The sequence below is a fragment of the Kitasatospora purpeofusca genome (assembly GCF_042691725.1).
Lineage (GTDB): Bacteria > Actinomycetota > Actinomycetes > Streptomycetales > Streptomycetaceae > Kitasatospora > Kitasatospora purpeofusca_B.
Map to the genome: position 1 here is coordinate 3,514,999 of NZ_CP170483.1, position 57,671 is coordinate 3,572,669.

The following is a 57,671-nucleotide window of genomic DNA, read 5'->3' on the forward strand; positions in this document are numbered from 1 at the left end:
CTCGCCGGTCATCCCGGGCAGGGTGCTGGACTGCATCCGCACCACGCCCTCCTTGGACATGACGACCATGGTGCCGTTCCAGGTCGGGTGCTCGGGCGAGCCGGAGGTGATCTCGACGACCGAGCTCTGACCGCTCTGGACCACCGTCATCGTGTGCGCCTCGGCGTCAACCGTCGAGATCTGGGATCGCCCGATAGTGAAGGGCTCGTCCCGGTCGGTTCCCCCGTAGACGCCCGGGGCGATCTCCACGCTCTTCAGCCGGTACTGGACGGTGACCTTCGTCCCCGGGGTCCAGTACTTCTCGGGACGGAAGTCCAGCCGGCGGTTGCCGAACCAGTGGCCCCGCACCACCGTGCCGTCGCTGGTCTTGAAGGTGATGCCCTTCGCCACCGCCTCCTTGTTCTTCACGTCCTTGTCGAAGGAGACCGAGACGATCATGCCCACCCCGTAGGTGGCGTCGTCCTCGATGTTGTCGCTCGCCTTCGCCTCGTGCTCGGGGGTGAGCGTGGCGAAGCTGCTGTCCGCCGAGGCGACCACGCCGCCGGCGTCCGCCGCCAGCGCGCTCACCTGGTAGGCGGTGCCGACCGCGAGCGGGCCGGACGGGGTCCAGCTCGACCCGTCGGCGGCGATGGTGCCGGCCACCTCCTGGCCGGTTCGGTCGCTCACCTTGACGGTCGTGAGCCTGCCGCCGGAGACCGCGACCTTGAGCGTGCCGTCCGGGGCGACGTCCACCGCGCCGGTCTTCGGCTGGATGTCCACCACGGCCTGCGACACCTTGGGTGCGGCGCTCGTGGCGGGCGCGCCGGACGCCGTCGGGGCCGCGGCCGCCGGGGCCGACGCCGACGGGGCCCCCGCGGCCCCGCCCGCGCCCAGCTCCGCCTTGGCCGCGCCCCCGTTCCCGCCGCCTCCGCCGCAGGCACTGGTCAGCACCAGCGCGCCCCCGACCAGACCGGCGGCCACCGCCCTGCGTATCGACTTCACCGTCGACTCCCTCCCTCGTGTCCCGATGTCCGACAGATACACGCGCCGACCTCCGGAAAGGTTGCGCCGTCCGGGGCACGATCCGGGCGCAGAACGCGACCGGCCCGACCCCGACGTGTGGGGATCGGACCGGTCGTCGCCGCACCGTGACCGACGGTGCCTACTGACGGGTAGGGGTTACCAGTTCGCCCAGCCGATGTTCCAGCCGCTCAGGCCGTTGTCGGGGGCGACGGTCTTCTCCTTGGAGTTCTTGATGACGACGACGTCGCCGACCATCGAGTCGTTGAAGAACTTGCCCGCCACCGAGCCGTCGCTGCCGCCCTTCTCGTCCTGCATCGAGATGCAGCCGTGGCTGGCGTTGGTCTTGCCGAACGGGCTCGCCCAGTAGTTGCCGTGCACGAAGGTGCCGGAGGTGGTCAGCCGCATCGCGTGCGGCACGTCCGGGATGTCGTACTCGCCGCCGAGGCCGACGGTCTGCGAGTTCATCCGGGTGACCTTCTCCTTGCTGGAGATCACCATGGTGCCGTTCCACGACGGGTTCTTCTCGTCGCCGAGGGTCACCGGCACGGTGTGGCTCGCACCGTCCCTGGTCACCGTCATCTGGTGGGTGGCCGAGTCGGCGACGGACACCTGGGAGCGGCCGATGGTGAACGGCTCGTCCTTGTCGATGTCGCCGTAGACGCCCGGGGCGATCTCGACGTTCTTCAGCCGGTACTTGATGGTGACCTTGGTGCCCGGCTCCCAGTACTTCTCGGGGCGGAAGTCCAGACGGCGGGCGCCGAACCAGTGGCCCTTGACCGTCGTGCCGTTGCTGGTCTCGAAGGTGATGCCCTGGACGACCGCGTCCTTGTTCTTGATGTCCTTGTTGAAGACGACCGAGACGATCATGCCGACGCCGTAGGTGGCCTTGTCGGCGATGTTGTCGTTGGTGGAGACGGTCTTCGCGGGCGTCAGCGTGGTGAAGGACGTGGTGGACGCGGCGACCAGGCCGTCGGCGTCGGTGGCCTGGGCGTTCACCTTGTACGCCATGCCGACCGCCAGCGCGGCGTTGGGCTTCCAGCCGCTGCCGTCCGGGGCGATGGCGCCCGCGACCGGCTTGCCCTCCTTGTCGGTCACCTCGACCGTGGTGAGCTTGCCGTTGGCCACCGCGACCTTGAGCGCGCCGTCCGGAGCGACGTCCTGGGCGCCGTCCTTGGGCTCGACGGTCACCACGGCGGCCGAGGTCTTCGGCGCGGTCGACGACTGGCCCGGCGCCGGGGTGCCGTTGCCGGCGTCCCCGTTGGCGCCCGCCGTGGTGGCCGCACCGCCACCCTCGGCGTTCTTGTCGTCGCCGCCGCCGCTGCTGCAGGCCGCGGTGAGCAGCAGCACCCCGCCCATCGCCAACGCCACCGCGCTCTGACGCACGCGGCGGCGGGTGACGGTGGTACGTATTGCGGCGTCGGCCGCCCTAACCGGCTTCACGGTTTCTCCCCTCCCGGTGTTCACCCTGATGGACGCACTGTTCGCCCGGACGGGTTGCACCGGACCGGCGATCATTCGCGCCGGGCTTCGGCGCGGCAAGCAGGATAGCTGGGCCGAATGGGTGAATCCTGGGGAGGTTGCCGGTGAACGCCGGTGAAGATCGTCCGCAGGTGGTCGTCAGGGCGTGGTCGTCGGGGCGGGGCCGTCAGGGCGTGGTCGTCGGGGTGGGGCTCGGCAGCGGGTTCGGGGTGGGGCTCGCGGAGGGGCTCGCGCTGGGCTGGAGGGCGCTCCCGGCCACCCACTGCGCCCAGGGCAGGTTCCAGCCGTTCAGCCCGTTGTTCGGCGGCACCACGTCCCCCGTCGAGGCCTTCACCTCGAAGACGTCGCCCGGGATCGTGTGCTCGAACAGCCACCCCGCCGGGGTCTCGCCGCTCGACCCGCCCTTGACGTCGGCCAGGCCGATGCAGCCGTGGCTGGTGTTGGCGCTGCCGAACACCGACGGGCCGGCCCAGTAGTTGCCGTGCACGAAGGTGCCGGAGTTGGTCAGCCGCATCGCGTGCGGCACGTCCTTGATGTCGTACTCGTCGCCCATCCCGACGGTCTGCGAGTTCATCCGGGTGACCTTGTACTTCTCGGACACCACGAGCACGCCCCGGTACGTCGTGTGCCTGGCGTCCCCGCCGGACACCTTGAGCGTGCGCACCGCCTTGCCGCCCTGTCCGGCCCGGACGGTGAGGGTGTGGGCGTCCAGGTCGACGGTGGACACCTGGGCCCGGCCTACGGTGAACCGGACGTCCTTGTTCTGGGTGCCGAACTCGCCCGGCGCGCCCTGCACGTCCTTGAGCCGCAGCGCGACCGAGACCCTGGTGCCCGGCGCCCAGTACTCCTGGGGGCGGAAGTCCAGGCGCTGGCCGCCGAACCAGTGCGCGGCCACCTCCACCGGCGGGTCGGTGGTCACCGCGATCGCGCGCTCCACCACGGCCCGGTCGGTGATCGGGCGGCTGAAGCGCAGCGAGACCGGCATGCCGACGCCCACCGTGGAACCGTCCTCGGGGGTAAAGAAGGCGACGAAGGTGTGCGCGCGGGCCATCGTCGAGAAGTCAGTGTGCTGGACCGCCCGCAGACCCTGGTCGTCCTCGGCGACGGCGTCCAGGGTGAACGCGGTGGCCAGCGGCAGCGGGCCGTCCGGGGTCCAGCTGGTGCCGTCCGCGGAGAGCGAGCCGGGGACTTCGCCGCCGCGGGTGTCGGCGAGCTTGACGGAGACCAGCCGGCCCTGGGCGACCGTCACCCGGACCGGGCCCTCGGGCGGCAGGTTCTGGGCGTCGTCGGCGGGTACGGCGGTGATCGCCGCCCGGGAGGCCGGCGGCGGACCGGCCGGCCCCCTCGCCGAGGCCGCGTCCCCACTCGAATCCCCCGACGTGCCGCCACCGGCGCACCCGGCCAGCACCGCCAGGCAGCAGCCCAGCGCCGCCAGCCTCCGTACCCACATCCCGGGGCCTCCCCCCGTCTCCGTCCGCTACCCCCCACAACGAGGCCGATCCCCCCAGGACACGCCGACACACCGAACCCCCTCCACCCCCACAGCCCACCCCACCCGGCTTTTTATGTAGACCGGTCTACAGACCCTCTCCCCCAGGAGCGGAAAGTCGGCCCAGCCGACTTCCCACTCCCGCGCACCCCTCAGCACCCACGCCCGGAGCAGGAAGTCGGCCCACCCGACTTCCTGCTCCCACCCACCCACCGACTCTGTAGACCGGTCAACATATTCCTCCCCACCAGCACAGCGCGGACACGGCGCGGGCACAGCAGAAGCAGCACCGAGAAGGACCACCCGGAGCAGGAAGTCGGACCCGCCGACTTCCCACTCCCACCCACCCACCGACTCTGTAGACCGGTCGACATATTCCTCCCCGCCGGCACACCGGGGCACAGCAGGAGCGCAGCGGAGGTGGGCGGGCGCGGGGCGGCGGGCGGGGTGGCTTTCCGGGCGTGCGCCCGGGCGCCATCTGCCGGTAAGACGGTGTTCAGCCGCTTCCGTCCGGCGTGAACAGGGAATGAGAGACCGCACGGGGTCCGGGACACCCCGCCAGGGAGGGCACCGCCATGGCCTCAGGGCAGGAGTCGGCAACCGCCGTACGCACGCAGCCCGGCGGTGCGGTGCCCTGGCCGGGCAGCCGACAGCCGCTCGGCGCCCGCTTCCACCCCGGCCCGGACGGCCGCCCCGGCACCAACTTCGCCCTCTGGGCCGGCGGCGCCGAGGCCGTCGACCTCTGCCTCTTCGACGAGGACGGCCACGAGACCCGCCTGCGCCTCACCGAGCAGGACGCCCAGACCTGGCACGGCTTCGTCCCCGGTGTCCTCCCCGGCACCCGCTACGGCTACCGCGTGCACGGCCGCTGGGACCCGTGGACCGGCGCCCGCTGGAACCCCGCCAAGCTGCTGCTCGACCCCTACGCCCGCGCGATCGACGGCAGCTACACCTCCCACGACGCCGCCTGCGCCGCCGTCCGCGGCTGGCCCGAGGCGGACGTCGCCGACACCGTCCGAGACAACCGCGACTCGGCCCCGTACGTGCCCAGATCCGTCGTCGTCCGGGACGACGATGACGACGACGACTGGTCCGACGACCGCCGCCCCAAGACCCCCTGGGCCGAGACCGTCCTCTACGAACTGCACGTCCGCGGCTTCACCCTGCGCCACCCCGACGTCCCGCCCGCCCTGCGCGGCACCTACGCCGGCCTCGCCCACCCCGCCGCCCTCGCCCACCTCACCGGTCTCGGCGTCACCGCGGTCGAGCTGCTCCCCGTCCACCACCACGTCAGCGAGGACCACCTCCAGGCCCGCGGCCTCGTCAACTACTGGGGCTACAACACCGTCGGCTACTTCGCCCCGCACGCCGGCTACTCCACCTCCGGCTCGCGCGGCGGCCAGGTCGGCGAGTTCAAGCGGATGGTCCGCGCCCTGCACGCCGCCGGCATCGAGGTGATCCTCGACGTGGTCTACAACCACACCGCCGAGGGCTCCGAGCTGGGCCCCTCGCTGTTCCTGCGCGGCCTCGACAACGCCGGCCACTACCGCCTGCCGCCCAACCGCCCGCGCGGCTACGCCGACTACACCGGCTGCGGCAACACCCTGGACACCCGCCGCCCCCGGGTGATCCGGCTGATCACCGACTCGCTGCGGTACTGGGCGCACGAGATGGGCGTGGACGGCTTCCGCTTCGACCTCGCCGCCGCACTCGCCCGCGGCGGCGGCAGCAACGGCAACGGCGGCGGCAACGACGTCACCATGGACCACCCCCTGCTCGCCGCCATCGCCCAGGACCCGCTGCTCAACCGGGTGAAGCTGATCGCCGAGCCCTGGGACGTCGGCCCGGGCGGCTACCAGGCGGGCGGCTTCCCCCCGCCGTGGGCCGAGTGGAACGACCGCTACCGCGACACCGTACGCGACTTCTGGCGCGGCGCCCGCCCCGACGTCCGCGAGCTCGGCTACCGCCTCTCCGGCTCCTCCGACCTCTACCAGCACGCCGGACGGCGCCCGTACGCCTCCGTCAACTACGTGACCGCGCACGACGGCTTCACCCTGCGCGACCTCGTCTCCTACGACCGCAAGCACAACGAGGCCAACGGCGAGGCCAACCGGGACGGCACCGACGACAACCGCTCCTGGAACCACGGCGCCGAGGGCGAGAGCACCGACCCCGCCGTCACCGCCCTGCGCCACCGCCAACTGCGCAACCTCACCGCCACCCTACTGCTCTCCGCCGGTGTCCCGATGCTCACCGCCGGGGACGAGTTCGGCCGCACCCAGGGTGGCAACAACAACGCCTACTGCCAGGACAACGAGGTGAGCTGGCTGGACTGGTCGCTGCTGGACGACCCGGCCTGGCGGAGCCTCAACACGTTCACCGCCGAACTGGTCCGGCTCCGCCGCCGCCACCCCGTGCTGCGCCGGCGGGCGTTCTTCTCCGGTCGCGCCGCCGTCCCGGGCGGACGGCCCGATCTGCTCTGGTTCACCCCGCTTGGCCGGGACATGACCGAGACCGACTGGTTTACGCCGACCGCGGCCCTGGGCATGCTCCTGTCCGGAACCGCGCTCCGCGAACGCGACGCCTGCGGCCGCCCGCTGCTCGACGACAGCTTCCTACTGCTCCTCAACGCCGGTCCGCAGCCCATTCCGTTCACTCTGCCCGGCGCTCCCTGGACGGCCGACGGCACCCGTTTCGAGACCGTCGTCGACACCGCCGCCGAGGGCAGCACCGGCCCAGCCGGTCTATACCTCCCGAGGGATGCGGTGCTGCTCACCGGGCATACGCTGCACCTTCTGCGGGCGACGCCCTGATCCGGCCGTACACATGGCCGGTAATCGACGGTGCGTTCGATACCTGGCTGAGCGATAGAGAGTATCCGGCCTATTCTCGCCGCGATGGCCAAGAACCCAGTCCTTGACACCGCCACCGATTCCGTCGCAGTGCCCGGCACCGCGCCTCCCGCGCCCCGCCGCTCGACAGTGCGCTCGCTCCTTCGTCTGTGGCCGTACGTCCGCCCGGTCCGCACGCGCCTGGTCGTCTCGGTGACCGCCGCGCTGCTCGCCTCCCTCAGCACGCTGCTCATCCCGATCGTCCTCGGCAGAATCGTCGACGGCCCGATCGCCGAGCACGACCTCGAATCCCTCTGGCCCCTCGCGGCCCTCCTGCTCCTGCTCGGCCTCTCCGAGGCCGCCTTCTTCCACGCCCGCCGGGTGGTGGTGGCCCGACCGCTGGCCGACGTCGAGACGACGCTGCGCGGCGAGCTGTTCGGCAAGCTGCAACGCCTGCCGGTCTCCTTCCACGACCGTTGGGGCTCCGGCCAGTTACTCTCCCGCGCGATGTCCGACCTGTACGTCATGCGGACCTTCCTGTCGTTCCCGCTGATCTTCCTCGTCGTCAACACGCTGACCTTCCTGGCCGGCATCGCGCTGATGTTCACCCAGGACTGGCGGCTCGCCCTCATCACCCTCGGCCCGACCGTCCCGCTGTTCCTGCTCACCCGCCGCTTCGAGTCCCGCTACTCCCGCGCCACCCGCCTGACCCAGGACCGGAACGGCGACCTCGCCACCCTCGTCGAGGAGTCCGTCCTCGGCATCCGGATCCTCAAGGCCTTCGGCCGCCACCGCTCGATGGCGGAGCGGTTCCACGAGCAGTCCGCCGTGCTCCGCCGGACCGAGCTGGAGAAGGCCGGCATGCTCGCCAACCTCTGGTCGATCGTCATCGGTCTGCCCGAGCTCGCCCTCGGCTGCGCCCTCGCGGTCGGCGCCTACCTGGTCGCGCACGACGAGCTGAGCGCCGGCGCCCTGGTCGCCTTCCTCTCCACCGCGCTCACCGTGCGCTGGCCGATCGAGTCGCTCGGCTGGCTGATGGCCTACTCCAACGAGGCCGCCACCGCCACCGACCGCTTCTTCGAGGTGCTGGACGAGCCCGACGCCGAGCCGGCCGAAACCGTCAGCACGGCCACGACCACGGCCACCACCACCGCCACGACCACGACCACGACCACGAAGACCGCCACCACCCCCGACGGCATCCGGCTCACCGACGTCCGCTTCCGCTACCCCGACGCCCCCGCGGGCACCCCCGACCTGCTCCGCGGTGTCGACCTGCACATCCGAAGCGGCGAGACGATGGCCCTGGTCGGCGCCACCGGCAGCGGCAAGACCACCCTGACCGCCCTGCTCCCCCGCCTCTACGAGATCACCGCCGGCACCATCACCCTGGACGGCCGGGACATCCGCGAGCTGGACCGCTCACACCTGCGCGAACTGGTCGCGGTCGCCTTCGAGGACCCCACCCTGTTCTCCTCCACCATCCGGCAGAACGTGCTGATGGGCGCCCCCGGCGCGGACGACGACCGGCTGCACGCCGCCCTCGCCACCGCCCAGGCCGGGTTCGTCGACAACCTGCCCGAGGGCGTCGACACCGAGGTCGGCGAGCAGGGCCTGGGCCTGTCCGGCGGCCAGCGCCAGCGGCTCGCACTGGCCCGCGCCGTGGTCGGCGACCCGGCCTTCCTGGTGCTCGACGACCCGCTCTCCGCGCTGGACGTGCACACCGAGGCGCTGGTCGAGCGCGCCCTGCGCCAGGTCCTCGCCTCCACCACCGCCCTGGTGATCGCCCACCGCCCGAGCACCGTGCTGCTCGCCGACCGGGTCGCCGTCCTCGCCGACGGCCGGATCGAGGCGGTCGGCACCCACCAGGAACTGCTGCAGAGCTCGGCGCGCTACCGCGCACTCATGTCGGGCGAGGCCGCCCTCGCCCCCGAGAGGAGCACCGACCGATGACCACCACCTGCGAGCCCGCCGACACCCGGACGAAGGACGCCCGCACGCAACCGGCCGGTCTGCCCGAGGACGAGCTGGCGCCCCCGCCGGAGGACGAGGAGGACATCCCCGTCCCGCCCGGCGCACCCAGCGCCCTGCTGCGCTCGCTGCTCGGCCCGCTCCGGGGCCGGATAGCCGCCGCGATAGCGGTGATCCTGCTCCAGCAGGCCGCCCTGCAGGCCGGACCGCTGCTGGTCGCCCTCGCGATGGACCGCGGCATCCCGGCGCTGCGCGACAACGACGCCGGCCCGCTGGTCGCGGTGATCGTCGCCTACCTGGGCTGCGCGCTGCTCGGCACGCTGTTCCAGTGGACGTTCATCAGGATCAGCGCCCGGATCAACCAGGACGTCCTGATGGACCTGCGCGGCCGGATCTTCCGGCACGCCCAGCGGCTCAGCCTGGACTTCCACGAGCGGTACACCTCGGGCCGGATCATCTCGCGCGCCACCAGCGACGTGGAGGCGCTGCGCGAGCTGCTGTCCGAAGGGCTCCAGGAGCTGCTGACGGTCTCCCTGTCGGTCTGCTCCATCTCGGTGATCCTGCTGGTGCTGGACTGGCAGCTCGGCCTGGCCGCGCTGCTCGCCTTCCTGCCGCTGTGCGTGATCACCCAGTCGTTCCGGAACCGCTCGCGCCTGGTCTACCGGCGCTCGCGCACGGCGGCGGCCTCGCTGATCGTCCGCTTCACCGAGACCATGAACGGCATCCGCCCGGTGAAGGCGTTCCGCCTCGAGCCGACCAACGACGCCGCGTTCGGCGTGGTGAACCGGCAGTCGGCCGCCGCCACCGCGGACAGCCTGCTGGAGGTGGCCCGGTACGGGGGCCTGTCCCGCATGACGGCCAACGTCTGGACCACCGGCGTGGTGGTGCTCGGCGCCTACCTGGTCACCGACGGCTCGGCCGAGCTGGGTGTGCTGACCGCCTTCGTGCTCTACCTGCACCGGCTGTTCGAGCCGATCGACCAGCTGGCGATGTTCCTGAACAGCTACCAGTCGGCCGCCGCCGCGCTGGAGAAGATCGCCGGCCTGCTCGCCCACGAACCCACCGTGGCCGAGCCGGCCGACCCCGCGGACCTGCCGGCCTCGACCATCAAGGGCCGGGAGGTGCACTTCGAGAAGACCCGGTTCGCCTACCGGACCGGCAAGGAGGTGCTGCCGCCGTTCGACCTGCTGCTGTCGGCCGGGCAGACCGTCGCCGTGGTCGGTGCGACCGGCGCGGGCAAGTCGACGGTGGCCAAGCTGCTCGCCCGGTTCTACGACCCGACCGAGGGCCGGATCACCCTGGACGGCGTGGACCTGCGCGACCTGTCCGGGCCGGAGCTGCGGCGCGGGGTGGTGATGGTGACCCAGGAGTCCTTCCTGTTCTCCGGCACGGTCGCCGAGAACATCGCGATCGGCCGTCCGGGCGCCGACCGCGCCGAGATCGAGGAGGCCGCCCGGGCGATCGGCGCGCACGAGTTCATCGCCGAGCTGCCGGACGGCTACGACACCGACGTGCGCAAGCGCGGCGGGCGGATCTCGGCCGGCCAGCGCCAGCTGGTGGCCTTCGCCCGCGCGCTGCTCGCCGACCCGGCGGTGCTGATCCTGGACGAGGCCACCAGCTCGCTGGACGTGCCCGGCGAGCAGGCGGTGCAGCAGGCGATGCGCACGGTGCTGGCCGGCCGGACGGCCGTGATCATCGCCCACCGCCTCTCCACCGTGGAGATCGCGGACCGGGTGCTGGTGATGGACCAGGGCCGGATCGTCGAGGACGGCACCCCGCGCGAGCTGATCGACCGCGCCGGACGCTTCGCCCGGCTGCACCGGGCCTGGCGCGACAGCCTGGTCTGAACACCAACACGCGGAAAGTAAGAGACCCAAGGCCCTTTCGCCCATTACTGAAAGGGCCTATGGTCGTTTCCAGGACTTATCGGTCCCGGCTCACGAACCCGGCTCACGAAGGGGAGCGACCATGGTCGACCGTCACCACTGGGAGCAGTGGCAGCGCAGTTGGGACCGCCAGCAGGAGTGGTACCTGCCGGACCGCGAGGAGCGGTTCCGGGTGATGCTCGACGTCGTCGAGGCGGTGACCGGGCCCGCCCCGCGCGTCCTCGACCTCGCCTGCGGCACCGGCAGCATCACCGAGCGGCTGTTCGCCCGGCTGCCCGGCGCCACCGGCGTCGGCGTGGACCAGGACCCGGCGCTGATGACCATCGCCCGCGGCGTCCTCGGCGAGGACGAGCGGTTCACGCTGGTCACCGCCGACCTCAAGGACCCGCGGTGGGCCGACGCCCTCCCGCCCGGCCCGTTCGACGCGGTGGTGACCGCAACCGCGCTGCACTGGCTGCCCGCCACCGCCCTGGTCCGGCTCTTCGGCGACCTGGCCGGCCTGCTGCGCCCCGGCGGGGTGTTCCTCAACGCCGACCACATGCCCGACCCGGCGGTCCCGCTGCTCAACACGGCCGAACGGGCCCTGCGGCACGGCCGGCAGGAGCGCGAGAAGGCCGAGGGCGTCCTCGACTGGGAGAGCTGGTGGCTCGCCGCCGCGGCCGACCCGCTGCTCGCCGAGCAGGTGGCCGCCCGCAACCGGATCTACGGCTCGCACGCCGACGGCGAGTCGCACCCGGCCGGCTGGCACACCGAGCGGCTGCGGGAGGCCGGCTTCGCCGAGGCCGGGGTGGCCTGGCGCTCGGTCACCGACGCCCTGGTGGCCGCCGTCCGGTGAGGAAGCGGGAGGGGCGCCGGCCGAGCCGGTGCCCCTCCCCGCCCGGTACCCGTTCAGCGCAGCAGTCCGGCGTCCATCCCCGCCACCTCCGGCGGCAGCGCCACCAGGCCCAGCTCGGCGGGCGAGGCCAGCCGGGGATGGGCGGGCAGCACCCGCACGGTGTAGCCGAAGGGCCCGGTGCGGCCGAGCTCCAGGGAGCCCTCGTACCTGGTCCGCCCGTCGAGGTCTGGCCCGCCGACCGGCTTGAGGGCGAGCAGCGCGGCGTCGGAGATCCGGTCCGACTCGTCGACCCGCCCGGAGACCACCTGCACCTCGACGTCGGCCGGCTCCAGGGGGCCGAGCGCCACCTGGACCCGCAGCGCCAGCGCGCTGCCCAGCTCCTGCGCCTCGTCCGGGCAGTCCGCCTCGACGTGCTCCACCCGGACCACCGGCCAGGCCTCGCGCACCCTGGCCTTCCACTCGGCCAGCTCGTGGGCCGCCCGGAACGCCCCCGTCCCCGCCAGTTCGCGCTGGGCCAGCGCGGCCGGGGCGTAGAGCCGTTCGACGTACTCGCGGACCATCCGCCCGGCCAGCACCTTGGGCCCGAGGGTCACCAGGGTGTGCCGGACCATCGCGATCCACCGGTGCGGCAGGCCGTCCGCGCCCCGGTCGTAGAACCGGCCGGCCACCTGGTCCTCGATCAGGTCGTAGAGCGCGGCGGCCTCGATGTCGTCGCGCCGCTCGGCCTCCCGGCTGTCCGGGTCGAGCACGCCCTCGCCGGTGTCGGCGGTGGGGATCGCCCAGCCGTTCTGGCCGTCGAACCACTCGTCCCACCAGCCGTCCAGCACCGACAGGTTGAGGCAGCCGTTGAGCGCGGCCTTCATTCCGGAGGTGCCGCAGGCCTCCAGCGGGCGGAGCGGGTTGTTCAGCCAGACGTCGCAGCCCGGGTAGAGGTGCTGGGCCATCGCCATGTCGTAGTCCGGCAGGAAGACGATCCGGTGCCGGACGGCCGGGTCGTCGGCGAAGGCGACCATCTGCTGGATCAGCCGCTTGCCGCCGTCGTCGGCCGGGTGGGCCTTGCCGGCGACCACGATCTGCACCGGCCGGGTCGGGTGCAGCAGCAGGGCGCGCAGCCGCTGCGGGTCGCGGAGCATCAGGGTGAGCCGCTTGTAGGACGGCACCCGGCGGGCGAAGCCGATGGTGAGCACGTCCGGGTCGAGCACCGAGGAGACCCAGCCGAGTTCGGCCTCGCCGGCCCCGCGCTGGCGCCAGGAGGCGCGCAGCCGGTGGCGGACCTCGTCGACCAGCTGGGCGCGCAGGGTGCGGCGCAGGTCCCAGACCTCGGTGTTGCCGATCCTCTCCAGCCCCGTCCAGCGCCGGGTCTCGCCGGTGGTCATGGCCTCCTCGGCGCGCTCGGCGCCGATCTCGGCGGCGCCGAGCCGTACGACGGCCGGGTCGATCCAGGTGGCGGCGTGCACGCCGTTGGTGACGGAGGCGATCGGCACGTCGGCGGGGTCGAAGCCGGGCCAGAGGCCGTTGAACATCGAGCGGCTGACCTCGCCGTGCAGGGTGGAGACGCCGTTGGCGCGCTGGGCGAGCCGCAGGCCCATGGCGGCCATGTTGAACAGCTTGGGGTCGCCGCCGCGCCAGGTCTCGGCGCCGAGCGCGAGCACCTGGTCGACCGGGACGCCGGGCAGCGCGGTGTCGCCGCCGAAGTGCCGGGCGACCAGCTCCCGGTCGAACCGGTCGATGCCGGCCGGGACGGGCGTGTGGGTGGTGAACAGGGTGCCGGCCCGGACCGCCTCCAGGGCGGCGGCGAAGTCGAGCCCGGAGTCCGCGACGAGTTCCCGGATCCGCTCGACGCCGAGGAACCCGGCGTGGCCCTCGTTGGTGTGGAAGACCTCGGGGGCGGAGTGGCCGGTGAGCCGCTGGTAGGCGCGCACCGCCCGGACGCCGCCGATGCCGAGCAGCATCTCCTGGAGCAGCCGGTGCTCGCTACCGCCGCCGTAGAGGCGGTCGGTGACGTCGCGCTCGGCGGGCGAGTTGGCCTCGATGCCGGAGTCGAGCAGCAGCAGCGGGACGCGTCCGACCTGGGCCTTCCAGATGTGCGCGGCCAGGGTGCGGCCGCCGGGCAGGGCGAGGTCGACCCGGCTGGGGGAGCCGTCGCCCTCGCGGAGCAGGGTGACGGCCAGCTCGTCCGGGTCCAGCAGCGGGTAGCGCTCCTGCTGCCAGCCGTCCCGGTCGAGGGACTGCCGGAAGTAGCCGTGCCGGTAGAAGAGGCCGACGCCGATGACCGGGACGCCGAGGTCGCTGGCGGCCTTGAGGTGGTCGCCGGCCAGGATGCCGAGGCCGCCGGAGTACTGCGGCAGTGCGGCGGCGATGCCGTACTCGGGCGAGAAGTAGGCGATGGCGGCGGGCAGCGGGGCGGCCGCCTGCTGCCCGGCGCTCTGGTACCAGCGCGGGCCGGCCAGGTACTCGCGCAGGTCGTCGGCGAGGTCGCCGAGCCGGCGCAGGAACCGGCGGTCGGCGGCGAGCGCGGCGAGCCGGGCGGCGGGGACCTCCCCGAGCAGCCGCACCGGGTCCTCGCCCGTCGCGGCCCAGACGTCCGGGTCCACGGACCGGAAGAGGTCACGGGTCTCGGGGTGCCAGGACCAGCGCAGGTTGAGGGCCAGCTCGTGCAACGGCTGGAGTTGTTCGGGCAGGACGGTGCGGACGGTGAATCTGCGGATTGCCTTCACGGCGTGAAGCGTAGCCTCGGCGGATGGCATGATGGTGCGTCAGTTGGGCTATTCGGCATCCGTTCGGCCTATTGATGAGATCGCATTCGGCGCATTGGTCTGCACGGGGGGCGCGCGAGGCGCACATTCCGCAGGGCCGCGCCACCAATACGTGAACACCGCGGAACAGATCCATTTCCACCGGCGGACCCGCGCCCGATCGTCTCTGAAACTCCTGGCGTACCGCTGCGGAATCGGGGCCACCAGTGCGAGGATGAAGCACGGTCGTCGATGCTGCGGGGTGTGCGGAGACGGGTGGCGTTCCCCCGCGAAGCAGCACGTCCGAATCCTTTTCGCGTTGACCGTTCCTCATCCTGATTGGTCCATTCGGCGCCCATCGCGGACCGCCGCGTGTCCTCGGTCCGACCCTGCTCGTTCACGGGTGGGCTGGGTCGTCCGAAGGCACGCCCGGAGAGGCGTGCGCCGGAACGCGCGCGGGCTCTCGGGCTCTCCGCCACGGGCCGAGCGGGAGCGGGGCAGGTTGCCCGGAACGGCGGCGCGGGCAGGCTTCCGGTCGCACGTCCTCCCCACCCAGCAGTCCTCCCGGTACTCCCCTGGCCGCCCCCGGCCCGCGGGAGCTGCCGCCGATCTCGGGCAGGAGTTTGGCATGCACGGCGACACGCGGGACCAGTCCACACCGGTGGCCGACACCCTCGACGCAGCGGTCGCGGAATCCGCCGGACGGATGGATTCTGACACTCGGACAGACGCGGCGATGCCGGGGCCCCGGGGCGCCGGGGCTATCCGTACGGAGCGACCGGACGAACCGGCCCGGCAACCCGGGGCCGAGGAGGGCCGGACCGCTCCAGGGCCGAGCCGAGCCGAGGCCCCGCGCAAGCGCACCACCACCCGCCGCAGCGCGAGCACCGCCGCCCCCTCCGCCGCACCGGCCGAGGGCGCCGCACCGGCCCGGACCGCCGCCGCGCGTCCCGCCGCCGGGGGCGCCCGCGCGAAGCCCGCCGCCGCCCGCAAGCCCGCCGCCCGCAAGACGACAGAGAGCGACACCGTGATCGGCCGCATCCCCGTCCTGGACGTCAGCCCCCTCGTAGACGCCGGCCGCCGCCCGGCCAAGGCCGTGGTGGGCGAGACCTTCCCGGTCTGCGCGACCGTGTTCCGCGAGGGCCACGACGCGGTCAACGCCAACGTCGTGCTCCGCGACCCGCGCGGCCGCAGCGGCCCGTGGACGCCGATGCGCGAGCTGGCCGAGGGCAGCGACCGCTGGGGCGCGCACGTCACCCCGACCGCCCCCGGGCGCTGGTCGTACCTGGTGGAGGCGTGGTCCGATCCGGTGGCCACCTGGCGCCGGACCGCCGCGGTCAAGCTGCCGGCCGGGATCGACACCGCGCTCGTCCTGGAGGAGGGCGCCCAGCTGCTGGATCGCGCCGCCGCCGGGGTGCCGAAGAAGGAGGGCCGGGCGGTGGTGCTGGCCGCCGCCGAGGCGCTGCGCGACCCGGGCCTGCCGCCGCTGTCCCGGCTGGCCGCCGCGCTCGCCCCGGAGGTGCAGGAGCTGCTCGGCCGCTTCCCGCTGCGCGAACTGGTGAGCGCCTCCCGCCCGGCGCCGCTCCAGGTGGACCGGGAGCGGGCGCTCTTCGGCTCCTGGTACGAGTTCTTCCCCCGTTCGGAGGGCGCGGTGGTCGACCCCGCCGGGGTGGAGCCGCCCCGCTCGGGCACCCTGCGGACCGCCGCCGAGCGGCTGCCGGCGGTCGCCGCGATGGGCTTCGACGTGGTCTACCTGCCGCCGGTCCACCCGATCGGGCGAGCCTTCCGCAAGGGCCCGGACAACACCCTGACGGCCGGTCCGCACGACGTCGGCTCGCCGTGGGCGATCGGCTCGCCGGAGGGGGGCCACGACGCCGTCCACCCGGACCTCGGCACCATCGAGGACTTCGACCACTTCGTCGCCGAGGCCACCGCGCTGCACCTGGAGGTGGCGCTGGACTTCGCGCTCCAGTGCTCGCCGGACCACCCGTGGGTGAACAAGCACCCGGAATGGTTCAGCCACCGCGCGGACGGCACCATCGCGTACGCCGAAAATCCGCCGAAAAAATATCAGGATATTTATCCGATCAACTTCGACCAGGACATGGACGGAATCGTCAAGGAGACGGTCCGGGTCCTCCGGTTCTGGATGGGCCGCGGCGTACGGATCTTCCGGGTCGACAACCCGCACACCAAACCGGTGGTCTTCTGGGAGCGGGTGCTCGCCGACATCGCCCGCACCGACCCGGACGTGCTCTTCCTCGCCGAGGCCTTCACCCGCCCCGCGATGATGCACACCCTGGGGAAGATCGGCTTCCACCAGTCGTACACGTACTTCACCTGGCGCAACGGCAAGGCGGAACTCACCGAGTACCTCACCGAGCTCGCCGGCGAGGCGGCCGCCCACATGCGGCCCAACCTCTTCGCCAACACCCCGGACATCCTGCACGCCTTCCTCCAGCACGGCGGCCCGGCCGCCTTCGCGATCCGCGCCGTGCTGGCCGCCACCCTCTCCCCCAGCTACGGCGTGTACGCCGGCTTCGAGCTCTACGAGAACGAGCCGGCCCACCCCGGATCCGAGGAGTACCTGCACTCGGAGAAGTACGAACTGCGCCCCCGGGACTGGAGCCGCACCGACACCCTCGCCCCGCTGCTCACCGTCCTGAACCGGCTGCGCCGCCGTCACCCGGCCCTCCAGCAGCTGCGTTCGCTGCGCTTCCACCCCACCGACAACGACCAGGTGCTCGCCTACTCCAAGACCGCCCTGACACCCGACGGCCTCACCGACCACCTCATCACCGTGGTCAACCTGGATCCCCACCACGCCCAGGAGGCCACCGTCACCCTGGACGGGGACGGGCCCTTCGCGGTCCACGACGAGCTCACCGGTGCCGCCTACACGTGGGGCCGGCACAACTACGTCCGGCTCGACCCCTCAGCCGAGCCGGCCCACCTCCTCACGGTTCGGAGGAACCCAGCGTGACAGTGAACGAGCCCGTCCCCGACACCTTCCCCGAGACCTCCAAGAAGAACTTGGACCCGGACTGGTTCAAGCGTGCGGTCTTCTACGAGGTGCTGGTGCGGTCCTTCCAGGACAGCAACGGCGACGGGGTCGGGGACCTCAAGGGGCTCACGTCCAAGCTCGACTACCTGCAGTGGCTCGGCGTCGACTGCCTCTGGCTGCCGCCGTTCTTCGCCTCCCCGCTGCGCGACGGCGGGTACGACGTGTCCGACTACAAGTCGGTGCTGCCGGAGTTCGGCGACCTCGCCGACTTCATGGAGTTCGTGGACGCCGCGCACGCCCGCGGCATGCGCGTGGTCATCGACTTCGTCATGAACCACACCAGCGACCAGCACCCGTGGTTCCAGGCCTCCCGGGAGGACCCGGACGGCCCGTACGGCGACTTCTACATGTGGGCCGACGACGACAAGCAGTACCCCGACGCCCGGATCATCTTCGTCGACACCGAGACCTCCAACTGGACGTACGACCCGGTGCGCAAGCAGTACTTCTGGCACCGGTTCTTCTCCCACCAGCCGGACCTCAACTACGACAACCCGCGGGTCCAGGACGAGATGATCGCCGGCCTGCGGTTCTGGCTCGACCTCGGCATCGACGGGTTCCGGCTGGACGCGGTGCCGTACCTGTTCGCCCGGGAGGGCACCAACTGCGAGAACCTGCCGGAGACGCACGAGTTCCTCCAGCGGGTCCGCAAGGAGATCGACGCCGACTACCCGGACACCGTGCTGCTCGCCGAGGCCAACCAGTGGCCGGAGGACGTCGTCGACTACTTCGGCGACTTCGCCTCCGGCGGCGACGAGTGCCACATGGCGTTCCACTTCCCGGTGATGCCGCGGATCTTCATGGCGGTCCGCCGGGAGTCCCGCTACCCCGTCTCGGAGATCCTCGCCAAGACGCCCAACATCCCGCACGGCTGCCAGTGGGGCATCTTCCTGCGCAACCACGACGAGCTGACCCTGGAGATGGTCACCGACGAGGAGCGCGACTACATGTACGCCGAGTACGCCAAGGACCCGCGGATGCGCGCCAACGTGGGCATCCGACGGCGGCTCGCCCCGCTGCTGGAGAACGACCGCAACCAGATCGAGCTCTTCACCGCCCTGCTGCTCTCCCTGCCCGGCTCGCCGGTGCTCTACTACGGGGACGAGGTCGGCATGGGGGACAACATCTGGCTGGGCGACCGGGACGGCGTCCGGACCCCGATGCAGTGGACCCCGGACCGCAACGCGGGTTTCTCCTCCGCCGACCCGGGCAGGCTCAGTCTGCCACCCATCATGGATCCGGTGTACGGCTATCAGGTGACCAACGTCGAGGCGCAGCAGAGCAGTTCGAGTTCGCTGCTGCACTGGACGCGTCGCATGATCGAGATCCGCAAGCTCAACCCGGCGTTCGGCCTCGGCACCTACACCGAACTGCCCTCCAGCAACCCCGCGGTGCTGGCCTTCGTGCGCGAGCACGAGGGGGACCTGGTCATGTGCGTGAACAACTTCTCCCGCTTCGCGCAGCCGACCGAACTGGACCTGAGGCAGTACGGCGGACGGTATCCGGTGGAGCTGATCGGCGGGGTGCGCTTCCCCTCGATCGGTGAGTGGCCGTACCTGCTCACCCTCGCCGGCCACGGCTTCTACTGGTTCCAGCTCCGCCGGCCCCCCAGGCTGAGCGGAACCAGGCGATCGAAGTAACGATCCGGCACCCGCCGCAGGCCCCACCGAAGCCTCCGGGGGCGCGAGTTCGCACCCCGCGCCCCCGGTCGTCTCTGCACCACCGCGTACGGAGAACAGCCCAACGGCCACCCACACGAAGGCGTGACACCCGGGCCCACCGCTCGCGTGCCGCCGCCGCCGCGCCGCCGCAATCCGGAAGACTGACGGACCCGGCCAGACCCGTCGGGCGATCCGCCCAGCTCCTCCGGGGAAAGGGAGTCATGTCCGAAACCTCCCGTTCGCAAGCCCCCCTGCACCGTGACGCCCCCGTCGGCCCCGCCGCGGCGGCCGCCGCGCGGGGCACCGGGGTCCGGAGGACCGCCCTGGGGGTCAGCGAACTCGTCCAGGCGGCGCTGCCGCTGATCGCCGACTGGCTCCCCACCCAGCGCTGGTACGCCGGGAAGGGCCGGCCGATCACCGGCCTCACCCCGGTGGTCGGCACCCCCCTCCAGGTCGGCGACCCCGCCCTGCTGCACCTGCTGCTCCGGGTCGAGCACGCGGCCACCGCCGGCGCGCCGCACGGCGACCTCTACCAACTGCTGCTCGGCATCCGCTCGCAGGGCCCGACCGGCATCGAGCCGTCCGCCGTCCTCGGCCGGCTCACCCAGGGTCCGTACGACGGGGCGGCGCTCTACGACGCGGTGCACGACCCCGAGCTCACCGGGCGGCTGCTGGAGCACCTGGCCACCGGCGACCGGTTCGGCTCGCTGTCCTTCCGCCGCACCCCCGGCTCCGGGCTCCCCACCAACCTGCCCGGCCGCGCCTCCACCGCCGAGCAGTCCAACAGCTCGGTCATCTACGGCACCTCGTACATCCTGAAGCTGTTCCGCCGCGTCCACCCCGGCACCAACCCCGACCTCGAACTGTCGCTCGCGCTCTCCCGGGCCGGCTCGACCCGCATCCCCCGGGTCGCCGCCTGGTTCGAGAGCCGTCTGGAGCGCGCCGAGCCGGCCACCCTCGGGCTGCTCCAGCGCTACCTGCCCGAGGCCGAGGACGGCTGGGAGCTCGCCCTCGACCAGGTCGGCCGGCTGAAGGGCGACCCGTCGCCGGGCAACTTCGCGATCGAGGCGCACCGGCTCGGCCGGGCCACCGCCGAGGTGCACCGGGTGCTCGCCCGTTCGATGCCGGTCGCCCGGCTGGACCGCACCCAGACCCGCCAGCTGGCCACCGCGATGGCCGACCGGCTGGACAGCGCGGTCGCCGCCGTGCCCGGTCTGATGCGCTACCGGGGCGCGCTGCGCTCGGCCTTCCGGCAGCTGGCCGACGCCCACCCGGACGGCCTGCCGGTCCAGCGGATCCACGGCGACCTGCACCTCGGACAGGCGATGCGCACCCCGCACGGCTGGGTGCTGCTGGACTTCGAGGGCGAGCCGGCCAAGTCGGTCGCCGAACGGCGCGAGCCGCAGACCGCGCTGCGCGACGTCGCCGCGATGCTCCGCTCCTTCGACTACGCCGCCGCCCACCTGCTGGCCGGCGGGCCGCCCGACCCGGAGCTGGCGCACCTGGCCGCCGCCTGGGCGCAGCGCAACCGCACCGCCTTCTGCGCCGGCTACACCGCGGGCGGCGGCACCGACCCGGCCGCCTCGCCGGAGCTGATGCGCGCGCTGGAGATCGACAAGGCGGTGTACGAGGTGGTGTACGAGGCCCGGCACCGGCCGAGCTGGCTGCCGATCCCGCTGGCCGCGATCAACCGGCTGGCGCTCACCGTCTGACGTCCCTCGTTCCGCCGCCCCGTTCCAAGAGAGGTCCCCGCCGTGACGCCGCTCGACCCGCCAGGCCGCACCACCCGCTCCGTGCCGGCCACCTTCCTGGCCGGCCCGGACTCCCCGAAGCGTGAGCCCGCGACCGTCCGGCGGGACGGGCCGGCGCCCGCCGGGCCCGCGTCCGCCGCCGAACCCTCGGCCGAACCCTCCGCCAAACCGGTGCCCGCCGGGGCGCTGCGGCTGCCCGAGGCGCCGCTGCCGCCCGGTGAGGTGGACCGGCTGGTCGGCGGCCAGCACCACGACCCGCACGCCCTGCTCGGCGCCCACCCCGTGCACGGCGGCACCGCGATCCGGGTGCTGCGCCCGTTCGCCGAGCGGGTCGTGGTGGAGACCGGGCAGGGCCCCGTCGAGCTCACCCACCAGCAGGGCGGCCTGTTCACCGGCCTGCTCGCCGCCCCGCAGGCGCCCGACTACCGGCTGCTGGTCAGCTACCCGGGCGGCGAGCCGATCCGCCAGCACGACGGCTACCGCACCCCGCCCACCCTCGGCGAACTCGACCTGCACCTCATCTCCGAGGGCCGGCACGAGCAGCTCTGGCGGGCCCTCGGCTCGCACCCGCGCACCGTGGACGGCGTGCGCGGCACCGCGTTCGCCGTCTGGGCGCCGAACGCCGCCGGGGTGCGGCTGATCGGCGACTTCAACCACTGGAACGGCACCGGCCACCCGATGCGCTCGCTCGGCTCCTCCGGCATCTGGGAGCTGTTCGTCCCCGACCTCGGCGAGGGCGCCCAGTACAAGTACGAGATCCGCACCCGGCAGGGCTGGGTCCTGGACAAGGCCGACCCGCTCGCCCGCGCCGCGCAGGTCCCGCCCGGCACCGCCTCGGTCGTCACCTCCTCGGCCCACCGCTGGCAGGACGGCGAGTGGATGGCCCGCCGGGCGCGCACGGCGCACCACCGCGCCCCGATGTCGGTGTACGAGCTGCACCTGCCGTCCTGGCGCCCCGACCTCACCACCTATCGCGCCATCGCCGCCGAACTCCCGCAGTACCTGGAGGAGTTGAACTTCACCCACGTGGAGTTCATGCCGGTCATGGAGCACCCGTTCGGCGGCTCCTGGGGCTACCAGGTGTCCGGCTACTACGCGCCCACCGCCCGGCTCGGCAGCCCGGACGACTTCCGCTTCCTGGTCGACACCCTGCACCAGCACGGCATCGGCGTGATCGTCGACTGGGTGCCCGCGCACTTCCCCAAGGACGACTTCGCGCTCGCCCGCTTCGACGGCGAGCCACTGTACGAGCCGGCCGACCCGCTGCGCGCCGAACACCCGGACTGGGGGACCCTGGAGTTCGACTACGGCCGGGTCGAGGTGCGCAACTTCCTGGTCGCCAACGCGGTCTACTGGTGCGAGGAGTTCCACGTCGACGGCCTGCGGGTGGACGCCGTCGCCTCCATGCTCTACCTCGACTACTCGCGCGACAGCGGCGCCTGGACCCCCAACCGGCACGGCGGGCGGGAGAACCTCGACGCGGCCGCCTTCCTCCAGGAGATGAACGCCACCGTCTACCGGCGCTGCCCCGGCGTGATCACCGTCGCCGAGGAGTCCACCGCCTGGGACGGCGTCACCCGGCCCACCGACCAGGGCGGCCTCGGCTTCGGCCTCAAGTGGAACATGGGCTGGATGCACGACTCCCTGGTCTACATGAGCAAGGACCCGGTGCACCGCAAGTACCACCACAACGAGATGACCTTCTCGATGGTGTACGCGTACTCGGAGAACTACATCCTGCCGATCTCGCACGACGAGGTGGTGCACGGCAAGCAGGCCCTGGTCGCCAAGATGCCCGGCGACTGGTGGCAGCAGCGCGCCAACCACCGCGCCTACCTCGGCTTCATGTGGGCCCACCCCGGCAAGCAGCTGCTGTTCATGGGGCAGGAGTTCGCCCAGGGCTCGGAGTGGCACCACGAGCAGGGCCCGCAGTGGTGGGTGCTCGACGAGCAGTGGCCGGCCCACCGGGAGCACGCGGGCGTGCGCCGGCTGGTCCGCGACCTCAACCGGCGCTACCTCGACACCCCGGCGCTGTGGGAGCAGGACACCGCCCCGGCCGGCTTCAGCTGGCTGGACGGCGGCGCGGCCGAGGACAACCTGTTCTCCTTCGTCCGGTACGCCGCCGACGGCACCCCGCTGGTCGCCGTCTGCAACTTCTCCCCCGTCGTCCGGCACGGCCACCGGGTCGGCCTGCCCGAGCTGGGCGGCCGCGACCAGCTCTGGGAGGAGGCCCTCAACACCGACGCCGCGGAGTACGGCGGCAGCGGGACGGCCAACTCCCGCCCGGTGAAGGCCGAAGCGGTCACCTGGAACGGCCGGCCGCGCAGCGCCGAGCTGGTGCTGCCCCCGCTCGCGACCCTCTGGCTCCGCCCGGCGTGACGTTCTAGGCTCCCCGCCTGAGACGTCGACAGCGGGCGGGGGGCCTTCTGTGGGATTGGCGCTGGGCTGGGGCTACGTTCTGCTGCCACTGGCCTGTTGGGCCGCACTGGCCCGCACCCGGGCGGTCGGGGTGGTGGTGGCCGCCGTCCTGGCCGCTCTGGCGGTGATCCCGGTCGGACTGGAGCAGGAGTGGTTCCACAGCCGGGCCACCGCCGAGTCCCAGTCCGGCTACCCGCTCGCCGCCGGGCTGGTGGTGCTGCTCGGCACCCTGGCCGAACGGCGGCGGTGCGGCCCGCGGCCCACCCGGGGGTCCGGCCAGCCGGCCGCCGGGGCGACCATCGTGATCGCCGCCCACTCCCTGATCGGCCTCGTCGTCGGCCTGCTCTACCAGCTCGCCGTCCACGAGCCCTTCTCCCCGGACCGCTCCGAGCTGTCGCTGCCGACGGGCCTCGTCGTCGCGCACGACAGCGGCCCCGACCGCAGCTGCGGCCTGCACGCCTGCCGCCGCGACCTCGTGATCGCGAGCACCGAGGGCCTGCCCGGCGCCGAGGCGGCCCGCCGGCTGCGCGCCCGGCTGGCCGCCGACGGCTGGACCCCGGGCCCGGGCCCGGACGGGAGCCTGGTCCACCGGCACGGCTGGCTGCTGGACAAGCGGATCACCCAGCTCCTGCTCACCGAGCAGCCGGCCGCGGTGACCGTCCGGCTCGTCGGCCCCGACCGCTTCCCGTAGGGCTCGCCCGGGGACCTTCGGCCCCTTGCCCGCGGCCGGGCCGTTCTGCTCGCGGACGGGCGTTCGCGGTGCGAAGGTATGGTCGATATGACCACTTCCTGAGACGACGGGACGGAGAGAGCCGCGTGGCGCGCAGCGTGTACGTGACCGGGATCGACCGCGGGGACGGCCGCCAGGCGGTGGAGCTCGGGGTCATGGAGCTGCTCACCCGCCGGGTGGACCGGGTCGGGGTGTTCCGCCCCCTGGTGCACGCCCAGGCGCCGGGGGAGACCGGCTCGGACCACGTGGTCGAACTGCTGCGCGCCCGGTACCGGCTGGACCTGCCGGCCGCCGAGCTGTACGGCCTCACCTACGAGGAGGCCGCGGCGCTGCAGGCCGCGCAGGGGCAGGACGAGCTGGTCTCGGTGCTGGTGGACCGGTTCCACGCGCTGGAGCGGCGCTGCCAGGCGGTCCTGGTGCTGGGCACCGACTTCGCCGACACCAACATCCCCGACGAGCTGGCCTTCAACGCCCGGCTGGCCAACGAGTTCGGCGCCGCCGTGCTGCCGGTGATCGGCGGCCACGGCGAGGACGCCGACGCGGTGATCGCCGAGGTCCGCAACGCCCACCGCGCCTACACCGACCTCGGCTGCGAGACCCTGGCGGTGATCGCCAACCGGGTCGCCCCGGCCGCCAAGCAGCCGGTCCAGCGCACGCTCACCGAGAAGCTGCCGATCCCCGCCTACGTCATCCCCGAGGAGCCGGCGCTGGCCGCGCCGACCGTCGCCCAGCTGGTCGAGGCGACCGGCGCCGAGGTGCTGCTCGGCGACGCGGCCGGCCTGGCCCGGGACGTCCGCGGCTTCGTCTTCGGCGGCGCCATGCTGCCGACCTTCCTGGACGCGCTGACCGAGGGCGCGCTGGTGGTCACCCCCGGGGACCGCGCCGACCTGGTGATCGGCTCGCTGGCCGCGCACGCCGCCGGCGCCCCGCCGATCGCCGGCGTGCTGCTCACCCTCGGCCAGCACCCCGGCCCGAACGTGATGGCCCTGGCCGCCCGGCTCGCCCCCGGCACCCCCGTCGCGGTCGTCCCGGAGGGCAGCTGGCTCACCGCCGCCGCGCTGACCCACCTGGAGGGCAAGCTCTCGGCGGCCAGCCCCCGGAAGGCCGAGATCGCCCTCGGGCTGTTCGAACTGCACGTGGACACCGACGAGTTGACCAAGCTCATCGAGGTCGGCCGGTCCGAGCGGGTGACCCCGATGATGTTCGAGCACGAGCTGCTGGAGCAGGCCCGGGCGGCCCGCCGGCACGTCGTGCTGCCGGAGGGCACCGAGGAGCGGGTGCTGCGCGCCGCCGAGATCCTGCTGCGCCGCAACATCTGCGACCTCACCCTGCTCGGCGAGGCCGACGCCGTCCGCCGCAAGGCCGCGGCCCTGGGCATCGACCTGCCGGACGCGGGGGCGGCTCCCGGCCGCCAGGCCGAGGGAGAGCCGGGCGCCGACCGCGCCCAGGTGCGGATCGTCGACCCGGCCACCAGCCCGCTGCGCCGCCAGTTCGCCGAGCTGTACACGAGGCTGCGGGCGCACAAGGGCATGACCGTCGAGCTGGCCCTGGACGTGGTCACCGACGTCTCCTACTTCGGCACCCTGATGGTCCAGGAGGGCATCGCCGACGGCATGGTCTCCGGCGCGGTGCACTCCACCGCCGCCACCATCCGGCCCGCCTTCGAGGTGATCAAGACCTCGCCGGGCGCGGCCATCGTCTCCAGCGTCTTCTTCATGTGCCTGGCCGACAAGGTGCTGGTGTACGGCGACTGCGCGGTCAACCCCGATCCGGACGCCCAGCAGCTCGCCGACATCGCCATCCAGTCGGCCGCCACCGCCGCCCAGTTCGGCGTCGAACCGCGGGTCGCGATGCTCTCCTACTCGACCGGCACCTCCGGCTCCGGCGCGGACGTCGACAAGGTCCGCAAGGCCACCGAGCTGGTGCGCGAGCTGCGCCCGGACATCCTGGTCGAGGGGCCGATCCAGTACGACGCCGCAGTGGACGCGCACGTCGCGGCGACCAAGCTGCCGGGCTCGCCGGTGGCCGGCCGGGCGACCGTGCTGATCTTCCCGGACCTCAACACCGGCAACAACACCTACAAGGCGGTCCAGCGCTCGGCCGGGGCGGTCGCCGTCGGACCGGTGCTCCAGGGGCTGCGCAAGCCGGTCAACGACCTGTCGCGCGGCGCGCTGGTGCAGGACATCGTCAACACGGTGGCGATCACCGCCATCCAGTCGCAGGAGCGCGGGTCCCAGCCGCGCGGTGAAGGGGGCACGGCATGAGCGCGGGCACGCGGGTCCTGGTCCTGAACGCCGGCTCCTCGTCGGTGAAGTACCAGCTGATCGACATGCTGGACGGCGACCGGCTGGCCTCCGGCCTGGTCGAGCGGATCGGCGAGGCCGGCGGCCGGCTGGTGCACACCCCGCGCGGCGGCGCGGAGCGGGAGAGCGTCCAGGCCTTCCCCGACCACGGCGCCGCCCTCAAGGCGGTCGCCGAGGAGCTGGCCGCCGACGGCCTGGGACTGGACTCGCCCGAGCTGGCCGCGATCGGCCACCGGGTGGTGCACGGCGGGCTGCGGTTCACCGAGCCGACCGTGATCACCGACGACGTGCTCAAGGAGATCCGCCGGCTGATCCCGGTGGCGCCGCTGCACAATCCGGCCAACATCACCGGCATCGAGGTGGCCCGCGCGCTGCGGCCCGACCTGCCGCAGGTGGCCGTCTTCGACACCGCCTTCCACGCCTCGATGCCCGAGCACGCCGCCCGGTACGCGATCGACAAGGCGGTGGCCGACGAGCACCGGGTGCGCCGCTACGGCTTCCACGGCACCTCGCACCAGTACGTCTCGCGGGCCACCGCGCGGCTGCTCGGCAAGGACCCGGCCGAGGTCAACGTGATCGTGCTGCACCTGGGCAACGGTGCCTCCGCCTCGGCGGTGAGCGGCGGGCGCTGCGTCGACACCTCGATGGGCCTGACCCCGCTGGAGGGCCTGGTGATGGGCACTCGTTCGGGTGACATCGACGCGGGCGTGGTCTTCCACCTGCACCGGGTGGGCGGGCTGTCGATCGACGGCATCGACGACCTGCTCAACCGCCGCAGCGGCCTGCTGGGCCTGTGCGGCGACAACGACATGCGCGAGATCATGCGCCGCGCCGACGACGGCGACGCCGACGCGAAGCTGGCGTTCGACACGTACATCCACCGGCTGCGCAAGTACATCGGCGGCTACTACGCCGTGCTCGGCCGGGTGGACGCGATCGCCTTCACCGCGGGCGTCGGGGAGAACGCGGCGCCGGTGCGGGCGGCCGCCACGGCCGGGCTGGAGGAGCTCGGCATCGCCGTCGACCCGGAACTCAACTCGGTACGCTCGCGCGAGCCGAGGATCATCTCCCCCGCGCTGCTCCCCTCGGGGGGACGCGTGCGGGTGGCGGTCGCCGTCGTCCCCACCGACGAGGAGCTGGAGATCGCCCGGCAGGCCTTCGCCCTGGTGCACCAGTTGTCCGAAAACTGACCCCACGTCGTCTCGATCCGCGGACTCCTCGGCGGCGATTCCTCTCCTTTCGGGCCGAATGCACCAATAACACGAACGGATAGACTGATCGATATGCGCCGAGCGAAAATTGTCTGCACCCTGGGTCCCGCGACGGACTCCTACGAACAGCTCAAGGCCATCGTCGAAGCGGGCATGAACGTCGCCCGACTGAACATGAGCCACGGCACCCACGCGGACCACGAGGAGCGGTACCGCAAGGTCCGCCAGGTCTCGGAGGACACCGGCCGCACCATCGGTGTGCTGGCCGACCTCCAGGGTCCCAAGATCCGTCTGGCGACCTTCGCCAACGGCCCGGTGACCGTCGACAACGGCGACGAGTTCACCATCACCACCGAGGACGTCCCCGGTGACCAGCACATCTGCGGAACCACCTACAAGGGCCTGCCGGGCGACGTCAAGCCCGGCGACCCGGTCCTGATCAACGACGGCGTCATCGCCCTGGAGGTCGTCAGCGTCGACGGCCCGCGGGTGAAGACCGTGGTCGTCGAGGGCGGCGTGCTCTCGAACAACAAGGGCATCAACCTCCCCGGCGCGGCCGTCAACGTGCCCGCCCTGTCCGAGAAGGACAAGGACGACCTGCGCTTCGCCCTGCGCCTGGGCGTCGACATGATCGCGCTGTCCTTCGTCCGCAACGCCGCGGACATCAAGGACGTCCACGCGGTCATGGACGAGGTCGGCATCCGGGTGCCGGTCATCGCCAAGATCGAGAAGCCGCAGGCCGTCGAGGCGATGGAGGAGATCGTCCTCGCCTTCGACGCGATCATGGTGGCCCGCGGCGACCTGGCCGTCGAGTACCCGCTGGAGCGGGTGCCGCTGGTCCAGAAGCAGCTGATCACCCTGGCCCGCCGCAACGCCAAGCCGGTCATCGTCGCCACCCAGATGATGGAGTCGATGATCCACGCCTCGCGCCCGACCCGCGCCGAGGTCTCCGACGTCGCCAACGCCATCCTGGACGGCACGGACGCGGTCATGCTGTCCGCCGAGTCCAGCGTCGGAAAGTACCCGGTCGAGACCGTCCGCACCATGAGCCGGATCTGCGAGAAGGCCGAGGAGGAGCTGCTCGCCCAGGGCCTCCAGCCGCTCAACCCGGGCCGCAAGCCGCGCACCCAGGGCGGCTCCATCGCCCGCGCCGCGTGCGAGCTGGGCGACTTCCTGAACGGCAGGGCCCTGGTCGCGTTCACCAAGTCCGGTGACACCGCGCGCCGGCTCTCCCGCTACCGCTCGCCGATCCCGGTGATCGCCTTCACCCCGGACCACGCCACCCGCAACCAGCTCTCGCTGAGCTGGGGCGTCGAGGCGCACGTGACCGAGCAGGTGGAGACCACCGACGAGATGGTCGCGCAGGTCGACCGCGAGCTGCTGCGCATCAGCGAGCTGGGCGCGGGCGACACCGTGATCGTCACCGCCGGTTCCCCGCCCGGCGTCCCCGGCAACACCAACATGGTCCAGGTGCACCACCTGGGCACCCGCAGCGCGTAAGGCGGCGCGGAACACGCCCGCGGGGCGGTCCCTCCGGACGGGAGGGGCCGCCCCGCGGGCGTCGCGGGTCCGGGATCAGGCGTTCCCGGGGTAGGGCCGGTCGTCGTTGAACAGCTGCATGCCGGGGATCTTCAGGGTGCCGCCGAACTGGCCCGACTGGATCGCGGTCGCCCCGGTCAGCTCGATCCACAGCGGCAGCTCCAGCCGGCCGATCAGGTCGTACAGCCACTGCGGCAGCGGGCCGTCCGGGGTGAGGGTCAGCTCGCCCAGGTCGATCGGGACCGGCAGGCCGAGCACCTTGGACAGGTGGCCGGAGAGCCGCTCCACGTACATGGTGATCGGGCCCTTGCGCATGGTCGAGACCGAGCCGGGCGCGCCCTTCACGTGGAAGGTCCTGCCGTTGCCCTGCAGCGTCGACATGTGCAGGTTCTCGATGTCGACGCTCTCCACCTCGAACTTCAGCACCCGCTTGGTGCCGGTCGGGGTCCGGACGTTGACCACGCCGAGGAGCACCGCGTGGTTCAGGGCGAGCCGGGTGGTCTGCAGGGTCCAGTTCTGGTCCGGCACCAGGAGCGGGTTGTCGGCCGGCTTGCCGCCCGGCGCGAGCGCCTCGGCGTCGACCAGGCAGTTCGGGTCCTTCGACGGGGTGGCCGAGGTGCTGCCGGACGCGGTCGGCTTCGCGGCGGCGGACGGCTTCGCCGCCGTGGACGGGGCGCCGGAGGGCTTCGGGCTCGTCGGCGCGGCCGGCGTCGTCTGCGCGGTCGTCGGCGTCGCTGCCGGAGCGGTCGGCGTGGCCGGCGTGGCCGGGGCGGTCGGGGCGGTCGGTACCGGGGCTTCCGGGGTGGCCGGGGGCGTGGGCGCCGCGGTGCCGGCCGGCTCGGCGGCCGTCGTCGGGGCGGCGGGCGGGGCCGGGGCGGTGATGCCGCCGACGATGTCGTCGACGAGCCCGGCCCGGACGACCCCGCCGTTCGCCTTGCCGGTACCGGTTCCGGTGCCGCCGGGAGTGCCGGTGGCGGTCGGTTCCGGCACGGTCGTCGGGGCGGGCGTCCCGGTGGCCGGGGCCTCGGGCAGGGGCACGGACGGGCCGGGGACCGGCGGCGGCAGCTCGCTCCTGGGCACCGGCGTCTCGGCCACCGCGGGCGCCTGCGGCACGGTGTCCGGGGCGGTGGCGCAGGGCTTGCCGGCGGTGGACTCGGCGATCGCCGGGTTCGGCGTGTAGGCGGCGGCCATCAGCAGCGCGGTCGGCACGGCGGCCATCGCCAGCACCCGGCCGCGCAGCCGGACCCGCACGGGCGTGCGGGGCGCGGCGTGCCGGGGCGAGCGCTGCGCCGCGGCCTGCGGAAGCTCCTCGCGCGGCTCGCTCACCGGACCTCCTCGGGCTCTCCGGCCTGCTGCGCCGGGAGGGTGCCCTCGACGGCGGCCGGGGGCTGCGGGGCGGGCCGGTCGGCGGAGGTCCCGGAGGCCGGCACGGCACCGGCCGCGGTGTCCTGCTCCTCGGGGGCGGTCTCCGCCACGGCGGCGGTCCCGGCGACGGCCGTATCGGCCGCCTCGACCGCCTCGGCGGGCGGCATCGGCGCCCAGGCGAGCATCAGACCGCCGCCGATCAGACCCGGCAGGATCGACAGGCCGAAGCCGCCCAGGTTGGAGACCGGGATCGAGACCAGGGTGAGCAGTGTGGTGGCGATGCCGGCGAAGACCCGGACGACCGGCTGGAACCAGGCGGTCAGCCCGAGCACGATCAGCAGCACCCCGATGATCAGCGAGCCCGCGCCGGCCGTGGTGGCCATGGCGATCGTCATACCGTCCAACGACAGGTTGGCGTACGGGAAGTACATGATCGGGACGCCGGCGAGGACGGCCAGCAGCCCGCCGTAGAACGGCCGGGAGCGGCGGAAGTCACGGAACGCCCGGCGTACCCACCGGAGGGGATTCTCGCGTTCGACGGGCCGCGGCTCGGCAAGGGTGCTGGACACGGAGCAGCTCCTCGATGGTGTGACGAGGTGAAACAGAAAGGGGGAGCCCGGGGACGGCGGCCCGTGCGGCCGCCGTCCCCGGACCCCGACCCGCCGTCAGGCGGTCAGCCGGTCAACCGAGGAACCGGCTCAGAAGCACTCGTGGCCCGGGTCGGTGAAGAGGTTGAGCTTCAGGCCCTTGAGCTTGAAGGTGCCCGCCGAGGTGGCCCAGGCGGTCTGCTTCGCGCCGTACAGGTCGGCGGTGTCGGCGGCCTGCGCGAAACCGGTCTTGCCGCTGGGCAGGCCGGAGCCGAGCGCGGACTTCCAGTTCTTGGTGGCGGTGCCGTCGAGGGTGGAGGCGTCCTGGCCGATGTTGATGTTGCCGAACTCGGCGTCGGCCTCGAGGGAGTCGAGGTCGATCAGCAGGTTGGCGGCCTCGACCTGACGCTCCTTCTGCTCGCTGTCACCGGCCTCCAGGCGGAGGGTGACCTTCGGGAGCTTGAAGGGCAGCGGGATCACGTTCGGGTCGGTGACCAGCGACTGGCACATGCCCTTGATCCGGGCGGTGTCGAAGGCCGAGACCGCGACCGGGTGGGTCGTCTTGTCGGTCTGGACGTCGATCGAGCCGAACTGGGCGAACTTCGTGCCGTGCAGTTCCTTGGCGCTGACCTTGAACTGCTGGCCGGAGACGCTGAACGAGGCGGCGAGCGCGCTGTTCGCCAGGCCGACGCCGACTGCGGCGGTGGCCGCGAGGCTCGGCACCATCACCAGGGCGAAGCGCTTCCAGCGGGTCTTGCCGTAGGTCTTGGACATGCGTGTCCTCCTTCTGGGACGTACATCTCCGGCTCCCCGGTGGCGAGTCCCGCACCGGTGGGGCCTGGGATGGGAGAGAGCTACGTCCTCGGTAGCGGAGAGCGCCGTGTCAACACCGGCGATCCCCCCGAGCGACAACCAGCGACCGCGCGGGCAGCGCGGCCGTGCGAAGGACAGGAACCGCCGTGGGACCGCGGATACCCCCCTGCCCTCTCGCCGGCGGCAGGACCGCCGGCCGCCCGGTGGGGATCCCCTCCTCCGGATCCGCCGACCGGCTGCCGGCGGGGGTCGAAGTGTGGGGACCGGGCGTGCCGATGCTGCTCGAATCCCGGGCGAAGCACAAGAGGTTGCATTACTGACGGGTAATCCCACAGGGGCGCAAATGATCATGAAATCGGGCCCTCGGACACGCAGCGTCACGAGATGGAGGATTCGTGAGGGCGAAATCCCTCGGAAACATCAGTGAAACACCCGTGGACGGTCACATGTCGTGACCGTCCACGGGTGTTGTCAAGATTTGGTAAACCTCAGAGGCGATGACCGGATTGTCGCCAAATCACCAGGCGGCACCGCAGGTCATCCGCCGTGTCACCAACGGGACTTCAGAACAGCACCCGGGCCAGCGCCTGGCGCGCCGCGGTGACCCGCGGATCCTCGGGGCCGATCACCTCGAACAGCTCCAGCAGCCGCAGCCGGGCCGCGTCGCGGTCCTCGCCGAAGGTCTTGCCGACCGTCGACACCAGCCGGCCGAAGGCGTCCTCGACGTGCCCGCCGACCAGGTCCAGGTCAGCCGCCCTCAGCTGGGCCTCGACGTCCTTCGGGCCGGCCGCGGCGGCCGCCCGGACGGCCTGCAGGTCGAGCCCCTCGACCCGCTGCAGCAGTTCGGCCTGGGCGAGGCCGACCTTGGCCTCGGTGTTGCCCGGCTGGTCCGTCAGCACGTTCCGGTAGGCCTGGATCGCACCGCCCAGGTCACCCCGATCGAGCGCGTCGTGGGCCGCGGCCAGCGCCGGGTCCTCCGGCCGGCGCGGGGCGGCGGCCTCCGCGCCCTCGGCGGGCGCGCCACCGGTGCCACCGGTGCCGCCGGTGCCGACGATGCCGAAGCGCTGCTCGGCGACCAGGATCAGCTGGTCCAGCACCTTGCGGACGTTGGCCTCGTTCTCGGCGCCCTGGAACAGCGGGACCAACTGGCCGGCCACCACGGCCATCACGGCCGGGATGCCCTGGATGCCGAACTGCTGGGCGATCAGCTGGTTGGCGTCGACGTCGATCTTGGCGAGCACGATCCGGCCGGCGTACTCCTCGGCCAGGCGCTCCAGGATCGGGCTGAGCTGCTTGCAGGGCCCGCACCACTCGGCCCAGAAGTCGACGACCACCGGCACCTCGGTGGACCGCTGGACGACCTCGATCTCGAAGGTGTCCTCGGTGACGTCGACGACGAGCGGGTAACCGGTCCCGACCGGGTCACCCCCGGCCGCCTCCCCGGCGGCCGTCTGGCGGGCCCGCTCGGCCCTGGCCAGCTCGGCCTTCTGGGCAGCCTCGCCGGCTGCCTTCACCGCGGCGAGGTCGACCGCACCACGCAGGGCGGCACTGTTGAGACGAGAATTCCGTGGCTGCATGGCACCATCCTCCCCCGCCCGCGCCGCTGGTGGGCACCAACCTCCCGGAAAACGCCCCGCGCGGGCTGCGCGGTTCCGATTCCCGGGGTGGCGGAGCCACTCCCCGATAGCCTGAACCGTTCGGCACGGATCCCCATCCGCGCCCGCGCCGCTCCCGTCCCACGGGAACGCGGCGCCTGGTCGTCGCTTTCGCTACGAGTCGTAGCGTAACTGGATCCGGGGCATCCGCCGCAACCCCTGCCCGCCCCCGCCGGACGTGAGGTGGGCCACTTTCCCGGACCGCCCGGCTGACCTGGGCACGGAAGAGTCGCTACCGTTACCGGTCCCACTCAAGTTACTTACCGGTAAATCGCAAGGAGGCCCGGTGCCGGCCCCCCAGCCACCCGTCCCGGAGCGCCCGGAAGCCGCCGCCACCCGGGCCAAGGGCCGCCCGCGCAGCGCCGCCGCCGACCGCGCCATCCTGGACGCCACCCGCGAGACCCTCGCCGAACTCGGCTGGGGCGGGCTCACCATGGGCCGGGTGGCGACCCGCGCGGGCGTCGCCAAGACCACCCTGTACCGCCGCTGGCCGTCCAAGAACGAGCTGGTGGTGGACGCCGTCGCCAGCCTCTTCGACGAGCTGGTGATGCCGGACCTGGGCAGTCTGCAGGCCGACATCGAGGCGGTGGTGGCCCAGTTCGCCGATCTGCTGGCCCGCCCGGAGAGCCAGGCCGCACTGCTCGCCCTGTTCGCCGAGGGCAGCCGCGACCGGCAGCTGCGCCGGCGGATCCGGGAGTCGATCGTCGACCCGCAGAAACGACTGGTCCGGCAGGGCCGCGCGGCCGCCCAGGCACGCGGCGAGCTGGCGCCGGACGGCGACGAGGCGACCGCCCGCGAGGAGGTCGACATCATCTTCGACACCATCGCCGGGACGGTCGAGCACCGGGTGCTGGTCAGCGGCGAGCCGATCACCCCCGAGTGGACCCGGCGCTTCACCGGCCTGCTGCTCGGCCCCTTCCCGATTCCGCCGGCCGGCTGAGCGCGCGCGAAGGCCGCCCGGCTCCCCTCGCAGGGGTGCCGGGCGGCCTCGGGGCGGGCTCAGAACCGGGCGGTCTCCCGGTAGATCCCCCACTCCTCGCGCAGCGCGTTGCAGATCTCGCCCAGGGTCGCCTCGGCCCGCACCGCGTCCAGCATCGGCGGGATCATCGACGCACCGGACCGCGCGGCGGCCAGCATCGCGTCCAGCCCGGCCCGGACCGCGGCCTCGTCGCGGTCCGCCTTGCGCGCGCCCAGTCCCCGGACCTGCTCGCGCTCCACCTCGTGGCTGACCCGCAGGATCTCCAGCTCGGGGGTGACGCTGCGCGGGTGGCAGTTGACGCCGACGACCCGCTTCTCGCCCTTCTCCACCGCCTGCTGGTACTGGAAGGCGGCCTCGGCGATCTCGCCGGTGAACCAGCCCTCCTCGATCCCGCGCAGGATGCCGGAGGTGATCGGGCCGATCGCGTGGTCCTCGCGGCCCTTGTCCAGAATCCGCCGGAAGATCTCCTCGGCCTGCTGCTCGATCCGGTCGGTCAGCGCCTCGACGTACCAGGAGCCGCCCAGCGGGTCGGCGACATTGGTGACGCCGGTCTCCTCCATCAGCACCTGCTGGGTGCGCAGGGCGATCTCGGCGGCCTGCTCGGAGGGCAGCGCCAGGGTCTCGTCCAGGGCGTTGGTGTGCAGCGAGTTGGTGCCGCCGAGCACCGCCGAGAGCGCCTCGACGGCGGTGCGGACCACGTTGTTGTACGGCTGCTGGGCGGTGAGCGAGACACCGGCGGTCTGGGTGTGGAACCGCAGCCACTGCGCCTTCTCGGTCTTCGCGCCGAACCGCTCGCGCATCCAGCGGGCCCAGATCCGGCGGGCGGCGCGGAACTTGGCGATCTCCTCGAAGAAGTCGAGGTGCGCGTCGAAGAAGAAGGACAGGCCCGGCGCGAAGACGTCCACGTCCAGGCCCCGGGACAGGCCCAGCTCGACGTAGGCGAAACCGTCGGCCAGGGTGTACGCCAGCTCCTGCGCGGCCGTCGCCCCGGCCTCGCGGATGTGGTAGCCGGAGACCGAGAGCGGCTTGTACGCCGGGATCCCGTTCGCGCAGTACTCCATGAGGTCGCCGATCAGCCGCAGGTGCGGCTCGGGGGCGAAGAGCCACTCCTTCTGGGCGATGTACTCCTTGAAGATGTCGGTCTGCAGGGTGCCGTTGAGCACCGCCGGGTCGACGCCCTGCCGCTCGGCGGCGACCAGGTACATGCAGAAGATCGGCACCGCCGGGCCGCTGATCGTCATCGAGGTGGTGACCTCGCCGAGCGGGATGCCGCGGAACAGCACCTCCATGTCGGCGGCCGAGTCGATCGCCACACCGCAGTGGCCGACCTCGCCGAGCGAGCGCGGGTCGTCGGAGTCGTAGCCCATCAGGGTGGGCATGTCGAAGGCGACCGAGAGGCCGCCGCCGCCCGCCTCCAGGATCATCCGGTACCGCTCGTTGGTCTGCTCGGCGTTGCCGAAGCCGGCGAACTGGCGAATGGTCCACGTCCGGCCGCGGTAGCCGGTCGGGTGCAGGCCGCGGGTGTAGGGGTACTCGCCGGGCCAGCCGATCCGTTCGAATCCCTCGTAGGCCTGCCCGGGGGCCGGGCCGTAGACCGGCTCGACCTCGTCCCCGGAGAGGGTGGTGAAGTCCGCGTCCCGCTTGCGGGCACTGTCGTACCGCTGCTGCCAGCGCTGCCGCCCGCGCTCGATCTCCTCGGCGTCCATGACCCCGAACTCCGCTCCGTACGGCCGCCACACCAGCGGGCGGCACAGCTGTTAGGACGTCCTACCAATTTACTCGGACGTCCTACTACTTGTCGACGGACGCCCGGACGGGAGAGTAGCGGGGCATGCAAGAGGGCGCCCTCCCCCGATCGGGGAAGGGCGCCCTGGGGCTTCGCTCAGACGCCGGCCGGCTGGCGGGCGGCGTCACCGGCGGGCAGCTTGGCGGCGGCCTCGGCGACCACCTTGCGCTCGGCGACGAAGGAGGCGAACGGGATGCAGCCGGCGGCCAGGGTGAACACCATCCGGCCCAGCGGCCACTTGAGCTTCTGGCCGAGCAGGAAGGTCACCACGAAGTACCCGATGTAGAGGTAGCCGTGCAGCATCGCGACGTAGGTGGTCACGTCCTCGGCCGTGTCGAAGCCGTACTTCGCGACCATGAAGCCGCAGAACACCAGCAGTGCCACACCGGTCGCAATGGCCAGGGCCCGGTACCAGCCCAGCAGGGGGGTCGCCTTCATCGTCTTCATCGCCTCGCTCGGCAGCGTCGGGGGGGTACGCCCGATCCGCGCACCGCTCACACGAGGGTAGCCGCCCTCACGCCTCCGGCCGCGCAGGCCCCTCGCCGGGGATCTCCGCGAAGTCGCCCGCCGCCACCCGCAGCGGGCGGAGCAGGTCGAAGACCTCGCGGCACCGGCCCTCGTCGTACTCCTCCAGGCCGAACTCCATCGCCATGAGCTCCCGGGTGGCGCCCTCGACGACCTCGCGCCCCCGGTCGGTGATCGCCGCGAGCACGCCGCGGCCGTCCAGCGGGTTGGGGCGGCGGGCGACCAGACCGGCCCGCTCCAGGCGGTCGACGGTGTTGGTGACGCTGGTCGGGTGGACCATGAGGCGCTCGCCGACCTTGGAGAGCGACAGCTCACCGGTCCGGCTGAAGGTGAGCAGCACCAGCGCCTCGTAGCGGGCGAAGGTCAGCCCGTACGGCTTGAGGACCGCGTCCACGCGGGAGAGCAGGATCTGGTGGGCCCGCATGATCGAGGTGATCGCCGCCATCGCGGGGACGGTCCCCCAGCGGCGGGTCCACAGCTCGTCGGCGCGGGCGATCGGGTCGAAGTCGAGTGCGAGGGGCTTGGCCACCTCCTTACCGTACCGGCGGGCACGGCCCGGGCTACCAGGCGTCCTGATGGTGGACAAGCGCGACACGTGGCGGGAACCCGCCAGTCGACTCGTCAGGTACATACCAGCGGATTGCGGGGGCGTGAACGGGCGCCAACCGCCCCGCCGGGCCCGACGGTTGGCCCGTCGATCCGGATCCGCCCCGCCGGCAGGCGGCGGTTCGGACGGTAACCCGCCGGAAGGCGGGGCGATTCGCCCCTTTCGTCACACTGTTCACCTTCCGCCGCATTGGCGAGACCTGGCCAATCCATGAACGAGACCTGTCATTTCACTTGTTGGATTGTCATGCTTTCCGCCAGCCCCGTCCGGTGGCCACCGCCCCACTCACCGGTGACCACCGTGGACCGCACGGAGCAGCACGTCAGCGCCCGTTCCGCCCCTCAGGTGCCACCCCCGGCGCCCCGGAGCGCGGCGCGACCGCGCACACGCGGTTTCCCGGAAGGACCTGTACGTGAAGCGAAAGCTCGCAGCCGGCGCCGTACTCTCCGCCACCGCCCTGCTCACCGGCGTCATCCAGGTGAGCACCGCCGCCCAGGCCACCCCCACCCCCACGGTCCAGGCGCAGGCCGCGCAGCACCGCGCCGGCCTGATCGCGCTGGCGAACGGTCAGGCCGGTCCGCTGACCGGGGCCCTCGGGCTGGGCGGCCAGGAGGCCCTGGTCGCCAAGGACGCGGTGGTCGACGCCGACGGCACGCGCCACCTCCGCTTCGAGCGCACCTACGCCGGCCTGCCGGTGCTCGGCGGCGACCTGGTGGTGCACCAGGCCGCCGACGGCGCCGTCAAGGCGGTGGACAGGGCCGTCGCCGCGCAGATCACGGTGCCGAGCCTGACCCCGAAGATCCCCGCCGACCAGGCCGCCGCCCAGGCCTCCGGCGCGGTGCGCTCCACCGTCGGCATCGCCGCCGACAAGGACGAGTCCCCGCTGACCGAGGTGCGCCGATCCGGCGCCGCCCAGCTGGTCGTCTGGGCCGCCGACGGCAGCCCGCGGCTGGCCTACCGGACCACCGTGGAGGGCGTCCGGGCCGACGGCACCCCGAGCAGCCGACTGCTGGTCACCGACGCCGCCACCGGCCGGGTCCTCTCCGGCCACGAGCAGGTGCAGACCGCCTCCGGCACCGGCACCGGCGTCTTCGTCGGCACCGTCCCGCTGACCACCACCCAGAGCGGCTCGTCCTACCAGCTCAAGGACGCCTCGCGCGGCGGGCAGTCCACCAGCGACCTCAAGGGCAGGACCTCCGGCTCCGGCACCCTCCTCACCGACACCGACAACGCCTGGGGCGACGGCACCGCCGCCAACCGCCAGTCGGCCGCGGTGGACGCCCAGTTCGGCGCGGCGGCCACCTGGGACTACTACAAGAACACCTTCGGCCGCAACGGCATCAAGAACAACGGCGTCGGCGCCACCAGCCGGGTCCACTACGGCCGGAACTACGTCAACGCGTTCTGGAACGACTCCTGCTTCTGCATGACGTACGGCGACGGCACCAACAACACCAACCCGCTGACCGCGCTGGACGTCGCGGGCCACGAGATGACCCACGGCGTCACCTCGGCCACCGCCGGACTGAACTACTCGGGCGAGTCCGGCGGCCTCAACGAGGCCACCTCGGACATCTTCGGCACCATGGTCGAGTGGTCCGCCAACCTCCCCGCCGACAAGCCGGACTACCTCATCGGCGAGGAGATCGACATCAACGGCGACGGCACCCCGCTGCGCTACATGGACAAGCCCTCCAAGGACGGCGGCTCGGCCGACTACTGGTCCTCCTCGGTGGGCGGCCTGGACGTCCACTACTCCTCGGGCGTGGGCAACCACTTCTTCTACCTGCTGGCCGAGGGCAGCGGCGCCAGGACCATCAACGGCGTCGCCTACGACAGCCCGACCTCCAACGGCTCGACGGTCACCGGCATCGGCCGGGACAAGGCGGCGGCGATCTGGTACCGCGCGCTGACCGTCTACTTCACCTCGACCACCACCTACAAGACGGCCCGCGCCGGCACCCTGAGCGCGGCGGCCGACCTCTACGGCGCCGGCAGCGCCGAGTACAGCGCGGTGGCGGCCGCGTGGAGCGGCGTCAACGTCAACTGACGCCCGCCCGACGGACGTCCGGGGTCCTCGCCGGGAGGGGAGCGCCCCGGACGCCCGTCCCGTCCGCCGTTCATTCGCCCGCGTAGCAACGCCGCCCGGGGTCGGCAAGCCCCGCCGTTGGCGGGAACCCGCCAAGGGATCAACCGGGGCGAAGCGGTCAATTGTCGTACCCGAACCCATCCGTACGGGTCTTGGCGAGACCTGGCCAATCCCCCTCGGCGCCCTGTTCTTTCACGACCTGCATTGTCATGCTTCTGCCCACAGCCCCGTCCGGACGCCCGTCGCCCCCACCCATCGACGGCGCGTCAGGCCGCACGGGACCAGCACGTCAGCGCCCTACCGCCCCTGGCGCCAACCCCGGCGCCCCGGTACGAGGCGTGACCGCGCACCCGCGGTTTCGTGGAAGGAACCCGCTCGTGAAGCGAAAGCTGACAGTCGGCGCCGCACTCTCCGCCACCGCCCTGCTGGCCGGCGCGATCCAGGTCGCCGCCGCCCCCGCCCAGGCCGCGCCCGTCCCGCAGCGCGTGTCGCTCATCGCGCTGGCCGGGCAGCAGGCCGCGCCGGTCGCGAAGGCGCTCGCCCTCGGCGGCCAGGAGCAACTGGTCGTCAAGGACGTGGTGGTCGACGCCAACGGCACGCGCCACCTGCGCTACGACCGCACCTACGCCGGCCTGCCGGTCCTCGGCGGCGACCTCGTCGTCCACCAGAAGGCCAACGGCGCGATCACCTCGGTGGACCGGGCCTTCGAGGGCCGGCTCTCGCTGCCGAGCCTCACCCCGGCGCTCTCCGCCGGCACCGCCTCCACCCAGGCCGTCGACTCGGTCCGGGCCACCGTCGGCATCGCGCCGAGCGACAAGGACGCCTCCCCGGTCACCCGGGTCGACGGCGCGAGCACCCCGGCCCTGGTGGTCTGGGCGGGCGACGGCAGCCCGCGGCTGGCCTACCAGACCGTGGTCCACGGCGAGCGGGCCGACGGCACCCCGAGCAGCCAGCGGCTGCTCACCGACGCCGCCACCGGCCAGGTGCTCTCCACCCACGAGGAGGTGCAGACCGTCAACGGCACCGGCAAGGGCGTGCACGTCGGCACCGTCACCCTGAACACCACCCAGAGCGGCACCACCTACCAGCTCAAGGACCCGTCCCGCGGCAACCAGTGGACCGGCAACGCCAAGAGCGGCAACGCGCTGTACACCGACGCGGACAACAACTGGGGCAACGGCACCGCCTCCGACACCCAGTCCGCCGCGGTCGACGCGCAGTTCGGCACCGGCGTCACCTGGGACTTCTACAAGAACACCTACAACCGCACCGGCATCAAGAACAACGGTGTCGGCGCCAGCAACCGGGTGCACTACGGCAACGCCTACGTCAACGCCTTCTGGCAGGACTCCTGCTTCTGCATGACCTACGGCGACGGCAACGGCAACGTCAACCCGCTGACCGCCCTCGACGTGGCCGGCCACGAGATGAGCCACGGCGTCACCTCGGCGACCGCCAACCTGACCTACTCCGGCGAGTCCGGCGGCCTCAACGAGGCCACCTCGGACATCTTCGGCACCATGGTCGAGTGGTACGCCAACCTGCCGGTCGACGTGCCGGACTACCTCATCGGCGAGAAGATCAACATCTTCGGCAACGGCCAGCCGCTGCGCTTCCTGGACAAGCCCTCCAAGGACGGCTCGTCCAAGGACACCTGGTACTCCGGGATCGGCGGCATCGACGTCCACTACTCCTCGGGCGTGGCCAACCACTGGTTCTACCTGGTCAGCGAGGGCAGCGGGACCAAGGTGATCAACGGCGTCACCTACAACAGCCCGACCGCCAACGGCTCGACCATCACCGGCATCGGCCGCGACAAGGCCGCCGCCATCTGGTACCGGGCGCTGACCGTGTACTTCACCTCCAGCACCAACTACAAGGCGGCCCGCGCCGCCACCCTGGCCGCCGCGGCGGACCTCTACAACGGCACCAACACCACGGAGTACCAGACGGTGGCCGCGGCCTGGAGCGCCGTGGGCGTCAACTAGCCACCGACGGACCACCCCCGGAAAAGACGGCAGGCTGCCGGGGCCCACTGGGAGAGGGGCCCCGGCAGCCTGCCGGCGTGCCGCGCGCGGGTCGGCGCGGGGAGGTCAGGCCGCGGCCGGCACCGCGGCCCCGCCGCGCTCCTCCTTGGCGAGCATCCGCTCGGCCACGAAGCCGCCGCCGGGCAGCACCGAGAGGATGAACAGCAGGGCGCCGCGCTTGACGTCCCACTTCTGCGTCTGCCAGGCCATGATCCAGAAGACGACGTACAGGATGAACAGGATCCCGTGGACCATGCCCATCACCGGTACGGCGTTGAAGTCGGTGGTGCGCTTGAGCACCGAGCAGAGCAGCAGGAGCAGGAAGGAGACCCCTTCGGGGCCGGAGACCAGGCGCAGGCGGTGGACGGCGCTGCTGTTCACGATGAGTACCTCGATACGCGGGGGGCTCGGAGATCGCTTGTGAACCGGCTCACAAGCATTCGCTCCATTATCACCGAGCACCTGTCCGAACCCGCCGCCGGGGTGGGAGCGGAGCGCGGCGGCCCGCTTTGTCGCAGACGCGTACCAGAACACCCTCACCCCCTCCCCCGCCACGCCCGCCGACCGCTAGATTGCGGCCGTGGCACAGTTTCGACTCCAGGGGTCAAAGACGCTCGCCGTCGACATGACCGGCGATTCCGTGAAAGCCAAGAACGGCTCGATGGTCGCCTACACGGGCCAGATGAACTTCAAGAAGCTCAGCGGGGGCGGTGACGGCCTGCGCGGCATGGTGACCCGCCGGCTCACCGGCGAGCAGATGACGGTCATGGAGGTGAAAGGACAGGGGACCTGCTACTTCGCCGACCAGGCCACCGAGATCAATCTCGTCCGGCTGAACGGCGAGACGCTCTACGTCGAATCCGACAACCTGCTCTGCACCGAGGGCACGCTGAAGACCGGCACCAGCTTCACCGGCCTGAACGGCGTGTCCTCCGGCAACGGCCTGTTCACCACCAAGGTCGAGGGCCACGGCTGGGCCGCCGTCACCTCCAAGGGGCCGGCGATCATCCTGCGGGTCTCCCAGGGCACGCCGCTACGGGTCGACCCCGGCGCGTACGTCGCCCACACCGGCAACCTCAACCGCTCCATCAAGTCCGGCGCCGGCTGGAGCACCTTCATCGGCGAGGGCGGCGGCGAGGCCGTCCAGGTGGAGTTCACCGGCGAGGGCCTGGTCTACGTGCAGCCCTCCGAGAAGCTGACCATCGGGGGGGACGTCTGATGGCGTTCACGAAGATCAACAACAAGATGATCGAGGCCCGGGTCGTGCCGGGCCAGCGGCTGTTCAGCCAGCGCGGCGCGATGCTCGCGTACACCGGCGAGGTGAAGTTCACGCCGAACATCACCGGCGGGCAGGGCGGCGTGATGTCGATGATCGGCCGCCGGGTGGCCAACGAGGACACCCCGCTGATGTCCGTCGAGGGCCAGGGCAGCGTGATGTTCGGCCACGGCGGCCACCACGTGCACGTGATCGACCTGACCGGCGACACCCTGTACGTCGAGGCCGACCGGCTGCTGGCCTTCGAGGGCTCGCTCCAGCAGTCCACCATGTTCATGGGCTCGCAGGGCGGTGTGATGGGCATGGTCCGCGGCCAGGTGACCGGCCAGGGCCTGTTCACCACCAAGCTGGACGGCCACGGCGCGGTCGCGGTGATGGCGCACGGCGGCGTCTTCGAGCTGCCGATCACCCCGCACCAGCCGGTGCACGTCGACCCGCAGGCCTACGTCGCGCACCGCGGCCAGGTCCAGAACAAGCTGTCCACCGCGCTCGGGTGGCGCGACATGATCGGCCGCGGCTCCGGCGAGGCCTTCCAGCTGGAGCTGTCGGGGAACGGCACGGTGTACGTGCAGGCGAGCGAGGAGAAGCTCTGATGTCCTACCCGCCGCAGCCTCCGTACGGGCAGCCGCACGACCCGTACGGCCAGCCGACCCAGCCCGGCTACCCCGCCGCCCCGCCGCCCGGCTACCCGCCGCAGGGCCAGCCCTACCCCCCGCCGGGCCAGCCGTACCCGCCGCCGGGGCAGCCCTATCCCCCGCAGGGGCAGCCCTACCCGCCGCAGGGCTACCCCCAGCAGGGCGGTTACCCGCCGCCCCCGCCGCCCGGCTACCCCGCCCAGCCGCCGCAGCAGTACGCCCAGGAGCAGTACGGCGGCGCGCAGGCCCCGCTGCCCAAGGCGCAGGACGGCTCCGGCCCGGTGGTGCACGACGCGCACAGCCTGCCGTCCAACGACAACGTCAACCCGTACGCCTTCTCGGTGGACCTCAACGGCTCGTACTTCCTGCAGAAGGGCAAGATGATCGCCTACTACGGCGACATCTCCTTCAAGGGCGTCGGCGCCGGCGCGGCCGACCGACTGCTCGGCAACTTCAACTCGCCGATGCACGCGGCGGACTGGGTGGTCGCCGAGGGGCGCGGCAAGCTGCTGCTGGCCGACCGGGCCTTCGACCTCAACTCCTACGACCTGGAGGAGGGGAACCTGACGGTCCGCTCGGGGAACCTGCTGGCCTACGAGCCCACCCTGAAGCTCAAGCAGTCGATCATCCCGGGCTTCCTGACCCTGATCGGCACCGGCAAGTTCGTCGCCGCCTCCAACGGGCCGGTGCACTTCGTCGAGCCGCCGATCCGGGTGGACCCGCAGGCGCTGGTCGGCTGGGCGGACTGCCCGGCGCCGTGCCACCACTACGACCACGACTACATGCACGGGCTGCTCGGCGGCCTGCGCCGGCTCACCGGGCTGGGCGGGGCATCCGGCGAGGAGCACCAGTTCGAGTTCATCGGCGCCGGCCAGGTGCTGCTGCAGTCGACCGAGGTGCTGATGGCGGAGCGGGCGGTCGGCCAGGTGCACGCCGAGGCCGGGGTGCCGATGGGCGGGGTGCCGACCCAGCACGCCTCGGGACACGGCGGCCAGTTGCCGAACGTGAACGTGCCCGGCCTCGGTAACCTGGGCGACCTCGGGCGGCGCTTCGGGCTCTGAGCGCGACGGCCGCGGCGCGGGGGGCGTCCCGCCGCGCCGTGGCCGGATCCCGCCGGTCGCCGGATGTCCGTTACCGGCAAAGTCGTACAACATTGAACTAAATGCGGTACCCTGGATGCCATGGAGACGCACACGATCGACCCCGCAGCCCTCTCGGCCCCGCCGTCCGAACGGCCCGACGAGGAAACCCCCTGGCTGACCGCCCGGGAGCAGCGGTTGTGGCGCGCCCACCTGGAGGTCGCCAAGCTGCTGGACTACCAGCTCAGCCGTGAACTCCAGCCGCACAGCCTGGCGATCAACGACTACGAGATCCTGGTGGTGCTCTCCGAGGCCCCCGAGCGGCGGATGCGGATGACCGACCTGGCCACCGCCACGCTCCAGTCGAAGAGCCGGCTCTCGCACCAGATCACCCGGATGGAGACCGCCGGCCTGGTGCTGCGCCAGGAGTGTCCCGGCGACCGGCGCGGCCTCTACGCCCACCTCACCGAGCAGGGCTGGGAGACCATGCAGCGGGTCGCGCCCTGCCATGTGCGCAGCGTCCGGGCGCACTTCATCGACCGCCTGTCCCCCGAGCAGCTCGACGCGATGTACGAGGCGCTGGCCCCCGTCGCCGAGCACCTGCGGGGCCTGCGCGGCCGCGGCTGAGCGGACGGACGAAAGGGCGAACGGACCGGAGGCCGGCACCCCGGCCGCGGGGTGCCGGCCTCCGGTCGTCGCGCGCGGGCCGGACCGGGCCGTGGTCAGGCCGTGGTCAGGCCGGCCACCAGGCGGTCGGCCGCGCCGTACGGGTCCAGCTCGCCGACCGCCACCCGATCGGCCAGCGCGGCCAGCTGCCGGTCCCCGTGCAGATCGCCGATCCGGGCACGCAGCGCGGCCAGCGCGATCGCCTCGATCTCGTCGGCGGCCCGGCGCCGGCGCCGCACGGCCAGCCCGCCGTGCTCGTCCAGCCAGGCGCGGTGCTTCTCCAGCGCCTCGACCACCTCGTCCACGCCCTCGCCCCGGGCCGCGACGGTCTTCACGATCGGCGGGCGCCAGTCCCCCGGCTCCCGGGCCTCGCCCAGGCCCAGCATGTGGTTCAGCTCCCGGGCGGTGGCGTCGGCGCCGTCCCGGTCGGCCTTGTTGACCACGAACAGGTCGCCGATCTCCAGGATCCCGGCCTTGGCGGCCTGGATGCCGTCGCCCATCCCGGGGGCGAGCAGCACCACCGTGGTGTCGGCCTGCGCGGCGATCTCCACCTCGGACTGGCCGACGCCGACCGTCTCCACCAGGATGACGTCGCAGCCGGCCGCGTCCAGCACCCGCAGCGCCTGCGGGGCGGCCCAGGAGAGTCCGCCGAGGTGCCCGCGGGTGGCCATCGAGCGGATGAACACCTCGGGGTCGGTGGCGTGGTCCTGCATCCGGACCCGGTCGCCGAGCAGGGCGCCGCCGGAGAACGGCGAGGACGGGTCGACCGCCAGCACGCCGACCCGCTTGCCCAGCCGCCGGTAGGCGGAGACCAGCGCCGAGGTGGAGGTGGACTTGCCCACGCCCGGCGAGCCGGTCAGGCCGACGGTGTAGGCGTGCCCGGTGTACGGCGCCAGCGCGGCCATCACCTCGCGCAGCTCGGGCGCGGCGTTCTCGACCAGCGAGATCAGGCGGGCGACGGCCCGCGGACGGCCCTGCCGGGCCTGCTCGACCAGGGTCGGCACATCGATCATCTTGTGGCTGCTCCTTGCGCCGAGGGGCCGCGGCCCGCTGGTGGCGGTCCGCAGCCCCGGAAAATCGGTCGTGACGCCGGTCGTCAGGCCTTGGGCACCCGGACGATCAGCGCGTCGCCCTGGCCGCCGCCGCCGCACAGCGCGGCCGCGCCGACGCCGCCGCCGCGGCGCTGCAGCTCCAGCGCCAGGTGCAGCACCACCCGGGCGCCGGACATGCCGATCGGGTGGCCGAGCGCGATCGCGCCGCCGTTGACGTTGACGATCTCGGAGGAGACGCCGAGCTCCTTCGTCGACTGGTGGGCGACGGCGGCGAAGGCCTCGTTGATCTCGATCAGGTCGAGGTCCCCGACGGCGATGCCCTCCTTGGCGACCGCGTGCTTGATCGCGTTGGACGGCTGCGACTGCAGCGAGTTGTCCGGGCCGGCGACGTTGCCGTGCGCGCCGATCTCGGCGAGCCAGCTCAGGCCCAGCTCCTCGGCCTTGGCCTTGCTCATCACGACCACGGCGGCGGCGCCGTCCGAGATCTGCGAGGAGGTGCCGGCCGTGATGGTGCCGTCCTTGGTGAACGCCGGGCGCAGCCTGGCCAGGCCCTCGACGGTGGTGTCGGCGCGGATGCCCTCGTCCTGGCTGAACAGGACCGGCTCGCCCTTGCGCTGGGGGATCCCCACCGGGACGATCTCGGCGTCGAAGACGCCGTCGGCCTGCGCCTTGGCGGCCCGCTGGTGCGAGGCCGCGGCGATCTCGTCCTGGACCTCGCGCGGGATGCCGAGGCGGGTGTTGTGCTTCTCGGTCGACTCGCCCATCGGGATGTTCTCGTAGGCGTCGGTCAGGCCGTCGTGCGCCATCGAGTCCAGCAGCTCGATCGCGCCGTACTTGTAGCCCTCGCGGGACTTCGGCAGCAGGTGCGGGGCGTTGGTCATGGACTCCTGGCCGCCGGCCACCACGATGTCGAACTCGCCGGCCCGGATCAGCTGGTCGGCCAGCGCGATGGCGTCCAGACCGGAGAGGCACACCTTGTTGATGGTGAGCGCCGGGACGCTCAGCGGGATCCCCGCCCCGACGGCGGCCTGACGGGCCGGGATCTGGCCCGCGCCGGCCTGCAGGACCTGGCCCATGATCACGTACTGGACCTGGTCGCCGGACACACCGGCCCGCTCCAGCGCTGCCTTGATCGCGAATCCGCCGAGCTCGGCACCGGAGAAGCCCTTGAGGGAGCCGAGCAGCCGGCCCATCGGGGTCCGCGCCCCGGCGACGATCACTGAGGTGGTGTTGGTCATGGGACGAGCCCCTTCGCACGTCGTGGCCAGGTGGAGGATTCCGCTCAATGTACTGACCTGTTACCCGCGCGTCACCGGACCCAAGATGTGATCGAGCGCACTGGCACCATCCAGTCAACACCGTGCCGCGTCGATCCGGGTGAACCCTGCCGCGCGACCCGTGTGAGCAGGCTCGCACCCCGATCACTGGCGCCGCCGTCCGGCATGCGCTGCACTGTTGCCGTCCTGTCGCACCCGCCCCACACCGGAGGCCCCCGTGCTCACCCGCATCGACCACATCGGCATCGCCTGCCGCGACCTCGACAAGACGGTCGAGTTCTACCGCGCCACCTACGGCTTCGAGGTGTTCCACAGCGAGGTCAACGAGGAGCAGGGCGTCCGCGAGGCCATGCTCAAGATCAACGACACCGGCGACGGCGGCGCCTCCTACCTCCAGCTGCTGGAGCCGATCCGCGAGGACTCCCCGGTCGGCAAGTGGTTGGCGAAGAACGGCGAGGGCGTCCACCACATCGCCTTCGGCACCGCCGACGTCGACACCGACTCGGAGGAGATCCGGGCCAAGGGCGTGCGGGTCCTCTACGAGCAGCCGCGCACCGGCTCGATGGGCTCGCGGATCACCTTCCTGCACCCCAAGGACTGCGGCGGGGTGCTGACCGAGCTGGTCACCGCCGCCGGGCCCGACGCGCACTGAGGCGGGCCGCCGTCGCGGGGCGGCACCCGGCCGTCGGCCGCCCCGCCACCCTCATGACCCGTCAGTAACCTCACCGGACAACCCGGAAAACCCCCACGCGGCCATTCCCCCGCAAGACGCTCCCACTACAATGCCCAGGTGCGCGAAGACTCCGGGGGACGGGGACGACGAGCACGGCCGAAGACAGGCCCGTCCGCCCCGGTGGGAGGCCCGTCGCAGGGGAGTCCATTACGCGGGCACGGCTGAACAGTCGCAAGACGGATCTGTCACCATTCTCCACAAGGCAAGAGTTCGCCCAGGAGTCCACCCGGACGGGGGAATGCGGATCGACCGCGCTCCCGCGCCCCGGACTCCGACGACCGCGGCAGGCGTTCCCGGCTAGGCGGGGATGTCCGGACGGCCGCGGATGCAAGGACCAGTCGGACCGTGCCCGGACAACGGGAGCGCGGACCGGCCGGGTCGAGGACGCAACCAGGAGATGGATGGGACCGCGGAGTGCGGGGCTACGACCGCTACGAGGTTGACGATCACCTCTCCCAGTTCGAGGCCGAGATGGATCGGACTCGCAAGGAGCGGGACAAGGCAGTCGAGCATGCCGAAGACCTCGCCTACCAGGTGGAGGTGCTCCGGGCCAAGCTGCACGAGTCCCGCCGCATGCTCGCCCAGCCGCGCGCCTTCGACGCCGTGTCCGGCCAGGCCGAGCAGATGCTCCGCACCGCCGAGATGCAGGCCCAGCAGCTGCGCGCCGACGCCGAGCGCCAGCTGCGCGACTCCCAGGCCGCCACCCAGCGGATCATGGCCGAGGCCGCCGAGCGCACCGCCCGGCTGGAGGCCGAGCTGACCGCCCGCCGCCGCCAGCTGGAGGACGAGCTCGCCGAGCTGCGGCGCAGCGCCGAGCAGCACGTCAACGAGAACGTCAGCTGGGCCGAGCAGACCCGGGCCGGCACCGAGCAGGAGGCCCAGCGCCTGCTGCAGGAGGCCCGCGCCGAGTCCGATCGGATGATGGCCGCCGCCCGGGCCGAGGCCGCCGCGCTCTCCGACCAGGCCCGCGCGCAGACCGCCGCCGACGTGGACGCCGCCCGCGGCGAGGCCCAGGCCGCCGCCGAGGCCGCCCTCCAGCGCGCCCAGAGCGATGCCGAGCGCCTGCTGCGGGCCGCCTCCGAGCAGGCCCAGCAGGCCGGCGCCCAGGCCGCCGCCGACGTGGACGCCGCGCGTGGCGAGGCCCAGCAGCAGCTCGCCGCCGCGCACGTCGCCGCCGAGCAGCAGCTGGCCGTCGCCCGGGCCGAGATCGGCCGGCTCACCGAGACCGCCGCCGCCGAGCAGGCCCGTGCCCAGCAGGAGCTGGGCCACGCCCAGGCGGAGATAGCACGGCTGCGCACCGAGGCCGTCGCCGAGGCCGAGCGGGCCCGCCAGGAGGCCGCCGAGCTGCGGGCCCAGGCCGAGGCCGCCGCCGAGCAGTTGCAGGCCGACGCCGAGGCCGCCGCCGAGCGGAAGGCCGCCGACGGCGCGGCCGCCAACGAGCAGCGCTCGCAGACCGCCCGGGCCGAGGTGGCCCGGATGGTCGCCCACGCGACCAAGGAGGCCGACGCGATCCGCGCCGAGGCCACCACCAAGCAGGCCGAGGCCGAGGCCGCCAAGGCCGCCGCCGCCGAGGAGAGCGAGCGGCTGCGCGCCACCGCCGAGTCGGTGGCCGGACAACTGCGTGCCGAGGCCGAGGCCGCGATCGCCGAGATGCGCGCCCAGGCCGACCGGGACGTCGCCGAGCTGCGGGCGCAGGCCGAGGCCGCCGCCGAGCGGCTGCGCGGCGAGGCCGAGGAGGCGGGCCGGACGGCCGGGGCCACCGAGGCCGCCGCCCACCTGGCCAAGGCCGCCAAGGCCGCCGAGGAGATGCTCGACCGGGCCGGCCAGGACGCCGAGGCCGCCCGCACCGGCGCCACCTCCGAGGCGGAGCGGATCCGCGCCGAGGCCGCCGCCGAGGCCGAGCGGCTGCGCGAGCAGGCGCAGGCCGCCGTCGAGGCCGCCCAGAACGCCGCCCTGGACGACGCCGCCGCGGTCCGCGAGCGGATCCAGGAGATGCAGGACGAGGCCGCCCGGCTGCGCGCCGAGGCGGAGGAACTGCGCTCGCAGGCCGCCGCCGAGGCCGACCGGGTGCGCGGCGAGGCCCGCCGGCAGGCCGTGGTGCAGATCGAGGAATCGGCGAAGAGCGCCGAGGAACTGCTCACCAGGGCCAAGTCCGACGCGGACGAGCTGCGCACGGGCGCCGCCGCCGAGATCGAGCGGCTGCGCGAGCAGGCCAAGGAGCAGGCCGCCGAGACCCAGGGCCGGGCCGAGCAGACCCTGGAGCGGGCCCGCGCCGAGGCCGCCAAGACCACCGCCGCCGCCGAGCAGCAGGGCCGGGACGCGCTCACCGCCGCCAAGGCCGCGGCCGCCGAGAACCGGGCCGCCGCCGAGCGCGACACCGCCGAACTGCGCCGCGAGGCCACCGAGTTCGACCAGCGGGTGCGCACGGAGGCGAACGCCGCCGCCGAGGCGCTGCGGACCGACGCGCAGGCCGAGGCGAACGCCGTCCGCGACGCCGCGGTGGCCGACGCCGAACGGGTGCGCACCGAGGCCGACACCGAGGCCGCCAGGGCCAGGGCCGAGGCCGAGGCCGCCGCCGAGGCGCTGCGCGAGGAGAGCCGGCGCGAGCGCGAGGAGGCCTCCGCCGGGCTGCTCCGGGAGCGCGAGGAGACCGCCGAGCAGCTGTCCGCCGCCGCCACCGCGCGCGAGCGGGCCGAGACGACCGCGGCGGAACTCACCGAGCGCACCGCCACCGAGGCCGCCGCCGTCCGGGAGGCCGCCGACGCCCACGCCGAACACGTCCGCACCGAAGCCGAAACCGCCGCGGCGGAACTCACCGAACGCACCGCCACCGAAACCGCCCGTCTCCAGGCCGAGGCCGAACGCGCCCTCGAAGCCGCCGAGACCACCGCCGAGCACGTCCGCACCGAAGCCGAGACGACCGCGGCGGAGCTGACCGAGCGCACGGCCGCCGAGGCCGCCGCCGTCCGCGAGGCCGCCGACGCCCACGCCGAACACGTCCGCACCGAAGCCGAAACCGCCGCGGCAGAGCTGACCGAGCGCACCGCCACCGAAACCGCCACCGCGCGCGAGCGGGCCGAGACGGCCGCGGCGGAGCTGACCGAGCGCACGGCCGCCGAGGCCGCCGCCGTCCGGGAGGCCGCCGACGCCCACGCCGAACACGTCCGCACCGAAGCCGAAACCGCCGCGGCGGAACTCACCGAGCGCACCGCCACCGAGGCCGCCCGCCTCCAGGCCGAGGCCGAACGCGTCCTCGAAGCCGCCGAGAGCACCGCCGAACAGCGCCTCGCCAAGGCCGACGCCGCCGTCAAGGAACTGCGCGAGCGCGGCGCGGCCGAGCTGGCGCTCGCCGGGGAGCAGGCCGAGACGGTCCGCGCCGAGGCCGGCCGTGAGCTGTCCGAGGCCCGCGCCACCGCCGCGGCGATCCGTACCGAGGCCGGCGAGGAGCTGGAGCAGGCCCGGCGCGACGGCGAGGAGCTGGTCGAGGCCGGCCGCACCGAGGCCGCCGCCCTGGTCGAGGCCGCCGAGGAGGCGGCCGCCGAGGTCCGCCAGTCGGTGGCCGGGCTGCACGAGACCGCCTCCCAGCAGATCGCCGGACTGCGGGCCACCGCCGAGCGGGACGCCGAGGAGCTGCGCGAGCAGGCCGAGCGCGCCGCCGCCGAAGTGCGCGACACCGCCGACCGCGAGACCACCGAGCTGCGGGCGCTCGCCGACCGCGAGACCACCGAGCTGCGCGCCACCGCCGGGCACGAGGTGGCCCGGCTGCGCGAGAGCGCCGAGCGCGAGACCGCCGACCTGCGCGCCAGGACCGACGCCGAGACGACCGCCCTGCGCGAGCAGACCGAGCTGGAGCTGGCCGCCGACCACGAGGCCGCCGAGGCCGAGCTGGCCCGGCTGCGCGCCGAGGCGCAGGCCTACGACCAGCAGCTGCGCGGCGAGGCCGAGAACACCCTGCGCGCCGCCCAGGAGGCCGCCGAGCAGCAGCGTGCCGAGGCCGAGCAGCTGGCCGCCCGGACGGTGGCCGCCGGCGAGGAGCGGGCCGTCGGCACCGTCACCGAGGCGGAGGAGTTCGCCGCCGCGCTGCGTGCCGAGGCCGAGGAGTACGCGCTCGCCACCCGCACCCTCGCCGACGAGTACGACACGGCCACCCACGGCCGCGCCGACGCCTACGACGCCGAGGTCCGCGAAACCGCCGAGCAGTTCGACAGGGCCACCCGCGAGCGGGCCAAGTCCGTGCTGGAGAAGGCCTTCGCGGACGCCGAGTCGCTCGGCGAGGACGCCCGGACCACCGCGCTGGCCACCACCGCCGCCGCCGAGGAGCAGGCGGACGCGATGGTCGCCGCGGCCCGCAAGGAGGCCGACCGGCTGGTCGCGGGCGGCGAGGCCGCCGGGCAGGAGGCCGTCGAGAAGGGCCGCGCCGACGCCGACGCGCTGCTCTCCGAGGCCCGCCGGGACGCCACCGCGATCCGCGAGCGCGCCGAGGAGCTGCGCGAGCGCACCGACGCCGAGGTGGAGGCCCTGCACGAGCGCGCCCGCAAGGAGAACGCGCAGGCCATGAAGTCGGCCGGCGAGCGGGTGGACGCGCTGGTGACGGCCGCCCAGGAGCAGCTGACCGAGGCCGAGGAGCAGGCGGTGGCCACCGTCGCCGAGGCCGAGGACCGGGCGGCGGCGCTGGTCGCGGCCGCCGAGGACCACGCCAACGAGCTGACCTCGGAGGCGTCCGCCGAAGCCAGCAAGGTCCGGCTCTCGGCCGTCCGCAAGGCCGAGGGGCTGCTGAAGGAGGCCGAGACCAAGCTCGCCAGCTCCACCGACCGCGCCGAGGCCCTGATCATCAAGGCCGAGGCCAAGCTGAAGTCCTCCCAGGACGAGGCGGAGGAGCGGCTGGACTCGGCGTCGGCCGAGGCCGAGAAGCGGCTGCGGGCCGCCGACCGGGCCGCCGACGAGCAGGTCGAGCTGGCGAAGGCGGAGGCCGAGCGGCTGCTCGCCGAGGCGCGGGCCGAGGCGAAGCGGGCCACCGATGAGGGCCGGCGCGAGCTGGACGAGCTGGTGCGCCGCCGCAAGGACATCAACACCGAGATCTCCAGGGTGCAGGACGTGCTGTCCGCCCTGGAGGCTTTCGAGGCGCCGTCGCCGGTCGCACAGGCCAACGGGGGAAGCAGCGGCACCAAGAAGGACGGGGGTGCCAAGGCTGGTGCCGGAATTGGCTCCCCCCGGTCGGGTGGCAATCGCTCCAAGAGCGCACCACCCGATTGAGCGGACATTGTCCGCGGGACGACGGCGTTTCGTCGCCGACACTCCGGTACCGTGTCAGGATTCCCTCAACCACCTCAGCGGTTTGACGACAGGAAGCCCAGAACCCCATGAGCGACAGTCACTCCCCTCACGGCTTCGACCTGGTGCGCCGTGGGTACGAGCGCGCCCAGGTCGACGAGCGGATCACCAAGCTGGTGGCCGACCGTGACAGTGCCTTGACCCGGATCAGCGCCCTCGAGAAGCGGATCGAGGAGCTCCACCTGGAGACCCAGACCGCCCAGGCGGCGGTCGCCGAGTCCGAGCCGTCGTACGCCGGTCTCGGTGCCCGGGTCGAGAAGATCCTGCGGCTCGCCGAGGAGGAGGCCAAGGACCTGCGCGAGGAGGCGCACCGCGCCGCCGAGCAGCACCGCGAGCTCGCCGAGGCGGCCGCCCAGCAGGTCCGCAGCGAGGCCGAGAACTACGCCAAGGACCGCAAGGCCAAGGCGGAGGACGAGGGCCTGCGGATCGTCGACAAGGCCAAGAGCGACGCCGCCCAGCTGCGCGCCGAGGCCAACAAGGACGCCCAGAACAAGCGCGAGGAGGCGGACGCCCTCTTCGAGGAGACCCGCACCAAGGCCGCCCAGGCCGCGCTGGAGTTCGAGACCAACCTGGCCAAGCGCCGCGAGCAGTCCGAGCGCGACCTGGCCGCCCGTCAGGCCAAGGCCGAGAAGCGGCTGGCCGAGATCGAGCACCGTGCCGAGCAGCTCCGCCTGGAGGCGGAGAAGCTGCGCACCGACGCCGAGCGCCGCGCCCGCCAGACCGTCGAGACGGCCCAGCGCCAGTCCGAGGACATCGTGGCCGACGCCAACGCCAAGGCCGACCGGATCCGCAGCGAATCCGAGCGCGAGCTGGCGGCGCTCACCAACCGCCGCGACAGCATCAACGCCCAGCTGACCAACGTCCGCGAGATGCTGGCGACGCTGACCGGCGCGGCCGTGGCCGCCGCCTCGCTGCCGAACGACGACACCATGGGCGTGCCCGCCCAGCAGTCGCGCTGACGCGGCCCGCAGGCCCCGACGGCCCCCGCCCTCCCCGGGCGGGGGCCGTCCCGTCTCCTCAGCGCGGGTAGGCGCCGTCCGGGCGCTGGTGCCCGCAGCTCAGCTGGTTGCCCTCGTCGTCCGAGACCGTCCCGAACCACGAGGTGCACCAGACCGACACCGAGTCCGGCCAGTACTGCACCTCGAAGGGGTGCCCGGGGCCGTAGTCCCCGTACGAGGTGACGATGAACGTCTCCCCCGGGCGCAGCCAGTAGTCCTCGCCCAGGGGCTCCAGGGTCAGTTCGAGCAGCCCCTCGGCCCGGTTGGTCACCGGCATCCGGCCGCTCACCTCCAGCGCGGAGAAGTCCCAGCCGCCGGCCTCCGCCCGTTCCTCCCTCATCCCGCCGCCACCCGCTCCAGCAGCCGCAGCGCCACCGCGTCGAACGCCTCCGGCGCCTCGATCGCGCTCAGGTGGCCGACCCCGGGGAGCACCGTCAACTCCGCGTCCGGCAGGGCCCGCACCATCAGCTCCGCCTCGGCGAGCGGCATCAGGCCGTCCTCCGCACCCGCCACCACGGCGGCCGGCACCCGCAGGCCGGCCAGCACGTCGAGGCGCTCCGGCCGGGCCGCCATGGCCCGCTGCGCCCAGGCGACGGCGGCCGGCGGGGCGGCGGCGATCAGCTCCGCCACCCGGTCGGCCAGGTGCTGCGAGCCCGGGGCGAGCTGACCGTTCGCCATCCGCTCGTCGAGCAGCAGCCGGACGCTGTCGCGGGCCAGCACGGCGGAGGCGATCCGCTCCCGGTTCTCCTTGGCGGCCTGCGGGTCGGCGGTGGCCTTGGTGTTGGCCAGCAGCAGGCCGGACAGCCGGTCCGGGTGCCGCTCGGCGAAGGCCATCGCCACGTACCCGCCCATGGAGATCCCGCCGAGCACCGCCCGGTCGATCCCGGCGGTGTCCAGCAGCCGGGCGACGTCGTCGGCGACGGCCTCCAGCGAGGGCTCCTCGGAGCCCAGCCCGCTGCCGCCGTAGCCGCGCTGGTCGGGGGCGATCACCCGGGCCCGGTCCCCGGCCGGGCCGGGCAGTTCGTCCAGTTGGGCGGACCACATGGCGGCGTTGAGCGGAAAGGCGTGCAGCAGCACGAGGGGTGTTCCGGTGCCGCTCTCGCGGACCGACACTGCGGAGGGGAGCTGGGTCATGGGGCCACCGTATTCCGGTGCGCCCGGCGGGCCCACTCGGCGGGCCTCCTTGTCCGCTATGTCATAGCCTGACGGAGAGTGAGGGAGCTTCCATGATCGAGTTGCACGACCTGACCAAACGCTACGGCAGGACGCTGGCCGTGGACCGGCTGAGTTTCAAGGTCCCGCAGGGGGTGGTCACCGGGTTCCTCGGGCCCAACGGCGCCGGCAAGTCCACCACCATGCGCATGATCCTCGACCTCGACCGCCCCACCGGCGGCCGCGTCACCATCGACGGCAAGAGATACGGACAGCTGAACGAACCGCTCAAGTACATCGGCGCACTGCTGGAGGCCAAGGCCGTCCACCCCGGCCGCACCGCCCGCGACCACCTGCTCTGGCTCGCCCAGAGCAACCGGATCCCCGAGCGCCGGGTGGACGAGGCGCTCGCCCTGGTCGGCCTCACCCCGGTCGCCCGCAAACGCGCCCGCGGCTTCTCGCTCGGCATGGGCCAGCGCCTCGGCATCGCCAGCGCGCTGCTCGGCGACCCGGAGATCGTCATGTTCGACGAACCGGTCAACGGCCTCGACCCGGAGGGCATCCTCTGGATCCGCAACCTCATGAAGCGGCTCGCCTCCGAGGGCCGCACCGTCTTCGTCTCCTCCCACCTGATGAGCGAGATGGCCGTCACCGCGGACCACCTGGTGGTCATCGGCAAGGGCCGGCTGCTCGCCGACCTGCCGATGGCCGAGTTCATCCGCCGCAACTCCCGCTCCGCCGTCCGGCTGCGCAGCCCGCAGCCCGAGCGACTGCTCGACGTCCTGGCCGGCGCCGGGCTGCGGCACGAACCCGGCCCGGACGGCTCGTACGAGGTGGTCGACGGCGACGCCGCGGCACTCGGCGAACTGGCCGCCGCGAACGGCCTGGTGCTGCACGAGCTCAGCCCGCAGCAGGCCTCGCTGGAGGAGGCGTTCATGCAGATGACGGCCGACGCGGTCGAGTACCACGCCGGCGACGGGCCGGGACGCGACGCGGCCGGCGCACCCGGCACCTGGGGCGCCGACTGGAAGGGCGGCCCGACCCGGCAGCCCACTTCCCGCAGCACGGAGGAGAACTGAGATGGCGTCCTTCCCCGCGGTCCTGCGCTCCGAGTGGACCAAGATCCGCAGCGTCCGCTCGACGGTCTGGACCCTCGCGCTGACCTTCGTGGTCACCCTCGGCCTCGGCGCCCTGCTGTCGCTGCTCACCAACAACAACTTCGAGGAGTTCCGCAGCGACAACTCCCCGTTCGACGCGACCGGAACGTCCTTCGCCGGCATCATGCTCGGCGAACTGGCCATCATCGTCTTCGGCGTGCTGGCGGTCGGCAACGAGTACAGCACCGGGATGATCCGGGTCACCCTGGCCGCCGTCCCGCAGCGCGGCACCCTGCTCACCGGCAAGGCCGTGGTGCTCGGCGCCCTCGCCCTGGCCGTCTCGCTGGTGACGGCCTTCCTCACCTTCTTCACCGGCCAGGCGCTGCTCGGCGAGCACTCCACCTCACTGGGCGAGCCGAACGTGCTGCGCGCGGTGTTCGGCGCCGCGCTCTACCTCACGATGCTCTGCCTCTTCTCGGCCGGCGTCACCGCGATGCTGCACAACCAGACCCTGGCGCTGGGCGTCCTGGTGCCGTTCTTCTTCCTGCTCTCGCCGATCCTCTCGGCGGTGCCGGGCGCCAAGACCGTCGCCCACTACTTCCCCGACTACGCCGGCTCGCGGATGCTGCTGGTCTACGAGCAGCACGGCCAGCCGTACGGGCCGTGGGCGGGCTTCGTCATCTGCCTGGCCTGGACGCTCGCCGCGCTGCTCGGCGGGGCGCTGGTGCTGAAGAAGCGCGACGCCTGAGCCCGGGCGGGTCAGTACCTGGGAGCGCCGCGGCCGCGGAGCAGGTTCGAGGCCCGGCGCTCCCGCGCACCCCAGCAGGCCCGGTGCCAGTGCCGCCGGTCGTCCACGCCCGCGCCGTGCATCGGCCAGGCCACCACATGGCCCGTCCCGGGCGGGATCTCCTGGTCGCAGCCCGGGCAGCGGTAGTGCCGGCCGGCGGTCCCGGCGACCGTCTGCACCACCCACTCGTCGCCCTGGTAGTTCTCGGTCCGGCGCATCGAGCCACCCAGCGGTGCGGCCGACTCCGCCT

The 57,671-nt window shown here is 72.9% G+C and carries 42 protein-coding genes (2 of these 42 only partly in view); 25 read left to right on the forward strand and 17 right to left on the reverse strand.

Annotated features, from left to right (window positions below; all coding sequences use genetic code 11):
• Positions 1–981, reverse strand: partial view of an Ig-like domain-containing protein gene (locus ACFCLZ_RS14710; RefSeq protein WP_380285336.1) — the 5' portion only. The gene continues 276 nt to the left of window position 1, outside the view; only the first 981 of its 1,257 coding nucleotides appear in the window; its start codon is at positions 979–981; its stop codon lies beyond the left edge, outside the window.
• Between the two features lie 177 nt (positions 982–1,158).
• Positions 1,159–2,358, reverse strand: a complete 1,200-nt coding sequence (locus tag ACFCLZ_RS14715) for an Ig-like domain-containing protein (RefSeq protein ID WP_380286170.1) — start codon at positions 2,356–2,358, stop codon at positions 1,159–1,161.
• 37 nt (positions 2,359–2,395) lie between these two features.
• Here ACFCLZ_RS14715 and ACFCLZ_RS14720 point away from each other — a divergent pair, with 37 nt between their 5' ends.
• Positions 2,396–2,599, forward strand: coding sequence for a hypothetical protein (locus ACFCLZ_RS14720; protein ID WP_380285337.1), 204 nt, complete (start codon positions 2,396–2,398; stop codon positions 2,597–2,599).
• Positions 2,600–2,647: 48 nt separating this feature from the next.
• Here ACFCLZ_RS14720 and ACFCLZ_RS14725 read toward each other — a convergent pair whose 3' ends face one another.
• Positions 2,648–3,931 carry an Ig-like domain-containing protein gene (locus ACFCLZ_RS14725; protein ID WP_380285338.1) on the reverse strand — a complete coding sequence of 428 codons (1,284 nt, stop codon included), beginning with the start codon at positions 3,929–3,931 and terminating at the stop codon, positions 2,648–2,650.
• 614 nt (positions 3,932–4,545) lie between these two features.
• Between ACFCLZ_RS14725 and glgX the strand changes: the two genes are divergently transcribed.
• From glgX to ACFCLZ_RS14745, 4 genes are all read left to right on the forward strand, one after another.
• Positions 4,546–6,783 (forward strand): glycogen debranching protein GlgX, encoded by a 2,238-nt coding sequence (gene glgX, locus ACFCLZ_RS14730; protein WP_380285339.1) that lies wholly within the window; start codon positions 4,546–4,548, stop codon positions 6,781–6,783.
• An 84-nt stretch (positions 6,784–6,867) separates the two neighbouring features.
• Complete coding sequence (locus tag ACFCLZ_RS14735; protein ID WP_380285340.1) at positions 6,868–8,754, forward strand: ABC transporter ATP-binding protein; 1,887 nt, start codon at positions 6,868–6,870, stop codon at positions 8,752–8,754.
• On the forward strand, positions 8,751–10,619 hold the full coding sequence (locus ACFCLZ_RS14740) for an ABC transporter ATP-binding protein (RefSeq protein ID WP_380285341.1): 1,869 nt from the start codon (positions 8,751–8,753) through the stop codon (positions 10,617–10,619). The genes ACFCLZ_RS14735 and ACFCLZ_RS14740 overlap by 4 nt, the downstream gene beginning before the upstream one ends.
• 121 nt (positions 10,620–10,740) lie before the next feature.
• Positions 10,741–11,493 carry a class I SAM-dependent methyltransferase gene (locus ACFCLZ_RS14745; RefSeq protein WP_380285342.1) on the forward strand — a complete coding sequence of 251 codons (753 nt, stop codon included), beginning with the start codon at positions 10,741–10,743 and terminating at the stop codon, positions 11,491–11,493.
• Positions 11,494–11,546: 53 nt separating this feature from the next.
• On the opposite strand, the gene glgP is transcribed toward ACFCLZ_RS14745, so the two are convergent.
• The gene (glgP, locus tag ACFCLZ_RS14750; protein WP_380285343.1) at positions 11,547–14,210 is read right to left on the reverse strand and encodes an alpha-glucan family phosphorylase; all 2,664 of its coding nucleotides are present in this window, start codon (positions 14,208–14,210) and stop codon (positions 11,547–11,549) included.
• Positions 14,211–15,255: 1,045 nt separating this feature from the next.
• On the opposite strand from glgP, the gene ACFCLZ_RS14755 reads away from it, so the two are divergent.
• The 8 genes from ACFCLZ_RS14755 (at position 15,256) to pyk (ending at position 28,866) form a co-directional block, all read left to right on the forward strand.
• Positions 15,256–17,211: an alpha-1,4-glucan--maltose-1-phosphate maltosyltransferase gene (locus ACFCLZ_RS14755; protein ID WP_380286171.1), complete on the forward strand. Its 1,956-nt coding sequence runs from the start codon at positions 15,256–15,258 to the stop codon at positions 17,209–17,211.
• Positions 17,208–18,932 (forward strand): maltose alpha-D-glucosyltransferase, encoded by a 1,725-nt coding sequence (treS, locus tag ACFCLZ_RS14760; protein ID WP_380285344.1) that lies wholly within the window; start codon positions 17,208–17,210, stop codon positions 18,930–18,932. Before ACFCLZ_RS14755 ends, treS begins: the two co-directional genes overlap by 4 nt.
• A 242-nt stretch (positions 18,933–19,174) precedes the next feature.
• Positions 19,175–20,665: a phosphotransferase gene (locus tag ACFCLZ_RS14765; RefSeq protein WP_380285345.1), complete on the forward strand. Its 1,491-nt coding sequence runs from the start codon at positions 19,175–19,177 to the stop codon at positions 20,663–20,665.
• A gap of 42 nt (positions 20,666–20,707) precedes the next feature.
• Positions 20,708–23,083, forward strand: coding sequence for a 1,4-alpha-glucan branching protein GlgB (gene glgB, locus ACFCLZ_RS14770; protein ID WP_380285346.1), 2,376 nt, complete (start codon positions 20,708–20,710; stop codon positions 23,081–23,083).
• Between the two features lie 49 nt (positions 23,084–23,132).
• A complete protein-coding gene (locus tag ACFCLZ_RS14775) occupies positions 23,133–23,813 on the forward strand; it encodes a hypothetical protein (protein ID WP_380285347.1) in 681 nt (226 codons plus the stop codon).
• A 125-nt stretch (positions 23,814–23,938) separates the two neighbouring features.
• Complete coding sequence (gene pta, locus ACFCLZ_RS14780) at positions 23,939–26,116, forward strand: phosphate acetyltransferase (RefSeq protein ID WP_380285348.1); 2,178 nt, start codon at positions 23,939–23,941, stop codon at positions 26,114–26,116.
• A complete protein-coding gene (locus ACFCLZ_RS14785) occupies positions 26,113–27,345 on the forward strand; it encodes an acetate kinase (protein WP_380285349.1) in 1,233 nt (410 codons plus the stop codon). The genes pta and ACFCLZ_RS14785 overlap by 4 nt, the downstream gene beginning before the upstream one ends.
• Before the next feature lie 93 nt (positions 27,346–27,438).
• Positions 27,439–28,866: a pyruvate kinase gene (gene pyk / locus ACFCLZ_RS14790; protein WP_380285350.1), complete on the forward strand. Its 1,428-nt coding sequence runs from the start codon at positions 27,439–27,441 to the stop codon at positions 28,864–28,866.
• 75 nt (positions 28,867–28,941) lie between these two features.
• Here pyk and ACFCLZ_RS14795 read toward each other — a convergent pair whose 3' ends face one another.
• The 4 genes from ACFCLZ_RS14795 to ACFCLZ_RS14810 all read right to left on the reverse strand — a co-directional run bounded on the left by ACFCLZ_RS14795 (position 28,942) and on the right by ACFCLZ_RS14810 (position 33,247).
• The gene (locus tag ACFCLZ_RS14795) at positions 28,942–30,231 is read right to left on the reverse strand and encodes a hypothetical protein (protein WP_380285351.1); all 1,290 of its coding nucleotides are present in this window, start codon (positions 30,229–30,231) and stop codon (positions 28,942–28,944) included.
• Positions 30,228–30,839 carry a DUF6114 domain-containing protein gene (locus ACFCLZ_RS14800; protein WP_380285352.1) on the reverse strand — a complete coding sequence of 204 codons (612 nt, stop codon included), beginning with the start codon at positions 30,837–30,839 and terminating at the stop codon, positions 30,228–30,230. The genes ACFCLZ_RS14795 and ACFCLZ_RS14800 overlap by 4 nt, the downstream gene beginning before the upstream one ends.
• Positions 30,840–30,968: 129 nt before the next feature.
• Positions 30,969–31,631, reverse strand: coding sequence for a DUF6230 family protein (locus ACFCLZ_RS14805; RefSeq protein ID WP_380285353.1), 663 nt, complete (start codon positions 31,629–31,631; stop codon positions 30,969–30,971).
• Positions 31,632–32,233: 602 nt separating this feature from the next.
• Positions 32,234–33,247, reverse strand: coding sequence for a tetratricopeptide repeat protein (locus tag ACFCLZ_RS14810; protein ID WP_380285354.1), 1,014 nt, complete (start codon positions 33,245–33,247; stop codon positions 32,234–32,236).
• 364 nt (positions 33,248–33,611) lie between these two features.
• On the opposite strand from ACFCLZ_RS14810, the gene ACFCLZ_RS14815 reads away from it, so the two are divergent.
• Positions 33,612–34,265: a TetR/AcrR family transcriptional regulator gene (locus tag ACFCLZ_RS14815; RefSeq protein WP_380285355.1), complete on the forward strand. Its 654-nt coding sequence runs from the start codon at positions 33,612–33,614 to the stop codon at positions 34,263–34,265.
• A 59-nt stretch (positions 34,266–34,324) separates the two neighbouring features.
• Here the strand turns inward: ACFCLZ_RS14815 and ACFCLZ_RS14820 are convergent, their stop codons facing one another.
• The 3 genes from ACFCLZ_RS14820 to ACFCLZ_RS14830 form a co-directional block, all read right to left on the reverse strand.
• A complete protein-coding gene (locus ACFCLZ_RS14820) occupies positions 34,325–36,010 on the reverse strand; it encodes a methylmalonyl-CoA mutase (protein ID WP_380285356.1) in 1,686 nt (561 codons plus the stop codon).
• A 176-nt stretch (positions 36,011–36,186) separates the two neighbouring features.
• The gene (locus ACFCLZ_RS14825) at positions 36,187–36,528 is read right to left on the reverse strand and encodes a DUF3817 domain-containing protein (RefSeq protein ID WP_380285357.1); all 342 of its coding nucleotides are present in this window, start codon (positions 36,526–36,528) and stop codon (positions 36,187–36,189) included.
• Between the two features lie 76 nt (positions 36,529–36,604).
• On the reverse strand, positions 36,605–37,144 hold the full coding sequence (locus ACFCLZ_RS14830; protein WP_380285358.1) for a MarR family winged helix-turn-helix transcriptional regulator: 540 nt from the start codon (positions 37,142–37,144) through the stop codon (positions 36,605–36,607).
• Between the two features lie 490 nt (positions 37,145–37,634).
• On the opposite strand from ACFCLZ_RS14830, the gene ACFCLZ_RS14835 reads away from it, so the two are divergent.
• The gene (locus ACFCLZ_RS14835; protein WP_380285359.1) at positions 37,635–39,272 is read left to right on the forward strand and encodes a M4 family metallopeptidase; all 1,638 of its coding nucleotides are present in this window, start codon (positions 37,635–37,637) and stop codon (positions 39,270–39,272) included.
• A gap of 416 nt (positions 39,273–39,688) precedes the next feature.
• Positions 39,689–41,299 carry a M4 family metallopeptidase gene (locus ACFCLZ_RS14840; RefSeq protein ID WP_380285360.1) on the forward strand — a complete coding sequence of 537 codons (1,611 nt, stop codon included), beginning with the start codon at positions 39,689–39,691 and terminating at the stop codon, positions 41,297–41,299.
• A gap of 105 nt (positions 41,300–41,404) precedes the next feature.
• On the opposite strand, the gene ACFCLZ_RS14845 is transcribed toward ACFCLZ_RS14840, so the two are convergent.
• Positions 41,405–41,722, reverse strand: coding sequence for a DUF3817 domain-containing protein (locus ACFCLZ_RS14845; RefSeq protein ID WP_380286172.1), 318 nt, complete (start codon positions 41,720–41,722; stop codon positions 41,405–41,407).
• Positions 41,723–41,918: 196 nt separating this feature from the next.
• Here ACFCLZ_RS14845 and ACFCLZ_RS14850 point away from each other — a divergent pair, with 196 nt between their 5' ends.
• From ACFCLZ_RS14850 to ACFCLZ_RS14865, 4 genes are all read left to right on the forward strand, one after another.
• Entirely contained in the window at positions 41,919–42,557 is a 639-nt protein-coding gene (locus tag ACFCLZ_RS14850) for an AIM24 family protein (RefSeq protein WP_380285361.1), read from the forward strand.
• Positions 42,557–43,207 (forward strand): AIM24 family protein, encoded by a 651-nt coding sequence (locus ACFCLZ_RS14855; protein ID WP_380285362.1) that lies wholly within the window; start codon positions 42,557–42,559, stop codon positions 43,205–43,207. The genes ACFCLZ_RS14850 and ACFCLZ_RS14855 overlap by 1 nt, the downstream gene beginning before the upstream one ends.
• A 293-nt stretch (positions 43,208–43,500) precedes the next feature.
• A complete protein-coding gene (locus ACFCLZ_RS14860; protein ID WP_380286173.1) occupies positions 43,501–44,310 on the forward strand; it encodes an AIM24 family protein in 810 nt (269 codons plus the stop codon).
• A 120-nt stretch (positions 44,311–44,430) separates the two neighbouring features.
• Positions 44,431–44,955: a MarR family winged helix-turn-helix transcriptional regulator gene (locus tag ACFCLZ_RS14865; protein ID WP_380285363.1), complete on the forward strand. Its 525-nt coding sequence runs from the start codon at positions 44,431–44,433 to the stop codon at positions 44,953–44,955.
• A gap of 95 nt (positions 44,956–45,050) precedes the next feature.
• Here the strand turns inward: ACFCLZ_RS14865 and meaB are convergent, their stop codons facing one another.
• Positions 45,051–46,007: a methylmalonyl Co-A mutase-associated GTPase MeaB gene (gene meaB, locus ACFCLZ_RS14870; protein WP_380285364.1), complete on the reverse strand. Its 957-nt coding sequence runs from the start codon at positions 46,005–46,007 to the stop codon at positions 45,051–45,053.
• A gap of 83 nt (positions 46,008–46,090) precedes the next feature.
• Positions 46,091–47,284: an acetyl-CoA C-acetyltransferase gene (locus ACFCLZ_RS14875; RefSeq protein ID WP_380285365.1), complete on the reverse strand. Its 1,194-nt coding sequence runs from the start codon at positions 47,282–47,284 to the stop codon at positions 46,091–46,093.
• A gap of 256 nt (positions 47,285–47,540) precedes the next feature.
• Here ACFCLZ_RS14875 and mce point away from each other — a divergent pair, with 256 nt between their 5' ends.
• From mce to ACFCLZ_RS14890, 3 genes are all read left to right on the forward strand, one after another.
• On the forward strand, positions 47,541–47,975 hold the full coding sequence (gene mce / locus ACFCLZ_RS14880) for a methylmalonyl-CoA epimerase (RefSeq protein WP_350553093.1): 435 nt from the start codon (positions 47,541–47,543) through the stop codon (positions 47,973–47,975).
• Between the two features lie 495 nt (positions 47,976–48,470).
• Entirely contained in the window at positions 48,471–53,309 is a 4,839-nt protein-coding gene (locus ACFCLZ_RS14885; RefSeq protein WP_380285366.1) for a hypothetical protein, read from the forward strand.
• 107 nt (positions 53,310–53,416) lie between these two features.
• Entirely contained in the window at positions 53,417–54,346 is a 930-nt protein-coding gene (locus ACFCLZ_RS14890) for a cellulose-binding protein (protein ID WP_380285367.1), read from the forward strand.
• Between the two features lie 58 nt (positions 54,347–54,404).
• On the opposite strand, the gene ACFCLZ_RS14895 is transcribed toward ACFCLZ_RS14890, so the two are convergent.
• Both ACFCLZ_RS14895 and ACFCLZ_RS14900 read right to left on the reverse strand, forming a co-directional pair.
• Positions 54,405–54,725, reverse strand: coding sequence for a hypothetical protein (locus ACFCLZ_RS14895; RefSeq protein WP_380285368.1), 321 nt, complete (start codon positions 54,723–54,725; stop codon positions 54,405–54,407).
• On the reverse strand, positions 54,722–55,519 hold the full coding sequence (locus ACFCLZ_RS14900; protein WP_380285369.1) for an alpha/beta fold hydrolase: 798 nt from the start codon (positions 55,517–55,519) through the stop codon (positions 54,722–54,724). The genes ACFCLZ_RS14895 and ACFCLZ_RS14900 overlap by 4 nt, the downstream gene beginning before the upstream one ends.
• A gap of 92 nt (positions 55,520–55,611) precedes the next feature.
• Between ACFCLZ_RS14900 and ACFCLZ_RS14905 the strand changes: the two genes are divergently transcribed.
• A complete protein-coding gene (locus tag ACFCLZ_RS14905) occupies positions 55,612–56,616 on the forward strand; it encodes an ABC transporter ATP-binding protein (RefSeq protein WP_380285370.1) in 1,005 nt (334 codons plus the stop codon).
• Position 56,617: 1 nt separating this feature from the next.
• Positions 56,618–57,382 carry an ABC transporter permease subunit gene (locus ACFCLZ_RS14910; protein WP_380285371.1) on the forward strand — a complete coding sequence of 255 codons (765 nt, stop codon included), beginning with the start codon at positions 56,618–56,620 and terminating at the stop codon, positions 57,380–57,382.
• An 11-nt stretch (positions 57,383–57,393) separates the two neighbouring features.
• Here ACFCLZ_RS14910 and ACFCLZ_RS14915 read toward each other — a convergent pair whose 3' ends face one another.
• A protein-coding gene (locus tag ACFCLZ_RS14915; RefSeq protein ID WP_380285372.1) for an ATP/GTP-binding protein crosses the window boundary here: on the reverse strand, positions 57,394–57,671 show its 3' portion. 46 nt of this gene lie beyond the right edge of the window; 278 of the gene's 324 nt are visible here — the last part of the coding sequence; its start codon lies off the right edge, out of view — the gene reads right to left on this strand; the stop codon is at positions 57,394–57,396.

Coding starts and splice junctions, on each gene's coding strand:
- ACFCLZ_RS14715 (WP_380286170.1), bottom strand. CDS start 2,358: ATGGGCGGGGTGCTGCTGCTCACCGCGGCCTGCAGCAGCGGCGGCGGC.
- ACFCLZ_RS14895 (WP_380285368.1), bottom strand. CDS start 54,725: ATGAGGGAGGAACGGGCGGAGGCCGGCGGCTGGGACTTCTCCGCGCTG.
- ACFCLZ_RS14745 (WP_380285342.1), top strand. CDS start 10,741: ATGGTCGACCGTCACCACTGGGAGCAGTGGCAGCGCAGTTGGGACCGC.
- ACFCLZ_RS14725 (WP_380285338.1), bottom strand. CDS start 3,931: ATGTGGGTACGGAGGCTGGCGGCGCTGGGCTGCTGCCTGGCGGTGCTG.
- ACFCLZ_RS14865 (WP_380285363.1), top strand. CDS start 44,431: ATGGAGACGCACACGATCGACCCCGCAGCCCTCTCGGCCCCGCCGTCC.
- meaB (WP_380285364.1), bottom strand. CDS start 46,007: ATGATCGATGTGCCGACCCTGGTCGAGCAGGCCCGGCAGGGCCGTCCG.
- ACFCLZ_RS14825 (WP_380285357.1), bottom strand. CDS start 36,528: ATGAAGGCGACCCCCCTGCTGGGCTGGTACCGGGCCCTGGCCATTGCG.
- ACFCLZ_RS14785 (WP_380285349.1), top strand. CDS start 26,113: ATGAGCGCGGGCACGCGGGTCCTGGTCCTGAACGCCGGCTCCTCGTCG.
- ACFCLZ_RS14900 (WP_380285369.1), bottom strand. CDS start 55,519: ATGACCCAGCTCCCCTCCGCAGTGTCGGTCCGCGAGAGCGGCACCGGA.
- ACFCLZ_RS14820 (WP_380285356.1), bottom strand. CDS start 36,010: ATGGACGCCGAGGAGATCGAGCGCGGGCGGCAGCGCTGGCAGCAGCGG.
- ACFCLZ_RS14855 (WP_380285362.1), top strand. CDS start 42,557: ATGGCGTTCACGAAGATCAACAACAAGATGATCGAGGCCCGGGTCGTG.
- ACFCLZ_RS14805 (WP_380285353.1), bottom strand. CDS start 31,631: ATGTCCAAGACCTACGGCAAGACCCGCTGGAAGCGCTTCGCCCTGGTG.
- pyk (WP_380285350.1), top strand. CDS start 27,439: ATGCGCCGAGCGAAAATTGTCTGCACCCTGGGTCCCGCGACGGACTCC.
- ACFCLZ_RS14735 (WP_380285340.1), top strand. CDS start 6,868: ATGGCCAAGAACCCAGTCCTTGACACCGCCACCGATTCCGTCGCAGTG.
- glgX (WP_380285339.1), top strand. CDS start 4,546: ATGGCCTCAGGGCAGGAGTCGGCAACCGCCGTACGCACGCAGCCCGGC.
- ACFCLZ_RS14890 (WP_380285367.1), top strand. CDS start 53,417: ATGAGCGACAGTCACTCCCCTCACGGCTTCGACCTGGTGCGCCGTGGG.
- ACFCLZ_RS14810 (WP_380285354.1), bottom strand. CDS start 33,247: ATGCAGCCACGGAATTCTCGTCTCAACAGTGCCGCCCTGCGTGGTGCG.
- ACFCLZ_RS14740 (WP_380285341.1), top strand. CDS start 8,751: ATGACCACCACCTGCGAGCCCGCCGACACCCGGACGAAGGACGCCCGC.
- ACFCLZ_RS14765 (WP_380285345.1), top strand. CDS start 19,175: ATGTCCGAAACCTCCCGTTCGCAAGCCCCCCTGCACCGTGACGCCCCC.
- ACFCLZ_RS14875 (WP_380285365.1), bottom strand. CDS start 47,284: ATGACCAACACCACCTCAGTGATCGTCGCCGGGGCGCGGACCCCGATG.
- ACFCLZ_RS14905 (WP_380285370.1), top strand. CDS start 55,612: ATGATCGAGTTGCACGACCTGACCAAACGCTACGGCAGGACGCTGGCC.
- ACFCLZ_RS14910 (WP_380285371.1), top strand. CDS start 56,618: ATGGCGTCCTTCCCCGCGGTCCTGCGCTCCGAGTGGACCAAGATCCGC.